Genomic DNA, 56,367 nt, shown 5'->3' on the forward strand with positions numbered 1-56,367 from the left:
GTCGATCGACGTAGCGGACCAGGGCCGTCTCGATCCCGTCGCGGGTCACCCTGCCGAGCTCCTCCGCGAGCACGGCCGCGTCCTCCATCGCCTGGGAAGCGCCTTGCGCCTGGTAGGGCAACATCGCGTGGCAGGCATCGCCGAGCAGGGCGACCCGCCCGTCGACCCAGACCGGGTCGCGGCGCCGGCGGTACATCGCCCACACCGACACGTCCTCGTCCTTCGCCTTGGCCAGCACGGCCGGAACGCGCTCGTCCCATCCCTCGTACTCCGCGGCGAGCTGCGCCGCGGTCGCCGGGCCGCTCCAGTCCCGGGCGATCTCTTCGGTGCACGGGACGATCGCGACGACGTTGAGGTACTGACCGCCGCGGATCATGTAGTGCACCAGGTGCTTGTCCGGGCCGTACCAGATCGTGGAGTGGAAGCGGTCCACGAGGAACCGGGTCGCCGGGTCGGCGGCCACCAGGTCGCCGGGGATCAGCGCGCGATAGGCCATCTCCCCGGAGAACTCGAGGGTGTCGTCGAACCCCGCCAGGTCCCGCACCGCGGACCGGATGCCGTCCGCCCCGATCACGAGGTCCCCGGCGAACCGACGGCCATCAGCGGTCAGCACCGCCGGGCACACCGGATCGGTGCGATCGAGCTCGACCACCTGCGCCGAGGTGGCGACCTCGACCACCGGGCCGGGGCCCGTCGGATCCAAGCACGCCTCGAGCAGGACGCCGTGCAGGTCGGCGCGGTGGTAGTGCCAGTAGGGCGCCCCGTACTGGTCGATCACCCGCTGCCCGAGCGGCAGCTGGGCGATGATGCTCCCGTCGGCCCAGCGACGGCGAACCTGGTCCTGGGGTTCGGTGCGCACGCGCTCGAGCTCAGCGCGAAGCCCCAGCCCGATGAGGATCCGGCTGGCGTTGGGCGCGGTCTGGATTCCCGCGCCGATCTCTCCCAACTGCGCCGCCGCCTCGACCACTGTGACCCGCAGGCCCCGCTGCCGCAGCGACAGCGCGGCGCACAGGCCTCCCAAACCGGCACCGACAACAACGACTTCGAACGACTGGCTCGCAGCCACGCTGGCCTCCTCGTCCTCGCCGGAACCCGCGTCGGATTCAGATGATCCGAACACGTACTATCCGGATGTGCAAGGTTTTGTTTGAAAAGGTTTTGTATGAAAGCGGTTTCCGCTCAACGCAGTTCTGGCCGACGCGAAGATGACGCCGACGACCTCGGATGCGAACGATCGAACACGAGCTCGCACCGGGTGAGTTGTTCAGCGCAGGCCGAGGAGCCGGGACGCCCGGCCGCTGCGGACGGTCCCGGCCACGCGCTGGAACGTCAAGCCGAGCGAGTCGGCGCTCCGGCGCTGTCAACCGCCCCGCTGAGCAGCTTGCCCGCGCCGGGCACTCGGGTTTCGAGTCCGAGTTCGGACAAGATCCGGAAGGTGGTGGCGGTCGCGGCCGAGAGCACCGGGATCCCCACCTCGTCCTCCACCGGCTGGATCGAGGGCAGGGACGGCATCTGCACGCAGGCCGACAGGACCAGGGCGTCGGCGTTGGACAGGTCGAGCTTGCGGTAGTGCTCGCGCAGATCGGCCGGATCCAGCCGTGCCACGGCGAGGTTGTCCGGCACCTCCAGGGAGAGCGCGTCCACCACCTCGACCCCGGCGTCCTCGATGTAGTCCGCCACCGCCTTCGTCAGCGGCTTCATGTACGGCGTCAGAATCGCTACCTTGCGCGCGCCCAACGCGTCGATCCCGGACAGCAGTGCGCCAGCGCTGGAAATGACCGGGGCATCAGCCCCCTCGGCGCGCAGCGCACGGGTGATGTCGTCCTCCGCCGTGCAGTGGTACCCCGGCCCCTGCGCCATGATCGCCACCAGACAGGCGGTGGCCACGACCGCCGGGCGAGCGTCGGCGAGTTCCGCCGCCGCCCGCTCGGCCTGAGCGTTCATCGCCCGCAACTGCTCCGGGGTCACGTGCTGCATCCGCGCCCGCGCCGAGTGGAAGATGAACCGGTCCCCCGGTTCGACCTCCTCCCGAGCGTGCAGCATCCGGGGCAGCTCGGTCTCCATGGTCAGGTTCGAGCTGGGCACGATCATTCCGATGTGGTGCTCGCGCACCGCCGCGTTCGCGTTCATCGGCGGCCGACCGGGCGCATCTCGGCAACGGTCAGCTCGCCCGCGTCGACGATCAGCTCGTCGTCCAGGTACAGCGAGTTGCCGCGCATCGGGATGTCGAAGTGGCAGGCGGTGTCGTTCGGGCCGCCCAGCTCGTTGTTCGGCCCGATGGAGAACATCACGTTGCCGTAGAAGCTGCGCAGCTCCATGCCCATCCCGCCGGGGAACTGGGTCAGGCCGTGCCAGTGGGCCCGCTCATCGAGGCCCCAGCCAACGTGGCTCATCCCGTAGCCGCGCGGGTCGTCGAAGCTCTCGATGTAGGAGCGCAGCAGGTCCGCGTCCAGCCCGGACGACCCGGCGCCGCCGCGGATGTCCCGGATGAACCCCTCCTCGATGGTGATCTCCACCGGGGTCTGCACGTAGGTGTTGAACGGCAGGAGCACGTCGCCCGGCGCGAGCACGATCTTCCCGTCGACACCGTCATCGGCTCCGCCGGTGAACACGAACGCGGCCGGCCAGTGGTCCCACCGCCCCGGGGTGTCGGTGTAGCCGTACTCCGACAACGTCGGGTACATGCCGAGCCTGTAGGTGACATCGGTGCCGGCCGGGCTGGTGATCCGCATCGTGCTCGCCTTGGCCAGCAGCTCTGCGCCGATCTCCACCCGCTCGCGCAGCTCCTTCGTCGGCATCAGCCGGGCGAGCAGCTCCGGCGGCTCGACGGCGGTCAGGATCCGGACCCCGGCGTCCTGGATGGCGAACTGCTCCTTGCTGAACAGCAAGAAGGTGCAGTCCACGACCATGTCGACGCCCTTGAGCGCGTCCACGGCCTTGGGGATGTTCCCGAGGCCGGAGTCGCCCACGGCCCACGCTCCCGAGGCGCTCGCCGGCGAGGGCAACCGCATGTGGAACGCCGCAGCTCCCAGCTGTTGAGCGGCCCACAGGAACGCGTCGGCATACTCCGCACGCTCCCCGCCGCGGGTGAGCACGACGACCGTCTCCCCCTCGTGCACGCCGGACAGACGCAGTTGCTGCAAGCAGATGTCGTTGAACAGGTTCTGATCCATCGTTGACCACCTCCGGATATAATCCGAGCACGTATTATCCGAGTACGCAAGAGTCTATTTCGCGGAATCTGGGAACACCGAACGCGCGAGCGAACGCTGAGCGCCGACAGACACCCCCGCGCAAGAAAAGGTCCCACCGATCGTCGACCAGAGGACATGGCGAGCAAGACGATTCCCTTGCACAGCACGGAGTTGATCAAACCGGACGAGTCCGCACCCCAACAGCTCGGACCGCACCAGCGCGACTCCGATTCCACCCCGCCCGAACCAGCCCGGCACCGAGCGCAACCATCCGGGTACGTATTATTAATGCGCACCTGACCCAGGTGCGCGAGCTGCAACCGGGAGGAACGCAATGGGGGAGCCAGCGCGCGCGGACCGACGTGCCGCAGAGACGTCAGCAGTCGCTCCGGCACCACCCTCCGACCTGCTGGCCGCGCCCGGCTACGGCGCCCGCCGGCTGTACCAGGCCTACCTCGCCGCCTGGAACCGGCACGTCGACTCGGTGCTGACCGGCCCGCAGTTCGCCGTTCTCTCCGCCGTCCGCGCCTACCCGGGCAGCGACCAGAGCTCGCTGGCCGACGCCGCCGCGCTGGACACCTCGACAATGGCCGACCTGTGCCGCAGGCTCGAACGACGAGGCCTCATCCAGCGCGTCGAATCCCCGCGCGACGCCCGGCGCAAGCTGCTGTCCCTCACCGAAGAAGGCGAAGCGGTGCTCACCGAGGTGAACCACCGAGCCCGCCAACTGGACGAGGCGCTGCTGGCCGGCAAGGACATTCCCCGCAACGCCGACATCGCAACACTTCTCAACGCACTCGGCGCCCGCTGGGAAGCCGTCGCAGCGTACGAAGAACTGGACTGAGACGAACGCGAATACTCAAGCGGCGGTGCCGGTTTCGGCGCTTGCCGCAGTCATTTCCGGCGATCTTGCCGAATCCGACGTCACTGCCGCTTGCACGGTGGTGATACCGCGCGGACGGCCCAGCACACGGGACCGTTGGGACCAGGCCTAAAACTGGCCGCGCTCGGGCAGGGCACTTGCGTAGCCGCCCAGTTCGGGCACTGGTTGACCCCGTACCACCGCCGGGCTAGTCCACAGTGGATTCCGCTGAAGCCGGCAGAACGAAGCAAGTTCGCACATCTGAGTGAATCGTTGTAGTCACCGGAAAGAATGCCGATAGCCTGGCGAGGAGATCATGGATTCGAACGCAGAGAGCTGAGGCGCGTTCGAGCGGATCGCCGCCAGAGAAGGCACACGAGACGACCGGCCGGGAACCAGAGTGCTGGATCCCGGCCGGTTGCTGCGAGGAGGACACGTGCGACTGCTCCTGCGGATCGGCTTGGTGCTGCTCACGCTCGGCGAAGGCATCCCCCCCGCTGTGGGCCGCGCTCTCCCCGCTGTCGTTCCACCTCGGCTTCCCCACGCCGGAGCTCGCGTGGCTGACCGGGTTCCCGCCCTTCAACGAACACATGACGCGCGACTTCGGGCTGATCGGACTCCAGTTCGCGGTGCTGGGATATGCCGCAGTGTCGATGCGGCGCCCGTTGGTTCGCGTGGTTCTGGCCGCCTCGCTCGTCTTCAACGTTCCGCACCTGCTCTACCACCAGCACCTCGGTGCGACCGGCAACGCAGTGCAACTCCAGGTTCTCTCCCAAGTCACACCGATCGCACTCGCCGTCCTGCTACTGATCATCAACGAGCTGGCGGACCGGACAACACCCGCAGCAGAACGCCAAGAACAGGTCAGCAGGGAACCACAGTGACAGCAAGGCGGTTGTAGGTGTTGACCAGGGAGACCGTCCACACGAGACAGACGAGCTGCAGATCACCGAGAACCGCCAGCAGCGGGTGGCCATCGCGACCGACGACCAGAGCTTCAACGTCGTGCTGCTGGTGGCCAGCGTCCTCGGCGCAGCGCTGATGATCGTCTTCCCGCTGCTGATCGGCCTGAGCATGCGCCCGGCCAACGTCGCGGCGATGGGGTTGCTCGCGGTCACCCTCGGCTCCACCGTCTACATGTCGTTCGAACTGCTCCACCCGTTCAGCGGTCCGTTCGGAGTCGCCCCGGATTCCTTCAACGCAGCCCAGGAAACCTTCCAAACCGCTTCGCGACCCACGTCGTAAACCCCAGCGCACGCTGACTGGGCCAAAGAACCAGGGTCGACCCCGGCCGACTCGCCGAGCGGAACCATCCGCTCAGCGAGTCGGCCGTTTGCTGCGACGTGGCGGAACTCGCGCGATGACCGTTCTGCTCGAGGATGAAAAGATGTCCGAGCACCGGAGCTGAGAGGAAATCGATGAACACGCAGCCTGCTGACCTGCTAATCCGATGCGCCAACATCCGCACGCTCGTCGCCGATGAAGGACCGCAACGCGCATTGGCAGTGCGTGGCGAGCGGATCGTCGCGCTGTCGGCAGATCCGGCCGGTCTCGACGGGCTGGTGGGCCCCGGCACGACGGTGCTGGATCTGCCGGATTCCACCGTGTTGCCGGCCTTCGACGACACCCACACGCATCTGATCTCGGCAGGCGACAGCGCCCACGACGTGGCCGTGGACGGCGCGCGGTCGATCGCCGAGCTCTTGGACCTCATCCGAAATCACGCGGCGAAAACCCCTGCCGGGCAATGGATTCGCACCAGTGGGCACTGGCAGGAGCTAAACCTGGCCGAGCGCCGCTTCCCCACCGCCGACGAACTGGACCAGGCCACCGACCGGCACCCGGTGCTGGTGTTGCGCGGTGTGCACAACCAGGTCCTCAACCGGCACGCCCTCCGGCTGTGCGACATCGATGACACCACGCCCGATCCCGAAGGCGGGAGCATCGCGCGGGACGGCGACGGACGCCCCACCGGCCATATGATCGACGGGCTCGCCCTGATCCAGCCGCACCTTCCCGCGCCCGATCGGGCACGGAAGCTCGACGGGCTGCGCATCGCCTCCCACGACTACGCCGCCACCGGCATCGGCGTGGTGCGCGACACCAACTCCTCGCTGGCCGATCTGGACGCGCTCGCGCAGCTGCGGGACGCCGGGGAGCTGGGCTGCAGGGTGCGGGTTCTGCTGACCACGATGGGGTTCACGTCCGTGCGTCAGGTCGAGGACGTCCTGGACGGGATGGAGGAATGGCGGCGCCGCAGCGACTCCTGGTTGAGCGTCTGGGGCGTGAAGTTCTGGATGGACGGCGGCATCGAATCCGGGGCCCTCGAACACCCGTACTGCCCGGCCCACTCGCCCGTTCCCGGCTACACCGGACAGCTGGCCTGGGACGAGCAGGTGCTCCAGGAAGCCGTGGAGGCGGTGGTGCGGCGCGGCTGGCGGGTCGGCATCCACGCCTACGGCGATCGAGGGGTGCGCACGCTGCTCGACCTGTTCGAGAGGGTGCAAGCACACCTGCCGGGGCTGCCCTACGGGACGCTGGTCATGGAGCACGGCGGTCTCGCGGACGACGAGCAGCGGCGCAGGGCGGTCAGCATGGGAATCCCGGTGACGGTGCAGCAGCCGCTGCTGTTCGACGCCGCCGCTGTTCAAGCCGAATACTGGGGCGATGAAAGGGTTTCCGACCTATTTCCTGCGCGGGAGTGGCTGGACGCCGGGGCGGACGTCTCCGCCGGATCGGACTATCCGGTCGGCATGTACGGGGCGGCGCACTCGCTGTACGGCCTGACCACGCGGCAGACCGTGGACGGCGTCCGCGGTCCCGAACACGCCATCACCCGCGAGGAAGCGATCGCCCTGCACACCACGGCCGCGGCCCGGCTGACCGGCGAGAGCGACCTGCGCGGGCAGCTCGCCCCCAGACGGCTCGCGGACCTCACCATCTGGCCCGAGAACCCGTGCACGGCAGCTGAGGAGGCTTTGGACGGGCTCCGGCCCAGCCACACGCTCCTCGGCGGCGCCGTGGTCAATCGGCGCTGAGGTCCACCGGCCAAGGCTCGGGGCGGCCGGTTTCGTCGACGTGGACGACGGTGTGCCTGCCCTCGACGCAGGTTTCGCCGTCCCGCAGGACGAGCCAGCCGTAGGTCACCGAGGTCCGCCCGACCCGCTCCACGGCGAGCCGGATCTCGATCTCGTCGCCGAAGCCCAGCGCCTGGTGGTAGACGGCCTCGGTGGCCCGTCGCGGGAACCTGCTCACGTCGGTCACGCCACTGCGGCGCAGCAGGTCGTGTTCGGCGAGCTCGGCCCACCGGAACACCGACGTCCAGTGGATCCGGCCACTGGCGTCGGTGTCGGCGAAGGCCACCCGGTGGGATCGCACCAGCTCGGTCACGGGTGCTGCTCCCGGCGGCGGGCGGAGAGCCCAGAGCGGTACTGCCTCGGGATCGCGTGCCCGCGGTAGTCCTGGTCCAGCGCCGCGTTGAGCGTCCAGTACGGGTCGACCAGGTGCGGGCGGGCGATCGCGCACAAGTCGGCGCGCCCGCTGGCGATGATCGTGTTCGCATCCTCCACGGAGGACACCGCGCCGACGGCGATCGTCGGAATCCCGGTCTCCTGGCGGATCCGGTCGGCGAACGGGGTCTGGTAGAGCCGCCCGTGCTTCGGTTTCGCGTCGATGCTCGTCTGGCCGGTGGAGACGTCGATGATGTCCGCTCCGCGCGCGGCGAGCATCGGGGCCAGCGCGACCGCGTCGTCGCCGTCGAATCCGCCGTCGACCCAGTCGGTCGCGCTGATCCGGACGCTGATCGGCCGGTCGTCGGGCCAGACCTCGCGTACCGCGTCCAGGATGCGCAGACCCAGCCGTGCCCGGTTCTCCAAGCTCCCGCCGTAGGAGTCCTCGCGCTGGTTGGACAGCGGGGACAGGAAGCTTGACACCAGGTAGCCGTGCGCGAAGTGCAGCTCCAGCAGGTCGAAACCGGCTTCAGCGGCGCGGCGCGCAGCTGCGACGTGGTCGGCGATGATCCGATCCAGGTCGGACTCGGTGGCAGCGCGGGGAACCTGGCTGTCCGGCCGGTAGCGGATCGGCGACGGGGCGAGGATCTCCCAGCCGCCCGTCGGCAGCGGTTCGTCGATGCCTTCCCACATGACCTTCGTCGAGCCCTTCCGTCCCGCGTGCCCGATCTGGGCGCCGATCTTGGCGCCGGTGCGGGTGTGCGCGAAGTCGACGACGCGCGCCCAGGCGTCGCGCTGGGCGTCGTTCCACAGGCCGGGGCAGCCGGGGGTGATCCGCCCGTCCGGGGAGGTGCAGATCATCTCGGTCAGCACCAGCCCAGCACCGCCCTGCGCGCGCCCGCCCAGATGCACCAGGTGCCAGTCGTCCGGCATGCCGTCGGTGGCCGAGTACTGCGCCATCGGCGAGACGACGATCCGGTTCGGCAGCTCCAGCTCACGCAGCCGGTACGGGTGGAACATCGGCGGCGTGCCGGTCGCGACCTCGCCGCCCTGCGCGCGAGTGCGTTCGGCCAGCCAGTCGTCGACCCGGCCGACGTAGTCGGCATCGCGCAGCTTCAGGTTGTCGTAGGTGACCCGCTGCGACCGCGTGAGCAGCTGGAACGCGAACTGCTCCGGTTCCAGGTGGCGGTAGCGGCGGGCGCCTTCGAACCACTCCAGGCTGGTCTGCGCCGACCGCTGGAGCGACGCGACGACTGGCTTGCGGTCCTCCTGGTACACCTTGAGCGCGGCCTCGACGGCGGGCTCGCCGTCCACCGCGGTGGCCAGCCCGATCGCGTCCTCCAGGGCGAGCTTGGTGCCCGAGCCGATGGAGAAGTGCGCCGTGTGCGCGGCATCGCCGACCAGCGCCACGTTGCCGGCCGCCCAGCGCTCGTTGCAGACGACCCCGAACGACAGCCAGCCGGAGTTGTTGCCGATCAGGCCGTGCCCGTCGAGCAGGCCGGCGAAGACCTGCTCGCAGAACCGCATGCTGGCCTCGTCGTTCTCCCCCGGTTTCCGCGGCACCGCCGCGAACCGGTCCAGGCCGGCGCGCTGCCAGGTGTCCTCGTCAGTCTCCACGATGAACGTCGAGCGCTGCCCGTCGAACGGGTAGATGTGCGCCCAGAACATGCCGAACTCGGTCTCGACGAACTGGAATGTGAAGCAGTCGAACGGCCGGGTGGTGGCGAACCAGACGTACTTCGCGCTGCGCCGGTCCACGCTCGGCCCGAACTCGTCGGCCAGCTCGGTGCGGATCCGGCTGTTCACCCCGTCCGCGGCGATCACCAGGTCGTGCTCGGCGCGCAGCTGTTCCAGCGGTGGCGCCTCGGTGGCGTAGCGGACGTCGACGCCGAGCTGGGTCGCCCGCTCCCCGAGGATGCCCAGCAGCCTTTTCCTTTCCAGGGCGGCGAAAGCGTGTCCGCCGCTGCGCTCCCGACTGCCGAGGAAGTCGACGTCGATCGCCGACCAGTGCCGGAACTCCGCGGCGATCCGGCCCAGCGACTCCGGATCGGCGGCCTCGATGTTCTCCAGCGTTTCCTGGGAGAACACCACACCGAAGCCGAAGGTGTCGTCCGCGGCGTTGCGCTCGTAGACGGTGATCTCGCGGGATGGGTCGGACTTCTTCAGCAGGATCGCCGAGAACAACCCGCCCGGCCCGCCGCCGACGGAAACGATCTTCTTCGCGGTCACGATTCCCCCTCCGGAAGTCGAACGAGTCCCTCCTGGACGACCGAGGCCAGCAGCCGGCCGTCGGAGGAGAACAGCCGGGCGGTGCCGAGTCCGGTTCCCCTGGTGGCGATGGGAGATTCCTGCACCAGGGCGACCCACTCGTCCATCCGGCCGTCGTGGTGCCACCACATCGCGTGGTCCAGGCTCGCCGTGACGACACCGTCGTCCGCCCAGGCCGCCCCGTGATGGCGCAGGATCGGTTCCAGCAGCGTGTAGTCGCAGACGTAGGCCAGCGCGCTGCGGTGCACGGCCGGATCGTCCGGCAGCCGTTCCCAGGCCTTCAGCCACACCGTCTGCCGACGTCCTCGGCCGCCGTCCGGTCGCGTGTAGACCGCCGAAGGCGAGTGCCGGATGTCGAAACTGCGGTGGAAGCGCCAATATTCAGCGTCCCTGGTGTCCTCGCCTTGCAGCACGTCAGCGGTGCTGGGGAGTTCGGTAGGGTCACCGGCATCGGGCGGCAGCACGTCGGCGTGCTCGACGCCCGGTACCGGCACCTGGAACGACGCCATGGCCTGGAAGATCAGCTTGCCGTTCTGGCTGCCGCGGACCGAGCGGTGCGAGAACCCGCGCCCGTCGCGCAGCCGCTCCACCTCCCAGCGGGTCTTGTCGTTGACGTCGCCTGCGCGCAGGAAGTACCCGTGCAGGCTGTGCACCCGGCGGTCCTCGCCGACGGTCAACGACATGGCCCGCTCTGCCTGGGCGACGATCTCACCGCCGTAGGCCCGGCCGGACGGAATGATCTGGTGGCGGCCCAGGAACGCGTCCTCGCCGTCGGGAACGAGATCGAGCGCGCTGAGCAGCGGGGCGGTGGAGCGGGCGGTCGCCTCGGGCATGGGAGCGTGTTCGGTGCTCATGCGCGGCGGTACCCCTCGAGGATCGCATCGTCGACCTCGGGGAGGTTCACGACGATGTTGTCCGGTGTCCGGCAGGTCAACCACACGAGTTCCTCGGTGGTGGACATGTTGCCCTCGACGTGCGGCATGTGCGGCGGGACGAAGACGAAGTCGCCCTCGGTCATCTCGACCCACTGGGAGTAGTCCTCGCCGTACCAGATCCGGCCGGTGCCCTTGAGCACGTAGCCACCGGTCTCGGCCTCGCCGTGGTGGTGCGGCAACGAGCGGTAGCCGGGCTCGTTGGAGACCTTGCCGAACCAGATCTTCGTCGCCGGGGTGTGCTGCGGCGAGACGCCGGAGATCCGCACTGCACCGCCGGACTGACCAGTACCGGCGTCCTCCTGACCGGCCCGCGTCACCACTGGGACGGCATCGAGGTCGAGCTCGTCATTCATGCGGAACCTCCCTGAACGGGCCGGGATTCGCGTCCCGGCGGCGTGGTTTCGATTCGGATCGGGGTGCGCAGGACGCCGACGCCTTCGAGGTCGACCTCGACCAGGTCGCCGTCGGCGAGAGACCTCGGCGGGGTCGCGGCGGCGCCGACACCGGCCGGGGTGCCGGTCAGCACCACGTCACCGGGGGCCAGCGAGGTGAAGGACGAGATGTAGGACAGCAGCGCGGCGGCGTCGAAGACGAGGTCGGCCGTGTCGCCGCGCTGGACGATCTCGCCGTTCACCCGGCAGGTCAGCGCCAGCCCGGCGCCCGGGGCCAGCTCGTCGGCGGTGACCAGCACCGGCCCCAGCGGGGTGGTCCGGTCGAACGCCTTGCCGGGCAGCCACTGCCCGGTGTGCCGCTGCCAGCTGCGCACCGACAGGTCGTTCGCGGCGGTCCACCCGGCGATCGCGGCGGCGGCCTCGGCGCGCGTAGCCCGGTGCAGCGGTGCCCCGACGACGGCGGCGAGCTCGGCCTCCCAGTCCAGGCCCGCTGCCCAGTCCGGGACGGTCACGACGTCGGACGGCCCGGTGAGGGTGTCGGCGAACTTGGTGAACAGGGTCGGGTGCTGCGGGACCGGACGGCCCATCTCCCGGATGTGCCCGGCGTAGTTGTGCCCGCAGCACACGACCTTCGACGGACGCGTCACCACCGGGGCCATGTCCAGGTCAGCGGGCGCCCCTGGGACGTCGGCAAGAGCCCTTTCGGCGATGTCGCGCCAGGTCGGGTGGGCCAGCAGCTCGCCGACGTCGCCGAAGGGAAGCGGCACGAAGCGCCGCTCCGCGAACACGACGGCGCGCGTCGCGCCGTCCATCCGAGCCGTTCCGAGCCGCATCTCAACTCCAGCGATATGTCGTTTTAATGACGGTCGACAGGAAACCACAATCTCGCCAGCCGACGCAAGAGCGACTGTTTCACTGGACCAATCCATGCATTCGCCCGACACGGCTCGACAGAACTAGCCAGCTAGAAAGTCTTGTCCCACACAGCGAATCATGCTCTCATTACGGCCGTTACGGACACGACATGTTCGTGGCTAGCGTTGATACCGGGACGAGGGCTGGCGATGACAGATCAACTCTTCTGGAATCCCAAGACCGAGCTGATGCCCCGCGAGGACCTGCGGGCGCTGCAGCTGGCGAAGCTGCGCAGGGTGGCGGAGTGGGCCCAGGCCCGCAGCTCGCACTACCGGCGCACGTTCGCCGAAACCGGATTCCACCCCGACCAGCTGCGCACCTGGGCCGACATCGACCGGATCCCCTTCCTCACCCGGGCCGAGTGGATGGCCGGCCAGGACGCCATCCCGCCCTACGGCGATCTCCCGGTCACCGGCCCAGAGAACGCGATCCGCATGCACACCACCAGCGGGACCTCCGGCAAGACCCCGCTGCGCGCGCTGGACTCGCGCAAGGACTGGTCCTGGGCCGCGGAGATGTGGTGCTACGCGCTGTGGGGCGCCGGAGTGCGCCCGCACGACATCGGCTACGTCGCGTTCGGCTACGGCTCGTTCATCGGGTTCTGGGGCCTACACAACGGTTTGGAGAAGCTCGGTGCGCTTACCATCCCCGGCGGCGCGCAGACCACCGCGCAGCGGGTCAAGCAGATCCAGGACTTCGGCGCGACCGTCGTGGCGTCCACCCCGACCTACGCGCTCCGGCTGGCCCAGGAGGCCGAAGCCCTCGGCATCGACCTTCCGGGCGGGCCGGTGCGCACGGTGATCCTCTCCGGCGAACCGGTCGGGGCGATCAAGGAGACCAAGGCGCTGATCGAGCAGCGCTGGGGCGCCAAGGCCTACGACACCGCCGGGATGACCGAGGTCTCGACGATCTTCATGTTCGAGCCGAACGAGCAGCCCGGCGGTTCGCACATCATCGAAGACCACTTCATCGAGCAGGTGATCGACCCCGAGACCGGCCGCGAGGTCGCCTACGGCGAGCGCGGCGAGCGGGTCTGCACCTCCTTCGGCCGCAGCACCACGCCGCTGCTGCGCTACCGCACGGCTGACCTGGTGGTGAAGGTGCCACACACCGCCGCTTCGTCCGGACGGACGTGGGACCTGTACGAGGGCGGGATCATCGGCCGCGCCGACGACATGAAGCTGGTCCGGGGCACCAACGTCTACCCGGGAGCGGTGGAGTCGATCGTGCGCCGGTTCCCCGAGATCGAGGAGTTCCAGATCCGCATCGAGCGCCGCGGCGACCGCGACGAGATCCGGCTGCTCGTCGAACCGTCGCCGGTGGTGGACGACGCCCGCTGGGAACTGCTCGCCGGCAAGCTCGGCATCGACCTCGCCGACGCGCACGAAGGACTGCGGTTCCTGCTCGAACGCGCTGCGCCGGGCGAGCTCCCGCGCCCCGAGCTCAAGGCCCGCCGGCTCACCGACCTGCGCCCCACCAGCTGAGGAGACGCGCATGACCACGCCCCGCCACGGCGGAACCGATCTGCTGGGTCGGCCGCTCGCCGACGACGAGCAAGCGATCCTCGACGTCTACCGCGCCATCCAAGATGCCCTGGCCCGCGACCTCCCGCCGTGCGCGGCCGCCAACCTCCGGGCGGCGCTGGCGCCGGTCGCCGTCACCATCACCGATCTCGGCCTGTGCTACGAGCACCTCACTGATCTGTCCGTCTGAGTACCTGTTATCGAACTCCTTCTGCGTGGCGGTGCCGGTAGCGGAACCTCAGACGCCGCCTGGACTGCGGGTGCCCAACTTTGTGGATGGCCAATACACGGCAGTTGGGCCGTCCTCGCCAGGCGACGTCTGAGAACCCGCGGCAGTGCCAGCGCCGAGTGTGGGCTATGCGCCTGGCGGCGCATCAAAGCAAAAGATCGAAAACCAGGATCAAAGACGGACTCTGACAGACCATCCCCGTTCGCCGATCCAGCGAGAGGAACTCCGCATGTCCACGACCACGTCATCGATCGACCACGTCAACCCGGCTGAACTGGCCAAGCCCTCGGGCTTCACGCACGCGGTGCGGTGGGGCGACACGGTCCACCTCTCCGGGCAGACGGCGTTGGACGCGGACGGCCGGATCGTCGACGGCGACATCGTCGACCAGTTCCGCCGGGCCCTGAGCAACGTGGTCACCGCCCTGCGGAAGGCCGGTGGGGCTCCCGAGAACCTGCTGTCCGTGCGGATCTACCTGACCGATGTCGCGGGCTACCAAGCACGCGGCCGCGAGATCGGGCAGGTGTGGAAGGAACTGTGCGGCCGCACCTACCCGGCGATGACCGGTGTCGGGGTCACCGCGCTGTGGCAGCCCGAAGCCCTCGTCGAGATCGAAGCCGTCGCCGCCATCCAGTCCTGAACCTCATGCTCGGGGGATGCCGCCGTTCCGATGAACAGCGGCATCCCCCGAGCATTTCGTCCTCAGTCCTCTCCGAGTTCGGTCCCGTCGAGCACCAGAACTGCGTGTTCGCGGGCCGGGCCGGCGAGTCGCGCGCGCAGGTCCGCGAACAGCTCCTCGGCCCGCACGCCGACCCAGTCCTCGGGCAGCAGCTCCAACGGCAGGCCCGGGTCGAGGTACGGCAGACGCCGCCAGACCGTCACCATCGCGACGTAGTCGGCGAAGGCCTGCAACGGACTGCCGTCGCCCTCGTCCCACCGCCGCCGCACCGGGTCGTACTGCGCCAGGAACGTCGCATACTGCTCCTGCAGCGCACCGAGATCCCACCACGACGCCACCGCGTCCCCGAGCGGCGAGCCCCCGACCCGGCGGGAGCGGAACAGCTCGGCGTAACCGCGCAGTTCCGACCTGTCCAGCGCGGCGGTCACCGCTGTTTCCAGGTGCGCCGGGGAGATCCACAGCCCCGGCGCCACCGTGCCCAGCCCGAGCCTGGTCAGCAGGGAACGGATCTGGTGGCGCTTCTCCCGTTCCGACTCCGGGACCGAGAAGGCGACCATCAGCCACCCCTCCTCGACCCGCGCGCGCCGGTGCGAGAAGATCCGCTCGTCGCCCTCGGCCAGGACTTCGGAAGCGCTGGCGGACAGGCGATAACCCGCGACGTCCCCGGACCGCTCGGCGACCAGCAGCCCCCGCCGCTTCAACCGGGAGACCGCCGACCGCACGGACGGTCCGTCCACGCCGAGATCGCCGAGCAGCCGCACCAGTCTGGCGACGGACAACCAGCCGCCCCGTTCCCGGGCGTACAGCCCGTAGAGCGTCACGATCAACGCCCGCGGCGGAACCGCTCCCCCGGCCGGCGGGTCGAACTCGTCGTTCTGCGCACTTCTGACGGTCGTCACGGGAACAGCGTAGGAGGCCCCGGGCTCCCGGTCAGTCCACCTGGGAGTAGCGCTCGTCACGCCAGGCCAGGGCTGCTCTGAGGCCCTTGGTCGCGACGAGTTCGGTGAACTCGGCTCGTTCGGCGGTGTCGGCGGAGTTGAGGACGGCAGCGATGTCGTGGTTCGCCTCCACCGCGTCGCGCAGGCCCATCGCCTCGTACGCCCGAGTGATGGCGCGCTTGGTGTAGCGCAGGATGGACAGCGGGGTCAGGGCGATCTTGGCCGCGAGCTGGTCCACGGTCGCTTCGAGCTCGGCGGGCGCGACCACCCGGTTGATCATGCCGAGCTCCTGTGCACGCGCAGCGTCGACGACGTCGCCGGTGTAGAGCAGTTCGTTGGTGGCCTTCTGCCCGAGCAGGAACGGCATGAGCAGGGTGACCGGGCCGGAACCGAACCGGATCTCGGGTTCGCCGAACTGGGCGTCCTCGGTGGCGACGAGCAGATCGCAGGCCATGGCCAATTCGCAGCCACCGGCGAGGCACCAGCCGGAGATCGCGCCGATGACGGGCTTGTTCAGGGACCAGACCTTCATCGTCAGACCGATGTTGTTGGCCAGGCCGGCGTGCCACTGCTCCGCAGTCGAGACGCCCATCTCGACTTCCTGGGCGATGTCGTAGCCGACGCTGAAGGCGCGTTCTCCGCCGGTGAGGACCACGACCTTCACCGCATCGTCGCGTTCTGCCGCGTCGAGCGCGTCGATGAGCTCTTGCATCACCTCGACCGACAAGGCGTTCAGCTTCTTCGGCCGGTCGATCGTCAACCACGCGACGGGACCGCGGGTTTCGCTGCGCACGAACTCCATGCTGTTCCTCCTGTGCTGGTAACGGTTCTGGCTCGGTGGGGCGGCGTCGGATCTATGCGAGGACGGTGGACACGCGCACCGCATTGGCGAGGGTGTCGCGGATCGGCGAGCGCTGTTGGACCGCTTCGGTGAGTTCCTGCAGGCCTTCCCGGGAGGTGTTCGGGGACTCCGCGTGCACCGTCACCCGGATCTCCTGCGCACCTGGGCGGACCGACTTGTCCAGCCCGAGGAAGCCCTGCAGGTCGAAGTCGGCCTCCATGTCCAGCCGCAGCGACGAGAGTTCGATGCCCCGGGCAGCGGCGTTGGCCGCGTAGGTCACGGCGTAGCAGCTGGCGAGGGCTTGCAGGACGTACTCCCCCGGGCTGGCCGCCGTGTCGGTGCCGAGCAGGGCGGCGGGCTCGTCGGACTCCAGCGTGTAGCGCGCGGTCCGCTCCTCGACGCGGTTCCCGGCTTGGCGGACTTCGCCGGTGGTGGCGGTCTGGCGGCAGCCGCCGGCCCAGTTCGCCCCGAGGGTGAAGGTGACCTGGGCGAGTTCGGGCTGGTCCCGGACGGCGTCGAGAGTTGCGTTCAGGGCATCGCGGTCGACGCCGTTGATGACGTTGGCGGTCTCGGTCACGAGATTCTCCTATCGGTACGCGAAAACGGTTGTCGTGCGAGGAATGTCAAGTTCGTGAAGGGGTCGGCATCGTGCTGGCCCGCTCAGCAGGACCGAGCGTGCGGCGGAACGTCTCGGGTGCGAGGTAGGCGCAGACGCCGGTGATCGCGCTGAGCACGAGGAAGTAGGCGACGACGAGCCAGGGCCGGCCGTCGTTGAGCGCCAGCAGGCTCGTTGCGATCAGCGGGGCGAAACCACCGGAGATGACGGATCCGAACTGGTAGCCCAGGGACACGCCGCTGTAGCGGACTCCGGTGGAGAACAGCTCGGTGAAGAACGCGGCCTGCGGGCCGTACATCGCGTCGTGGAAGACGTTCACGCCGACGACCATGCCGAGCGTGATGAGGAACTCGTTGCCGGTATCGGCGATCAGGAAGAACGGCGCGATGAACAGAGCGCTCGTGACGGTGCCGAACAGGTAGAGCGGGCGACGGCCCCACTTGTCGGACAAACGGGCCCACAGCGGCACCGAGACCAGGCCGATCGCCGAGGCCACGAGGACCGATTGCAGGCCGATGTTCGAGTCCTCGCCGACCGAGCGGGCGATGTAGGCGATGCCGAAGGTCGTGTAGAGGTAGTAGACGGCGTTCTGGGACAGTCGCATTCCCGCGGACAGCCACACCGCGCGGCGTTCCTTCTTGACGACGTCCACCAGCGGTCGTTCCGAGAGGGTGCTGTCCTCCTTCATCTTCGCGAAGGATTCCGGTTCGACGAGCCGGGTGCGGATGACGAAGCCGACGACGACCAGAACACCGCTCACGAGGAACGGAATGCGCCATCCCCAAGCGAGGAAGTCCTGCGGGCTGAGGGAAGTTCGCGCGATGGCGAACGCCCCCACCGCCAGCAGCATGCCGCCCGACACTCCGATCTGGGTGAAGCTGCCGTAGAGACCGCGACGGTGTGCCGGTGCGGTCTCTACCGACATGAGGGCAGCACCGCCCCATTCGGCGCCGACACCGAATCCTTGGACGAGTCGTAGCGCGACGAGCAGCAGCGGAGCTGCGACGCCGATCTGGTCGTACGTGGGCAAAGCACCGATGAGGGCTGTGCCGACCCCCATGGTGATCAGCGAGGTGACCAGCATGGCCTTGCGGCCGATGCGGTCTCCGAAGTGGCCGCCGATCAACGCGCCGAGCGGGCGCGCGAGGAATCCGACGGCGTAGGTGCCGAAGGCGGCGATGAGTCCGATCGCCGGGGTGACGTCGGGGAAGAACAGCGGGCTGAACACCAGCGCCGCAGCGGTGCCGTAGAGGAAGAAGTCGTACCACTCGATGGTGGTGCCGACGAAACTGCCGATCGCGACCATGCGCACGGAGTTGGTGCGCCGCGTCATTGCTTGCGCCATGTTGAGAACACCGTTCTGGCCACGGCCGAACCGAGTTGGCCGGCTTTCACCGTCGTGGTTTCAGAAGGAGGGTGGTGCTGGGCCGCTGACTCGCGGGTGCACCCCGAAACGTGCCTGGAACTCAGGAAATCAGCGTTGCGCGAGCTGTTCAATGAGGAAATTCCAACAGTGCTTTGCATTTCTGCACAGGCCCCGTCAGCCGCCTGCCAGGTCCAGTCCGGGACAGCTTTCGACGAAACGCTCCAGCAAGCCGGTCGTCGCGCGAACGCGAGCGAGGCGCATCAAGTTGCGCGGCACGAGCAACCAGTAGCTGTGCGGCACGGCGTGCCGGAAGCCGTCGACGCGTTCAAGGCCCGGCGTGGCGTCACCTATCCACGACGGCAGGAAAGCCAGGCCCAAACCCTGTTGTGCTGCAGAGATCTGGCCGGAGATCGTGTTGGTCTGGTACATGGGTCGCGCGGCCGGCACTGCGCGGTAGAGGGTCTCCAGCGTCGGCGTGCCCAGGGCGTCGTCGACGTACCAGATGAACGCGTCCTCGCTGATGTCGTCGGGCGATCGGATTGGTGGCCGGGCGCGCAAGAACTCCGGTGCGGCGTAGAGGCGCAGTTCGTAGTCGGCGAGCTTGACGCTGCTCACCGCCCGCGTGACCGGCCGCTCGATGGTGACGGCGAGGTCGAATTCCCGCGTGCTCAGCGAGGTGTGGCCGTTGGCGATGACCAGTTCCAGGGACAGCCCCGGAAATGCGGACCGGAACTCGCCGAGCCCGGGCCCGACCAGGAAGGTGCCGAATCCGTCGGGGACGATCAGTCGGACCGAGCCGGTGAGGTGCTGGCTGGTCTGCAAGCAGTCCTCACGAGCCGCCACTACTGCCGCTTCGACGGCTTCGGCGTGGCCGAGCAGGCGGTTGCCCGCAGTGGTGAGGCTCCAGCCCGAGGGATCTCGGTGGAACAAGCGTTGTTCCACACTGCGCTCGAGTTTGGATATGTGCCGTCCGACGGTCGCGTGGTTCAGGCCGAGGTGTTTGGCAGCCTCGGTGAGCCGGCCCCGACGTGCCACTTCCAGGAAAATGCCCAGATCATCAGCCGAGATCATGCTCTCCCCTTCGGACATCCGCCTCGTGCGGGCTTGCCGGGGTGCGGAATCAGATCACCGCGGGGCGCGGGGACGCAGCGTCCCCGCGCCCGTTCGGTCAGGCACGTCCGAGCCCGGGTTCCTTCGCTCCCAGGAGGATGGTCACGTTGCCGAACACGTCCTCGCCTCGCCCCATGGCGGCATGCGCTGCGGGGATATCGGTGAACGGGAGGGTGCGGCCCACGCAGGGGTCGATCCGGCCGTTGCGAACGAGGTCGTTGTAGGCGTAGGCCTGCTCGTCGTTGGTGCCGTGCGAGCCCTGGAGCCGCTTCTGCCGGGTCCAGTGGTAGCGGAGGTCGACCATGGCGTCGAATCCCGTGGTCCCCGCGCAGATGACGACCATGCCACCCGGCTGGCAGAGGAAGATGCTGGTGGGAATGGTGGCGCTGCCGGGGTGCTCGAAGACCAGCGCCGGGTCCTCGCGGGATCCGGCGATTTCCCACACCTTCTTGCCGAACGCGCGGGCGCCGGCCGACCACTCCTTCTGCCCGGCCTTGTCGTCGACGAGCGGCGGCACGCCCCAGTGGCCGAAATCGCGGCGGTTGATGTAGCCGATCGCGCCGCACTTCATCGCGTAGGCACCGCGCTCGTCATCGGAGACGACGGCGATCGCGCGACCTCCGGCGGCCTTGACCAGTTGCGAGGCCTGGGTGCCGAGCCCGCCGGAACCGCCCCAGACCAGCACGAGGTCGCCTTCCTGCACGGTGTTCCCCGCCCAGCCGTGCAGCATTCGGTACGCGGTCGTGCCCACGAGCGTGGGGGCTGCCGCCTCTTCCCAGGACAGGTGCTCGGCTTTCGGCATGACCTGGTGGGCTTGCGCCCGGGCGAACTGCCCGAAGGCGCCGTAGTTGGTGTCGTAGCCCCAGATCTTCGCGCTCGGCGCGATCATCGGGTCCTTGCCGCTGGCGATCCACGGGTCGTCGGCGTCCCAGACGCCGGGGTGGACGACCACGTGCTGGCCGACCTCGACGTTGGTGACGTCGTCGCCGACGGCGTAGACGATGCCCGCCGCGTCGGAGCCCCCGATGTGGAAGTCCTCCGGTTCGCCGCGCTTCTGCCGGACGGCGACCTGGTCGACCGGATATCCGCGGGCGGCCCACACGTTGTTGTAGTTGATCCCGGCGGCCATGACCGCGATCAGGACCTCGTCCGGGCCGATGCGCGGGGTGTCGACCAGCTCGGGCCGGAAGGCCTCGGCCGGGTCGCCGTAGCGGCTCTGCCGGACGACCTGAGCGTGCATCTTGGGCGGTACGACGCCGACCGGCGGCAACTCGCCGATCGGTCGCGGTTCCGCGCCGGGAGTGACGACGGTGCGACGCTCGTCAATGCCCATCGAATTCTCCTTGTTCCGAATGCGTGATGTCCGGACGGGACGTCCTTGCGAATCCCCGCTCGCCAACCCCTGCGGCGACGGTGGGAGCGGTTGGCGTGCTTGTCGTGGAAAGCGGCCATGTCGTCGTTCTCGGCTTCAGGGCGAACACGGCGTGGAAGATCCGCCGCTCGAAGCTCGGCCGGGAGAACCCGGCAACCGACTCGGACGTTAGAGCCGTGGCGTAACCCACGTCATGAGAAAGACCGAGAAGTTTCCGCCGAAGTTCTCTCGTTCTGTACGAGACCGCGTCGCCTCTCGCGTGGCAGACTGGCTGCGCATTCCGGCGACCACCGGGGCTGCCGGAGCCGTCCCGCGGGGTGTGATCATGACCGTTGAGCAGCGCAACGCCCCGGATGCCCACACCGAGCGTCGGCGCGGTGTACTGCAGCAGGTCCACGCGCGGCGTCACGAGCTGGCGAGCAACCTGGTCGAGGAGTACCGCATCGCCATCTCCGACTACCGGGAGCTGCCGGAGTCGGTCCTGATCCGCGACGTCACCGAGGCCGCGGTCCACAACATCGAGTACCTCGTCGAGACCTTCCAGACCGGCTTCGACATCTCCGAGCACGACAACGAGTGGATCGGGCGCTCCGCGGCCCGCCGCGTCCACCAGCACGTCAGCCTGCCGTCCCTGCTGCGGACATACCGGCTGTGGGGGAAGCACATCTGGCGCACGATCGCCGAGCTCGCCGGTGAGGACGAGATCGGCAGGCAGCTCGCCATCGAAGCCGCCGACGCGATGATGAGCTACCTCGACAGCGTCTCGTTCAGCCTCACCCAGGCCTACGTGCGGGAATCCACGACGGCCGCGATCGACGGTCAAGCTCTGCGCACCGACGTGCTGGAGACCCTGCTGACCGGTGACCCGGTCAACGAACGAGCTCGCCGGCAGAAAGCAGTGCTCGCGATGACGCTGCGCGGGGCGGTCCTGGTGGTCGTCGTGCAGGTCCCCCAGCGCGACGATCCGCTCACCGGGTTGCAAGCCGCCGTTCGCGCCGCCCGCAACCAACTCTCGCCGCTGTGCAGCACTTTCCTCGTCGGCGCTCGTGACACCGAAGTCGTCGCCATCTGCGCTTTGGACCACGCCGACGAGGAATCGCGGATCGGGGAAGCGGGCCACGAGATCGCCGCATCCGTGCGCGACTGGACCGTGGGGCTCGGCCGGATCACCGAGGGCATCGCCGGGGTCCAGCAGTCCTATTCTGAGGCCCGCGAGGCCGCTGATCTGGGCTTCTCCATCCACCAGCCCGGTCGAGCCGTTCGCTTCGCCGATGTGCTGCTGGACCAGATCCTGCGCGCGACCACGCACGCCGACGCCCTGCTCGAGGAAACGGTCCGGCCGCTGGTCGACTACGACCGGCGCAAGAACGCCGACCTCCTGGCGACGCTGCGCGCCTACGTCAACGCCAACTTCAACCTGACCAAGGCCGCTGCCGAGCTCACCGTCAACCCCAACACCGTCGTCTACCGGCTCCGCCGCATCCACGCGCTGACCCGGCGCGATCCGTCGACCACCGACGACCTCCTCCTGCTCGCCCTCGGCCTGCGCCTGTTCGATTCAGCCCCGCCAGCCTGAGAACCTGTTTCGAACTCGTTTTGCATGGCGGTGCGGGTGGCGGAACCTCAGCGTCCGCCTGGTCTGCGGGTGCCCCACTTGATGTATGCCAATACGCGGCGGCTGAGCACAGCAAAGACAAAGATCAAAAACAAGCGCCGAGACGCGCAGTTGTAGATTCCGAGAACCGATCGCGCGGAACTTCTCGATTCGTCGCATGACGTGGATTACGCCGCCACCTTAACGTTTCGGCACACGTTCAGCCCGCATCCCTGCCGAGCCAGGTCGATCCCCAGGTTCCACGAGGCTTGATCACGCACAGGCCGCAGGCGCGCAAGCGGCCCGCTTCCCCCCAGGCAACCACCCAGACTCGAAGGAGAGTCCCGATGGGCGATGCATCCGGTCCGTCGCAGGCCAAAACCGCCCGTGCGCTGCGAATCGTCCTGAGCGGCATGCTGATCCTCGTTCCGGTGGCGCTGGCACTGGCCGTACCGCTCTACCAGCGAACCAGCCCCACGCTCATCGGCATTCCCTTCTTCTACTGGTTCCAGATGGCGATGGCGGTGCTGGCTGCCATGGGAACGAGCACCGTGTTCCGCCTGCTGTTCACCGGCGACGACGATGGTGAGGACAGAGCATGAGCTTCAACGCCGTCACCTTCGCGGTCTTCCTGGCCCTCTTGGTCCTGATCACCGGGATGGGATTCGTCGCCAGTCGATGGCGCAAAGCCTCGGATGCCAACAACCTCGACGAGTGGGCGCTGGGCGGACGCACCTTCGGTCCCTTCATCACCTGGTTCCTGCTCGGCGGAGACCTCTACAGCGCCTACACCCTCATCGCCGTGCCTGCCGCGCTCTACAGCATGGGTGCCTTCGGCTTCTACGCCGTGCCGAACGCGATCGTGCTCTACGCCCTCGGGTTCCTGTTCCTGCCGAAACTGGTGTCGCTGTCCCACAAGAAGGGCTATGTCACGCTCACCGACTTCGTCAACGACAGGTTCGGGTCGAAGTCGCTCAGCCTCGCAATCACCCTCACCGGCCTGCTGGCCACGCTCCCGTACCTCGCGCTGCAGCTCGTCGGTCTCGAGGTCATCTTCGGCTCGCTCGGCATCGGTGGTTCGGCGGCCAGCAACTGGCTGATGCGCGATCTCCCGCTGCTGATCGCCTTCGGCGTGCTGGCGGCTTACACCTACTCCTCCGGTTTGCGGGCTCCGGCGCTCATCGCCTTCGTCAAGGACGGCCTGACCTACCTCGTCGTGATCGTCGCCGTGATCTACATCCCGATCAAACTCGGTGGTTTCGACAACATCTTCCACAGCGCTTCGCAAGCGCTCGCAACCAAATCCACGACGCCGTCGAACGCCGATCCAGCGGTCGCGGTCAACCCGAACGTCTACATGACGCTCGCGCTCGGCTCGGGCATGGCGTTCTTCCTCTACCCGCACGCCATCACCGGCGTGTTCGCTTCCCGAGGCGCCAAGACCGTGCGCCGCAACATGTCGGTCCTGCCGATCTACACTGTTCTGCTGGGCTTCGTCGGTCTGCTCGGGCTCATGGCGCTCGCCGTCGGGATCAAGCCGCAAGGCGGCAACCCGCAGTACGTCGTGCCGCAACTGCTGTCGGAGTTCTTCCCGCCCTGGTTCGTCGGCGTCGCTTTCGCCGCGATCGCCATGAGCGCGCTGGTACCGGCGGCCATCATGGCCATCGCGGCCGGGAACCTGGTCAGCCGCAACCTCTACCGCCAGTTCGCCCGCGGAGCGGTCAGCACCCAGTCGGAAACCCTGGTTTCCAAGGTCGTCTCGGTGCTGGTCAAGGTCGGCGCCCTGGTCTTCGTGCTCACCCTCGACACGACGTTCGCGCTCAACTTCCAGCTCCTCGGCGGCATTTGGATCCTGCAGACGCTCCCGACCGTGCTGTTCGGGCTGTTCACCAAGCGCTTCGCCGACCGGCGCGCACTGCTCGCGGGTCTGCTGGTCTCGGTGGTTTACGGCACCTGGGCCGCCTACGAGGTCAAGACCGACACCGGCTCGCCGTTCGGCGGCTCGACGGCAGTCCCCTTCTTCCTGTCCAGCCCAATCTACATCGCGATCTCCGCGCTCGTGATCAACCTCGCCGTCGTCGTGGTCGGCAGCCTGCTCGCCCACCTGCTCAGGCCTGCTCGTCGCGAGGACGACACCCGCATCACCGTGCCCTCCGCAGCTGAGGCGGTCGGCTCGCAGCACAACTGAGCCGCTCCGCACGACCAGACAGGAGCCCCATGCCACCCGGAATCCGCGTGTCCGACAAGGGCGCGATCCGCGTCCTGACCATCGACAACGCAGGCAAGCGCAACGCCTTCACCGGCCCCATGACGACGACACTGCTGCACGAGCTCGACCGGGCCGACGCCGACCCCGCAGTGCGGGCGATCGTGGTGACCGGCACCGGCGGATGCTTCTCCTCCGGCCACGACCTGCAGGAAGTGCTGGACAACCCGGAGATCGCGGGCGATCCCGTCGCCAATGCGGCATTCACCCGGCCGTCGGAGATCCTCACGCCGGTCATCGGCGCGATCGACGGCCCGGCCTACGCCGCCGGTTTCATCCTCGCGCTCAACTGCGACCTGCGCGTTGCCTCACGCGGCGCGCGGTTCTGCGGCGTCGGAGCGGCCATCGGGCTCGTACCGGTCGGTGGCCAGCTGAGCCGACTGCTGGACCTCGTCGGCTACCCCGTTGCCTACCGCTGGCTCTCCACCGCCGCGCCGTTCGGCGCTGAAGAGGCCAGTCGGCACGGGTTCGTGACCGAGATCCACGACGAAGCCTTCGAAGGCGCTCTCGCACTGGCCGAATCGATCGCGTCGGTCTCCCCCGCGGTCGTCGCTGCGGTCAAAGCCGGTCTCCTGCACAGCCTTCGCCACGGCAGCGATGCCGGTCGGGCGGCCGAACCGCAGTTGGCCGCCCTGGTCCAGTCGCTTCCGGACGGCGACGAGGGCGTCCGCTCCTTCCTGGAACGACGACCGCCCACCTATCCCGATCACCCCGAGGAACTCCACGACAGGATTGCCGAGGTACTTGCGTGACTGCCACCGAACTACCCACCGACGTCGACCTGCGCCTGCGCGAAGACACGATCCGAGATCTCGCCATTCGCCACGGAATTCCGGCCAATCCCGTCACGTTCGCCGGGACTCCCGAGGCCGCTGCCGCGGTCGCGATGAGCACCGGGCGCCCCGTCGCGGTGAAGCTCGTCGCCGACGGCGTCGTCCACAAGAGCAAGGCCGGCGGGGTCCTGCTCGACGTCGCGCCTGATCAGGTTGCCACGGCTGTGGAGACCCTGTTCGCCGAACAGCGAGCTCGCGGAGTCGAGGTTCGCGGGGTGACGGTGGAGCCGATGGTCGACCCGGGGCTCGAAGTCGTCGTCGGGGCGCTGCACGATCCAGGATTCGGTCCCATCGTCATGGTCGGGGCCGGCGGTGTCGACGTCGAGGCACTGGGTGACGTCGCGTTCGCGCAGGCGCCCATCACCGCTGACGGAGCTCTGCGGCTCATCGACCGCACCAGGATCGGGGCGATTCTGCGCCGCAGGTTCCCCGCGCAGCACGCCCAGCTCGCCGATCTCCTGGTTCGCGTTGCCGGGGCTGACGGACTCCTGCTGTCCGAACCTGTCGACCAGATCGACCTCAACCCGATCGTCGTCGGGCCCGACTCGATCGTCGCCGTCGACGCCCGCGCCGTGGCACGCGCCGATGACGTCGCGGTCGACCTCGACCTCCCGGATCCCGGCGAGAGCTACGAGCAGCTCCGACCGGCGATCTACCCCGAATCGATCGCCGTCCTCGGTGCCTCGGCCGACCCGACCAAGATGGGGCACCGCGCCGTCCGCACCGCCGTTGACCAGGGTTTCGCCGGATCCATGCACCCGGTCAGCCGCTCCGCCACCGAGATCCTCGGCCACCCGGCTGTGCGCGCGATCGGCGAGCTGCCCGAGAACATCGACCGCGCTGTCGTGGCCCTGCCAGCAGCCGCAGTCCCGCAGGCCTTGCGCGACCTCGCCGACCGCGGCACCAGAACCGCGCACGTGCTGACCGCGGACACCAGCGACCTCGCCGAGGCCGTGGCCGGTACCTCGATGCGCGTCCTCGGACCCAACTGCATCGGCCACTACACACCGCACTCGAAGCTGACGATGATCGGTCGCGACGCCTCCTCGGACGAGAAGGGCTCCATCGCGGTGATCTCCCAGTCCGGCACATACGCCGGTGATGTGGTGCGCCGCGGCAACGAACTCGGCCTGCGGTTCAGCTTCGCCAGCTCGGTCGGCAACTGCGACGACGTCTCCCCCTCCGAGCTGCTGGCGTTCTGCGAAGCCGACCCCAACACCGAGGTCGCCGCGTTCTACCTCGAAACCGACAGCGACGCGCGGAGATTCTTCGCGCTCGCCTCCACCATGACCACCCCGGTGGTGCTGTTCAAGGGCGGGCGAAGTGCCGCGGGCGGGGCAGCTGCGGCTTCGCACACCGGCGCCCTGGCCAGCGATCCGCAGTTGCTGCGGGACGCCGCCGACGAAGCCGGCGTGGTTCTCGTCAACAGCCTCGACGAGCTGCTCGACACCCTTCTCGTCGCCCAGCACGCCAGCGAGTTCACCGGCAACGGGCTCGGCCTGGTGGGCACCGGGGGCGGTGTCGCCGTCGTGGGCGCCGACACCGCCTACGAGAATGGTCTCGTCGTGCCGCACTTCGCCGAGGCGACGGACCGGGCGCTGGCCCCCTACGACGCACCGGGGAGCAGCCTGAACAATCCGATCGACATCCCGACCTGGTCGATGTTCGACGACAGCGGCAGCTTCATGGGTGCGCTGGTCGAGGCCGTTGCCGCCGATCCTGCGGTCGACTGCGTCTGCGCCTACACCGACATGGGCACGGTCTACGACATGAAGGCCCCGGCCGAGGCAGCTCAGATCCTCACGACGATGACCGAGGACATCGTCACCGCTGATCGAGGGAACGTCCCGGCAGTCCTCGTGCTGCGCAGCAGCTACAGCGCAGAGCAGGACGAGCTGGTCCGGGTCCTGCGCAGCGTGGCGAGCGCGCACGGTGTCCCGGTGCTGGAGTCGGTGGACCGGGTGATCGCCGCGTTCGGCCGGGTTCGCGCCCTGAACCTGCACCGCGGGCGCAAGTCGGAGAGCTGACACGTGAGGGTCCTGACCACGTCGCCCACCGCCGGGAATCGTCCTGCCGCGATGGCACTGGGCCTGATCGCCCTGGCCACGCTGCTGTCGATGAGCGTCTGGTTCTCCGCGTCGTTCGTCGTTCCACAACTGCAGCAGCTGTGGAACCTCACGAGCGGGCAGAGCTCGCTGCTGACGATCGCGGTGCAGCTGGGTTTCGTGCTCGGGGCCCTCACCCTCGCCGCAACCGGCCTCGCCGATGCCGTGCCAGGCCGTCGGCTGATGTGCATAGGTGCGCTCGGCGCCGCTGTTGTCAACCTGGGCCTGCTCTGGGCTCCCGGTTTCGCAGTGGCGCTGCTGCTGCGCATGCTCACTGGAGCCTTCCTCGCCGCCGTCTATCCCCCGGCGCTCAAGGAAGTGTCGTCGTGGTTCCAGCGCGGCCGCGGCACCGCGCTGGGAGTCATGATCGGGGCGCTCACGCTGGGCTCCGCCGCACCCCAGCTGGTCAAGGCCGCCGGTGGTCTCGGCTGGCAGCTCGTGATCGTCGCGACCTCCGTGCTCACCGCGGCAGGCGGGTTGACCACGCTGCTCATCCGCGGTTCGGGACCGTTCCCCTTCCCCAAGTCGGTGTTCAACCTCAAGTCCGCGCTGCGGGCCGGTCGGAGCCGACGAGTTCTGCTCGCCAACATCGGCTACGCGGGCCACATGTGGGAGCTCTACGCTATGTGGGCCTGGGTCGGGACATTCCTCGCCGGCCTCGACGGATTCGCCGGCTCAGCGAAGGGCGCCCAGAACGCCGCGTTCGCCGCGTTCGTCTGCATCGGGGTAGGGGCCATCGGCTGCCTCGTCGGCGGCCGTATCAGCGACCGCTTCGGCCGAGCCCAGTCCGCGCTGATCAGCCTGGTCTGCTCAGGCGGAGCCGCCGTCGTGCTCGCGTTCATCCACTCACTGCCGTTGCCGCTGGTCGTCGCCGTGTGCGCGTTCTGGGGGTTCTGGGTGATCGCGGACTCCGCCCAGTTCTCCGCGATGGTCACCGAGAACGCCGACCAGCGCTACGTCTGCAGCGCCGTCTCGTTCCAGCTGGCCATCGGGTACGTGACCACCGCGGCGACCATCTACCTCGTCCCCGTCCTCGCCGAGAACGCATCCTGGACGGCAGCTCTGCTCGTGCTCGCACTCGGACCAGCAGTCGGAATCGGTGCCCTGCTCACCTATCTCACTCGGCCTGACAGTGACGTCGACCGATGATCATCCGGAGGAGAAGAATGGCGGACCACGCAACGATGCGCGCGTGGCAGGTCACCGAGCTGGGCGAACCGGCGCAGGTCCTGGCCACCGCGGAGGTTCCTGCACCGGAACCCGGTCCCGGCCAGGTCCGGGTCCGTGTGACGGCGGCCGCGTGCAACTTCGCCGACGTGCTGCTGTGCCGGGGCAAGTACCAAGCGAAACCCGAACTTCCGTTCACGCCGGGCGTGGAGTTGTGCGGGGTCGTCGACCGAGTCGGGCCTGGATCTTCGTCGGAGCTGCTGCACCGTCGCGTCGTCGGCCGACCGGTCCTGCCGCACGGCGGATTCGCTGAATTCGCCTTGCTGGAAGCACATTCGTCGTTCGCCGTGCCCTCGGACCTCGACGACGTCACGGCCGCAGCCCTGCACCTGACCTACCTGACGCCATGGCTCGGCCTGCACCGCCGTGCCCAACTCCAACCGGGAGAAGTGCTGGTCGTCACCGGCGCGGCTGGTGGAGTCGGCACAGCAGCCGTGCAGCTCGGGGTGGCAGCGGGTGCGCAGGTCATCGCGATCGTGTCCGATGCGCGCAAAGCGGCGACCGTGCGCGAGCTCGGCGCCACCAACGTCATCGACCGCAGCAGCACGGACGTGATCGAAGCGGTCCGCGAGATCACCGACGGGCACGGCGCCGACGTGGTCTTCGAATCAGTGGGCGGCGAGGCGTACCGACAGGCGACGAAGTACATCGCCTTCGAAGGCCGCATCCTGCTGATCGGCTTCGCCAGCGGCACGATCCCGCAACCGCGCCTCGACCACGCCTTCGTCAAGAACTACAGCGTTCTCGGCCTGCACTGGTCGCTCTACCTGGAGCACCAACCCGAACTGGTCCGGGCGGCCCAGGACGACCTCTTCGAGCTGGCGCTGGAAAAACGAATCAACCCGCTGGCCCGGAAGTCCTCTGTGGACAACATGCCGCAAGCCCTCGAGGAGCTCGCCAGCAATCGTGCCCTGGGAAAAACCGTCCTGACCAGCGGGTGATTCACCCCAGTCTCATGCGCTGGGGAATTCCGGGGTCTATGCGTCGTGCGCGAGCGACATCAGAAGTGCGTCCCGCCGTCGATGCGGACCTCGGTGCCCGTGATGAACTTGCCGTCCTCGGAGCCGAGCATGGCCACCACCGACGCGACGGTCTCCGGACCGGCGAAGCCGTTCCCGATGGCCGGGCCCAGCTTCGCGAACAGGGACATGTCGGCGTCCTCGGGCAGGCCCGGGCCCACGCTCGACCGGCTGGCGCCGCTGCCGTCGGTCATGCCCGACGAGATGGAGCCGGGCTGCACCGCGGTGAAGCGGATGCCGCGCTTGGCGTACTCGCTGGCGAGGGCGTGCGTCATGGACTGGATGCCGCCCTTGCTCGCCGCGTAGGCCGCCATGTAGGGGTGCGCGAAGACCGCCGAGGTGGAGCTGAAGTTGACCACGGAGGAGCCGTTGCCCTCCAGCAGCGCCGGGATGGCTTCGCGGATCACCAGGAAGGTGCCCACCAGGTTCACCGAGAGGATCTTGTTGAAGTCCGCGAGGGTCACCTCGTGGCTGTGCGCGGAACGCAGGATCCCGGCCGCGTTGACCAGGACGTCGAGGCCGCCGAGCGCGGAGACCGCCTTGGCGACGACGTCCTTGACCGACTCCTCGTCGGAGACGTCGAACACGAGCGCGGTGAGCCGGTCGGCGTCCGCACCGGCCTTCTTCACGGTGTCCGCCAGGCCCTGCTCGCTGATGTCCGCCGCCACGACGCTGCCGCCTTCAGCCAGCACGCGGAGCACGGTCGCCTGACCGATGCCCGAGCCAGCCCCGGTGATGAGTGCGCGCCGACCTTCGTAACGGTTCACGTCTCACTCCACGTCCTCGTCGACTTCGCTGCGTAAGTACACGATATGCCTTTGTGGCATGATGTGCCACCGCCACTGCCCTCGACGAAACCGACGGTCGCGGCGGGCGACCACGACATCGTCGTCGGACGCCTCCTCGAAGTGGAGCGACTGGCGGAGCACCGGCCGATGATCTTCTTCTGCAACGACTTCTGATACCTAGCAAGCGCTTGGTGCTGTGGGGCCATACACCCCGGCAACCGGCGGAGCGAGACCGTTTCCGGTCAGTGGACCGGAACACCAGTCGCAGCAACAGCTTTCGGGGAAGGACGACCATGGAGGACTTCCAGGACAAACCCGGCGTCGCGGTGGTCACCGGCGGTACCGGCGGTCTCGGCAGCGCGATCTGCCGGATGCTCTCCGAACGCGGCTCCCAGATCGCGCTGACCTACCGCAGCGACCGACGAGCAGCCGAAAGCCTGGTCGGAGAGCTTGGCGCGGTGGCGGACAAGCTCGACCTCACCGACGCCGAGCAGTGCCAGACCTACGTGAACGGTGTCGTCGAGCGCTTCGGCGCGATCCACACCCTCGTGCACGCGGCCGGTCCCCTGGTTCGGCAGGTCCACCTCTCCAGGGTCGAACCCGCCGACTTCGCCGAACACCTCACCGCCGAAGCCGAAGCGTTCTTCAACCTCGTGCACGCCGCGCTCCCCGCACTGCGCGCCAGCAGAGGTTCGATCGTCGCGATCACCACTGCGGCCACCCACCGCTACCCGGTCCGCGACGGCCTGTCCGCAGGGCCGAAGGGCGCCGTCGAAGCGACAGCTCGAGCACTCGCTGCCGAGGAAGGCCGGTTCGGCGTCCGCGTGAACTGCGTCGGCCCCGGCATGCTGACCGACGGCATGGCCGCCGACCTGATGGCCAACGGCGACCTGAACGAACGCGCGCTGGAAGTGACCAAGCGCAACATCCCACTGCGCACCTTCGGCAGCGCGGTGGACATCGCCGAAGCCGCCTGCTTCCTCGCCTCGGACCGGGCGAAGTTCATCACCGGCCAGAAACTCGACGTGGACGGCGGCTTCGGCGTCTGACCACTGCCGATCAGGGCAGGGCGGTGAGGTCCGCCGAGGTCAACGTCCAGTTCGCGGCGGCGGCGTTCGCACGCACCTGGTCCGGCGTGGTGGCGCCCGTGATCACCGACGCGACACCGTCCTGCGCGGCCAGCCACGCCACGGCCAGCTCGAGGATCGAGTGCCCGCGCTCCTCGGCGAACGCGGTCAGCGCCTCGACCCGGTCGAAGCTCTCGTCGTTCACGAACCTGTCGGCGAAGTACGACATCGCGTCGAACCGCGAGCCCGCCGGGAAGCTGCTGCCCCGGCGGTACTTGCCGGTGAGCATCCCGGACGCCAGCGGGAAGTACGGGACCACGCCCAGCCCGTTGTCCCGCGCCGCAGGAACGATGCTCTGCTCGACCTCGCGCGAGAGCAGGTTCCACTCGATCTGGGTGCCGCAGAAGCGGGGCAACGAGCGCTCAGCGGACACGTTCGCCGCCGTCGCGATCCGCTCCGCGCTGACGTTGGACGAGGCGACGTGGAGCACCTTGCCCTGCTTGACGAGCTCGTCGAGCGTCTCCAACACCTCGTCGACCGGCGCCTCCGGGTCGGGGTAGTGCTGGTAGTACAGGTCGATCCGGTCGGTGCCGAGCCGACGCAAGCTCCCTTCGCAGGCGTCGAGGATGCGCTTGCGCAGCGCCCCGGGCGTGTAAGGCTCGTCCTTGGGGCGAGGCAGGAACTTCGTGGCGATCACGACCTCGTCGCGTCGCGCACCCAGCGCGGCCCCGATGTACTCCTCGGAGCGCCCCTCGCCGTACATCTCCGCGGTGTCGAGGTGGGTGATACCCGCGTCCAGGGCCGCTCCGATCACCTCGGCGCTGGCCTGCTGGTCCAGCTTCATACCGAAGTTGTTGCAGCCCAGGCCCACCACCGACAGCGCCGGGCCATCACCACCGAGTCGTCGGGTTTCCACCGAAAGCCTCCTAGTAGTCCGCCGGAACGGGTCCGACCGCGAGAATACGGCGGACCCGCTCATGTCGTCGGCCTCGTCAGTTCGACACCGGAGTGCGCGTCTTGACCTCCGCAGCCAGGTCACGACCGCCGGTTTCGCTGGTCCACCAGATGGCCAGCAGCGTCACAAGGCCGCAGGCACCGGCCAGCACGGCCAGCGGAGTGCTCGACGGGGAGCCCGAGACGGCGAACAGCGGCGTGAAGCCGCCACCGATGAGCGCGCCCATCTGGTAGCCGAGCGAAACGCCGGTGCTGGACGGACTGAGCAACGACGCGCGCACGTGCCAGGAAGAGATCTTCGGCCCGGTAGGCGTCGTGCTGCCCTACCGCGACGAGGACGAATTGATCGCGCAGGCCAACGACACGATCTTCGGCCTGGCCTGCGCGATCTGGACCCGCGACTACCGGCGGGCCTGGCGAGTGGCCCGGCGCATCGACGCGGGCACCGTGTGGATCAACACCTACAAGCAGTTCAGCATCACCACGCCGTTCAGCGGGATGAAGGCCAGCGGCGTCGGCACCGACAAGGACCGCGACGCGATCCTGCAGTACACCCGCCAGAAGAGCCTCTACTGGGGTCTGGTTCGGCCGCCAGGCGTCGACGCCTGGCGGTCGAACTCCCGGTCTCACGTATCGGTGCCTCGGTGGGGTCGTCCGCTGGGCCGCAGCGTGCTGATCCAGCGCCGGGTGTCAGCCGGATCGATCACATCGTCCAGCTCGAAGGTGGTAGCCGCGCGCAACGCGCGTCCGCGCTCGTAGGCCTCGGCCACCAAGTCTTCGTACAGCTGCTGGCGTGCGGCCTCGTTGGGCGCCGCCGCGAGTTCCTTGCTGTATCCCAACCGGACCGACCCTTCAAGGCCCATACCGCCGATCTCGCCGGTGGGCCACGCCACGGTGAACTGAGGGGCCCGGAAGGAGCCGCCGGTCATCGCCATCGCCCCGAGGCCGTAGCCCTTGCGGAGCACCACTGCGCCGAACGGCACCGTCAAGCGAGCGCCGAGGACGAACAGTCCGCCGAAGCGCTTTACCACCGCGTCCTTCTCCACCTCTGGTCCGACCATGAAACCTGGTGTGTCGCAAAGGGAAACGATCGGAAGCCCACCCGACTCGCAGAGCGTCAGGAACTCGGCCAACTTGTCCGCGGCCTCGGCGTCGATCGCGCCGCCCAGGTGGTGACTGCTGTTGGCCACCAGGCCGTACGCGACGCCCTCCACGCGGACCAACGCCGTCACGATGCCAACGCCGTAGTCCGGACGCAGCTCCAGCACCGAGCCCACGTCGACGATGGCATCGATGGCAGTGCGGACGTCGTACGCGCGCAGCCGGTTCTCGGGCACCACGTGCCGGGCGAGGCGCGGATCCGGTGCCTCCCATGCCACGCCCTCGCCCGGGGAGAGCGGGCTCTGGAAGTACGAGAGGTATCGGCGCGCCAGGTCGACGGCGTGCTCCTCGTCCTTCGCGACCAGGTCGACGACCCCGTTGCGGCGCTGCACGTCGATGGGACCGATGTCCTCGGGCCGGTACTCCCCCAGCCCACCGCCGGAGATCATCGCGGGCCCGCCCATGCCGATGTTCGCATCGGGGGTTGCGATCACGACGTCGCAGGCGCCGGCCAGCGCGGCGTTCCCGGCGAAGCAGCGCCCGGAGACGATCGCCACCGTCGGCGCACCGCCGCGCAGCGAACCCAGCAGCCGAAACGTCGGAACATCCAGCCCCGCAACGATATCCATGTCGGTATCGCCGGGTCGCCCGCCACCGCCCTCTGCGAACAGCACCACGGGCACCTTCCGGTCCCGTGCCACCCCCAGGATCCGGTCGGTCTTGGCATGGTTGCGCCATCCTTGCGTACCAGCGAGCACCGTGTAGTCGTACGACAGCACCACGGCCTCGGCCGCCGACCGACCGAACCGATCCGCGCCGATGGTCGCGATGCCGCCGATCAGGCCATCGGCCGGAGTGCTGGTGATCAGGTCCTGCTCGGACCGTCGGCGGCGCTGGGCAGCGAGCACCAAGGACCCGTACTCGACGAAGCTGCCCGGGTCCACCAAATCGCTGATGTTCTCGCGCGCCGTCCGACGACCGAGTCGGTGACGCTTGGCCACGGCCTCGGGACGTGCCGAGTCCTGGGTGATGGCTTGCCGCTCGCGCACCTCGTCGAGATCTGGCCGGGAGGAGTCCAGGTCGAGCTCGAATGCGGATTCGGCCTCCACCGCGCGGGTCCGCGCGTACACCACGAGCGGATCGCCCGGCGCCACCGTGCGACCCGGCGGCACGAGCGCGCGCACCACTCGCGCCGCGTGATCGGCGGCCAGGACGTGCTCCATCTTCATGGCCTCCAGCACGGCCAGCTGGCCGCCCGCAGGCACCTCCTCGCCTTCGGCGGTAACCGCGACCACGGTGCCCGCCATCGGGGCGCGAACCGCCTCTTCTCCCGGCCGCAGCTCCAACGCGGCGACGGAGGACGAGGGGACGGAGGTGGTCGCGCCCGCTTCGGCCACCAGCCGTTCCATGCTTCCCGCCAGGAACGTGGTGCTCACGGGACCTGCGCGCAGCTCGCCGTCCTCCAGCAGGGCGCGCAGGAAGGGGATGTTCGTGGCGGCGCCCTCGATCGCGAACTCGCCCAGGGCCGCGTCGAGCTTCGCAAGGGCGGCGGTGTGGGTTCTCGCCCGCGCGATCACCTTGGCCAGCAAAGAGTCGTACCGCGGGCTCACGACCAGGCCCGGCAGTCCGAAGGTGTCCACGCGGACCCCCGGCCCGGTCGGCGGGGTGAACGTCGTGAGGGCGCCCGCGGTCGGGGTCGCGCCGCCGTCGGCGGTCATCGTCTCCAGGTTCACCCGGGCCTGCACCGCTGCACTCGCGGTGGCTGCGGGTTCGCCCCGCACGCCGGACGCGTCCGCCACGACGCCATCAGGGAGCGCGAGGCCGTGCAGTCCGGCACCGTCTGCGAGTGCGAGCTGTGCTGCCACCAGGTCCACACCGGTGACCTCCTCGGTGATGGTGTGCTCCACCTGGATTCGAGGGTTCACCTCCAGGAACGCGAACTCCTCGCCCCGCACCAGGAACTCCACCGTGGCCAGACCGCGGTACCCGAGGCTCGCGCAGAGCCGCACCGCGGACTCGTGCAGGCCGCGACGCACGTCGGGCACCAGGTCGGCCGCGGGTGCGATCTCGAGCAGCTTCTGGTGCCGCCGTTGCACGCTGCAGTCCCGGTCACCGAGCGCCAGGGCGGCCGTGCCGTCCGCGACCACCTGGACCTCGATGTGCCGGGCATCGTCGAACAGGGCCTCCGCGAACACCTCCCGGTTCCCGAAGCCCAGATCAGCCTCGGCGGCGCATGCCCGGTAGGCCTCGTCCACCGCAGCGGCGTCGCGAACCACTCGCATGCCGCGCCCGCCACCACCGGCCAGCGCCTTGATCATGATGCCGCCCGAGTTCTCGGCGAAGAACGCGCGCACCTCATCGGCCGTCGCGGCACCGACTGTGGCGGGCAGCACGGGCACGCCTACCGCGACCGCGGCGGCGCGGGCCGACACCTTGTCCCCCAGGGTGTCCAGGACCGCCGGATCCGGGCCCACGAAGTCGACTCCCGCTGCCGCGCAGGCCCGTGCGAATTCCGCGTTCTCCGAAAGGAATCCGTATCCGGGATGCACCGCATCGGCGCCGGATCGTGCGGCCGCGGCAAGCACCGCCGCGTGATCGAGGTAGGCGGCCGGGCCGGCGCCGACCAGCGGAAACGCCTCGTCGGCCGCGTGAACGTGCGGGGTGTCCCCGTCGTCCTCCGCGTACAAGGAGACGGTGTTCACCCTCATCTCGCGCGCAGTGCGCACAACGCGCAGCGCGATCTCGCCACGATTGGCGATCAGCAGCTTCTTCATCGTCACGAACACCTTCGTTTACGCGCGGTCACGGGCGACGGGCAGTTCTGCGGCTCGGTCGAGCAGTTCGCCCTTGCGAACCTTGCCCGTGGCAGTCATCGGCAGCTGCTCGACGATCTCGAAATCGGGCACCTTGTACCCGGCCATGTTGTCCTTCGCCCACGCGCACAGGTCGTCACTCGTGGCGGTGCCCTCCGCCACCACCACGAAGGCAACCGCCACTTGGCCTTTCGCGCGGTCGGGCCGGGGCACCACCGATACCGACTCGATCGCCGGGTGCAAGCGCAGCAAGGCTTCGACCTCGGACGGAAACACGCTCATCCCGTTGGTCTTGATCATCTCTTTGGCGCGCGCCAGGTAATGCAGGGCGCCCCACTCGTCGAGCCGGCCCACATCGCCGGTGTGCAGCCAACCGTCGCGGATCGTCTCCGCAGTCGCGTCGGGCCGACCGTAGTAGCCGGTCAAGATCGACGGGCTCCGCACGATGATCTCACCCGACCTGCCCACCGGCACGGGATCGCCTGAGTCGTCCACGATCAGAACGTCCGTCCCCGGAACAGGCAGGCCGCAGAACACCGGGTCGGCGTGCAAGTCCCGATCGCCGTCCTGGAACCCGAGCGTGAACGTATCGGCCGTGTGCGTCTCGGTCATTCCGTACGATGCCTCCCGCAGGATGCCGCCGGTCGCTTCCTGCCACCGCGCCCGGACCTCCGGGGTCAGCTTCAGCACGAACGAGACCGCAAGCGCGTTGCGCAGCGACGACAGCCGCGCGCCGTCGAACCCCGGCAGATCCATCAGCTCCACGTAGTTGTCGACCGTGGCGACCACGTCGGTCACGCCGTGCCGCTCGATCAGGGAAACGGCCGTTGCGGGATCCCAGCGCGTCATCAGAACGAGCTGCTGGCCGTTCACCAGCGGTTTGAGAACGCCGAAATCCTCGCCGGCGATCCAGAACACGGGTAGGAAGTTCAGCGACACGACGCCGGAATCGCCCACTTGCGTCCCCCCGGCCACGCTGGCGGTCGCAGCCGTGTACACCATGTGCCGCTGGGTGTGCTCGCAGCCCTTCGGCAACCCGGTGGTGCCACCGGTGTAGTTGAGCGCCGCCAGCGCGTCGGGGTCGCTCGGCCGTGCCTCGGCGCGCGCCGAGGCGCTGATCTCGGCCCAGTCCGACCGCTCAGCGGTGAGGTCGAACGGCACCGGTACGTCGGGCTCGGTCGTGAGCAGGTCGGCGAGCCCGGTGAACGCCACGTGCCGCACGCGCGTATCGCCGCGCACCGACTCCACGAGGTCAGCGAACGAGTCCTGCGCCAGAAGCACCGTCACCCCCGCGTCCTCCAGCTCGTACCGGAGCTCGTGGCCGCGGAACATGGGGTTGATCGGCACGTGCACCGCGCCCGCCTTGAGGATGCCCACCATCGCGATGAGGAACTGGGGGCAGTTGCCCAGGAACACACCGACCCGGTCTCCCGGCGCCACACCGCGTTCGGCGAGCCAGCCGGCGAATCGGTCGCTCAGCTCGTCGTATTCGGCGTAGGTGATGTCTCGCCCGTAGAACGAGATCGCGACGGTGTCCGGGCGGGTGACGGCCCAGTGCCGGAGGTACTCGGGCAGGCCGGGCACCTCGACGGGGTACACGACGGCGCGCGGCACCTGGTCCGGCCAATTGGCCATCTGCAGGTCGCGTACCTCGGCGAGGGCGGCGTCGCGGCGGGACAACGGCATTCGGGCCTCCTAGGGTTCCGGGCGCGCGTCGGCGGCGACGCCGGCGGCACGCTCGGTCAGGCGGATCTGATCGTTGATGAACCGCTCGCGGTCCTCGTCGGAAGCGTGTCCGAGGCGGGCGGCGCCGTGGACGATCGAATCGATCAGCATCGACACCAGCCGCTGGGGCGGCGCGCAGGGATCGATCGTGGCCGGGTCCAGTCCGGACAGGTAGTTGGTGAAGCGCCGCACCAGTCGGCGCCGCAGCGTGCTCCACAGCGCGTCCACCCCGGCATCGACCCCGGCACGGCTGTCGATCATCGCCACGAGCGACCCATTGGCGAAGATCGCCTCAGCGAAGGCGCGGGTGGTCGCCCGCAGCACCGTGGCAGGCGGGAGGGACTCGATCTCGTCCAGCTGCTGCGCGGACTCGAGCTGGGCGCAGACCTGCTCGGCGACCGCGAGGAACGCCTCGTCCTTTGAGCGCAAGTAGGCGTAGAACGTGGGTCGCGAGGTCTGCGCACGGGCCGCGATCACCTCGACCGTGGTGGCTGTGTAGCCGAGATCGTCGAAGCATGCGGCCGCGGCCGCGAGCAGTTCCTCTCGCCGGGGTCCGGACGTCTCTCGACGATTGGCCCGCGCGCGCTCCTGAGCGTCACTTGTCGTCACGACCCCATTGTCTTGACGTCGGTGTTGACCTTCAGCGCGCGTTTGGAAGGAGGACATCAGCGGGTCGGCGAGACGCGTCCGGTCACCGCGTTCGGGTCGTCGCGCACTGATGCCGGGGTGGTCTCCCGGCGTTGCGCGGAGGTGCCGGCGACGGCCGCCCCCCGGGATGGATGTGGTCATGCAGTTCCCTCCGGACTTGCGCCACGTGATCGCCACCACAGTGGTTGACGTTGACGTTAATGTCAATACAGCAGCGTCGATCAGTCCAGCGACCAGTTGCGCTCGGCCCGGTGGCAGTCGCTCGCGCCTCCACAGAACGGGGGGCGACCGGAGTACGGCGCAAAGGGGCGATCAGGCGCTTGAACAGAGTTCGTGCCGTTCTCGGCGTTCGACACCGAGATCCGGCGGGTCGTCTGCTCCACCAACGCCTCGAGAGCGTCAACGCCCGCATCCGCCGGGCGGTGAAGGCCCACGGTCACTTCTCCAACGAGCAAGCCGCACTCATATGCGTCCACCTCGCCATCATGTCCCTCGATCCCACCGGGATTCTCAGATGTGGAGGTCGTCGGCGATGGTGGATCTCGGAGTGTCGAGGATGCCGTCGAACGCTTCCAGGACCGGCGTGTGCAGATAGGTGCTTTGCAGCCGGATTCGGTCAGGGCCGGCGATTCCGGAGACCTCGCGGCGTGCCCGGCGCAGATCGGCGATGCCGAGCCCGAGGTCGGCGTCGGCGAAGGCGGTTTCGACGCTGCCGGGTTCAGGTGGCTGCAGTGCGGTGTCGTCGATGGCGAAACCGAAGCGTGTTTCCTCATCGCGGCGCATCTCCGCTGTGTGGCCGGTGATGCTCGTCAAGCCGAGGGCGAAGTAGCCCTCGCCCAGGGCGCTGTGCAGGTGCTGCCCCAGCACGACACGGGTTCCGGGCTCGAGCCGCTCCCGTGGCCGCGCAGCCAGTCGGCCAACGGGCCGGAACGCGAGGAAGCAAGCATGCTGATGGCTCGATTCGGAAGTGCTTGCAGTGGGCGGTTTTCGGACGTCCGCGTGGACTAGCGGGGTGGGAGCGCGGGTGCCGCGTTCTCCAGGTCGTCGATGCTGCCGGACATGATCGTGCGGATGTGTTCGGTGAGGTGCTCGAGCGGCCAGTCCCACCAGGCCAGGGCGAGCAGTCGATCGACGTCCGCATCGGAGTAGCGGCGGCGGATGAGCTTGGCGGGGTTACCACAGACGATGCCGTGGTCGGGGACGTCGTCGACCACGACGGCCCCGGACGCGATGATCGCGCCGTGACCGATCCGGACACCGGGCATCACCGTCGACCGATAGCCGAACCAGACGTCGTTGCCCACCACGGTGTCGCCGCGTCCGGGCAGGCCGGAGATGAGGTCGAAGTGTTCCGACCAGGAACCGCCCATGATCGGGAACGGGAACGTGGGCGGGCCGTCCATGCGGTGGTTGGCTCCGTTCATGATGAACCGCACGCCCTCGCCCAACGCGCAGAACTTCCCGATCACCAGCTTCTCCGGCCCGTAGTGGTAGAACACGTTACGGGTTTCGAAAGCGGTCGGATCATCGGGATCGTCGTAGTAGGTGAACTCCCCGACCTCGATCAACGGCGAGCTGACCAACGGCTTCAGCAGCACCACCCGCGGCTGCTCGGGCATCGCGCGCACCACGGTCGGGTCGGCCGGCGCAGTCGACATCACCGATCAACTCATGCGGGCGGGTGAAAATCATTCACGTTCGCCCTGCTAGCGCGAATTAGATTCAGATTGGTGATTGCCGCCATGCCGCCGCGAGGTGACCATGGCGATCGTGGCCTCCCCTCTGTCTCGCAGGCGCTTTCTCGGTTTCGCCGCCCTGAACTCCGCTGCCCTGCTCGGTCTCACCACGATCTCCACGGCGACGGCGTTGGCCGCGACGCGCACCGGTGGCACCGTGCCGGCCGTGATCGTCGGCACGGGCTACGGCGCCGCCGTCACAGCGCTGCGCCTCGGCGAGGCGGGCATCCCCACGGTGATGCTCGAGATGGGCAGGCTGTGGGACACACCCGCTGACGACGGCAACGTCTTCTGCAACATGCTGCGACCTGACGGGCGCGCGATGTGGCTGAAGGACCGCACTCTGGCACCGCTGGCGTCGTTCCTGTGGATGGACGTCATCAACCACGACATCGCTCGCTACCCGGGTGTGCTCGACCGCGTCGACCACGGCGACATGTCGGTCTACCTCGGCCGCGGTGTCGGTGGCGGCTCACTGGTCAACGGAGCCATGGCCGTGGTGCCCAAGCGGAACTACTTCGAGGAGATCCTCTCCGCCGTCGACGCCGAGGAGATGTACGGCAAGTACTTCCCGCGTGCCACCGCGACGCTCGGGGTCAACCACGTCGACCCCGACTGGTTCGAGACCTGCGACTCCTACCAGTACGCCCGGCTGTCACGCGAGCACGCCCACCGGGCGGGGCTGAAGACGACCTTCGTGCCCAGCGTCTACGACTTCGACTACCTGCGCCGAGAAGAAGCGGGCGAGGTCCCCCGCTCGGCACTCGTCGGCGAGGTGATCTACGGCAACAACCACGGGAAACGCTCGCTGGACAAGAGCTATCTCGCCGATGCGCTCGGCACGGGCAACGTGACCATTCGCGCGCTGCACGAGGTTCGGGCGATCCGCCGCGACGACACCCGCGGCTACGTGCTCGCAGTGAACCGGCGCGACGAATCCGGCGAAATCGTTGAGCGGCTGGAGATCGCCACGGAGCGACTTTTCCTGGGAGCGGGCAGCCTCGGCTCGACCGAACTGCTGCTGCGCGCGCGTGACACCGGGACTCTGCCGGGACTCGGCGCGGAGATCGGGCAGGGCTGGGGCCCGAACGGCAACGTCATGCTCGGCCGCGCGAACCACGTCTGGGACACCACTGGAATCACGCAGTCCGGGATGCCAGCGCTCGGCATCGACTCCTGGGAGGACCCCGAGCACCCGGTTTTCGCCGAAATCGCGCCGCTTCCGGCCGGTGCCGAACTGTGGGTCAGCCTCTACCTGGCGATCACGAAGAATCCCGAACGCGGCCACTTCAGCTACGACCCCGCCAGCGACTCCGCACGCCTGCACTGGAACGCCGAGCAGGGGCAGCTCTCGATCCAGCAGGCGAAGGCGCTGTTCGACAAGATCAACTGCGCGAACGGAACCATCTACCGCACAGATCTTTTCGGTGACACCCGCCAGTTCGAGAACCGGTTCACCTACCACCCGCTCGGCGGTCTCGTGCTCGGCGAAGCCACCGATGGCTACGGGCGGGTGCGCGGCTACCCCGGCCTCTACGTCACCGACGGCTCGCTGATCCCCGGCAGCACCGGCGTGAACCCGTTCGTCACGATCACCGCCCTCGCCGAACGCAACATCGAACGCGTCCTCGCCGAAGACTGGCCAACGCCAGTCGGCAACTGACGCGCGCGGGCTGGTCAGCGACGGGCGAGCGCGATGGCGCGTGCGGCCAGTCCCACGCCGAAGACGGCGACGCCGGCCAGGGCCGATTGCCAGGGCAGGGTGGCGACCAGGACCAGGCAGCCGAGGAGACCGGCGATGTTGAGCCAGCGCGGCCACCGGCGCTGTTCAGCGGGTTGCGTCCAGGCCGAGGCATTGGCGATGGCGTAGTAGACGAGCACTCCGAACGAGGAGAACCCGATGACACCGCGCAGATCGGTGGTGGCCACCAGCGCGCACACCACCACCGCGAGGACGAGTTCGGCGTGGTGCGGCACTCGGTACCGGGGGTGCACGGCGGCCAGCCAGCCCGGCAGGTCGCGGTTGCGGGCCATGGCCAGGCTGGTGCGGCCGATCCCGGCGACGAGCGTCAGCAACGCACCGAGGCCGGCCACCACGCCACCGATCCGCACGACCGGGGTGAGCGCACCGGCACCGGTGGCCTGCAGGGCTTCGGTGAGCGGAGCAGTCGCTGCTGCCAGGCGGTCAGGCCCGAACGCGGTGAGCACGGCCAGCCCCACGACGGCGTAGACGATCACGGTGATGCCCAGGGCGAGCGGGATGGCGTGAGGGATCGTCCGATGTGGATCGCGAACCTCCTCCCCCAGCGTCGCGATGCGCGCGTACCCGGCGAAGGCGAAGAACAGCAGTCCCGCCGCCTGCAAGATGCCGTAGGGGCCACCCGCGCCCCAGCCGCCGAGGTGATCGACGTGGACGCCGCTCGCGAAGATGCCGACCACCACCACGGCCAGCGCGATCAAGCTGAGCAGGACCAGCACTCGGGTCAGCGCGGCGGTCTTGGTGACACCGCGGTAGTTCAGCGCGGTCAGGGCGATCACCGCGACGATCGCGATGATCTTCTGCAGCCAACCCGGACCCGGAACCGCGTAGGTGGCGATGGTCAAGGCCATCGCCGCGCACGAGGCCGTTTTGCCGATCACGAAGCCCCAACCGGCGGCGAAGCCCCACCACGGGCCGAGCCGCTCCCGGCCGTAGACGTAGGTGCCGCCCGAGGTCGGATGCGCTGCGGCGAGTTGAGCCGAGGCCACGGCGTTGCAGTAGGCGATGGCCGCTGCCAGCACCAGGCCGATCATCAGTCCACTGCCGGCGGCCTTCGCGGCCGGGCCGAACGCAGCGAACACACCGGCGCCGATCATCGACCCCAACCCGATGACCACCGCGTCACCGGTGCCGAGCCGTCGCGCCAAACCGGGGCGCGGAGCGTCGGAGGACATCTAGGCGAACCTCTCCGCCACCGCGCGGACCCATTCCTCCGACCACGTGAGCTCACCAGATCGGAGCGCCGCCAGCACGCCCTCGATCCACTTCAACTCCGCTTCGCGTAGGGCGATCGAGTACTCCTCGTCCAGGAGGAACAGTCGCGGCAGCTCCGGCACGGCCTGGAGCGCCTCGCGGTCGGCCGCCAGCGAGGCGGTCAGGTCTGCCGCCCGCTCCGCCAGACCGGCCGTCACGTCCTCCGGGGTCAGGATCATGATCGAGGCGAGCGCGGCCGGGAACTCCGCGAACTCGCGGGCCGGGTTCGCGAGCATCTCGGTGGTCCAGGTGCGCAACGCGTCCGAGCCCGCATCGGTGATCTCGTAGACCGTGCGTTCCGGCCGACGCTCGTCGCGGGCGGTCTCCCGGACGGCGATGAGCTCGGCACGCAGCAGGCGGTCGATCGTCTGGTAGACGCTGTTGCGCTGCGCCACGTTCGCGATCCGGTCCTTGCCGCGCTCCTTGATCACCTCACGCATCCGGTACGGGTGCATCGGTTCCTCCGCCAGCAGGGAAAGCAGCACGAGTGCCAGCACGGACCGCCGGGGGTTGCTCCTCGCCATGGAACAGACCTTAACGCCCATTGCCCGGCAGGTCATTTTATGTATAGTCATAATATGACTAACGCATTGATCATCGGAGGCGGCGTGGCCGGGCCGGTCACCGCGATGGCACTCCAGAAGGCCGGCATCAACGCGACCGTCTACGAGGCGTACGACCGGGGCGCGGACGGCGTCGGCGCGTTCCTGACCCTGGCGGTCAACGGCATCGCCGCGCTCGGCACGCTCGACCTGCACGAAGTCGTGCGCGATGAGGGGTTCGCGACCACGAAGGTGTCCATCGGCATGGGTGGGAAGAAACCCATGGCGAAGTTCGGCTTCGGCGCGGCGCTGCCCGACGGGACCAGCACGCAGACCATCACCCGCGCCGCGCTCTACGGCTCGCTGCGCGACGAGGCCGTACAACGCGGCATACCGATCGAGTACGGCAAGCGGCTGGTGACCGCGGCGCCGACGAGCGACGGCGTGACCGCCACCTTCGCCGACGGCAGCACCGCGCATGCCGACCTGCTCATCGGCGCCGACGGCCTGCGCTCGACCGTCCGCACGATCATCGACCCGAACGCGCCGCCGCCGAGATACGTGCCGCTGCTCAACACCGGCGGCTACGCCAGAGGACTGCGGCTCGACGCCGAGCCCGGCGAGATGCACATGACCTTCGGGCGCGGCTGCTTCTACTGCTACATCGTCCACCCCGACGGCGACGCGTGGTGGTTCGCCAATCCCCGCCAGCCGAAGGAGCTGTCGAAGGAAGAGCTGGCCGCCGTCAGCGAGGACCAGTGGCGCAGCATGCTGCTCGACCTGTTCACCGACGCCGACAGTCCCGCCCGCGAACTCGTCGCCGCGAGCGAGAAGCTCTTCGCTGGCTGGAACACCTACGACTTCCCGACGGTGCCGACCTGGCACCGCGACCGGATGATCATCATCGGCGACGCGGCGCATGCCACCTCGCCGGCATCGGGCCAGGGCGCGTCGATGGCGATCGAAGATGCGGTCACGCTCGCGAAGTGCCTGCGCGACGCGGACAGCGTGCCCGCCGCCTTCACGACGTACGAGTCATTGCGCCGGACGCGGGTGGAGCGCGTTGTGGCGCAGGGGAAGCGAAACGGCGATGGCAAGACACTCGGCCCCGTGATGCGGCACGTGCTGCCGCTGGTGTTCAAGCTGCGCAAGCCGAGCCCGGACGCCATGGACTGGATGTACGGCCACCGCATCGACTGGGACTCGCCGGCGATCGCTGATCATCTATCCACATGAGGCACGCAGGTCGTTGCGAATGACCTGCCATACCCAGGTACTTCGCGGCGAAACCAATTTCGCCGAATCCCCCAGGCGGGATGGCTCCAGCAGCGGTTTACCGTGAACGAGTGAGCACCGACCACTCCTGCTGCGGCCCCAGCCGCGCCGCCATCGACGCCGCGACGACCCGCGACTCCGCGCCGGAACCGGCCGCCACCGGGCGTGCACCGGAGCTGGTGTCCCTGCCGGGCGGCACCTTCGACATGGGCGCGCAGGACCCGGACAGCTTCCCCTCCGACGGGGAAGGACCGGTGCGGCCGGTGACGTTGAAACCGTTCCAGGTCGCAGTGCACGCGGTGACCAACGCGCAGTTCGCCGAGTTCACCGAGGCGACCGGGTACGTCACCGACGCCGAGCGATTCGGCTGGTCGTACGTGTTCGCCGGATTTCTCCCCGGCTCGCTGCGGAAGGATTCGCCGCGACCGGATTCGGCACCGTGGTGGTGCGGCGCGCAGGGCGCGTCCTGGCAGCACCCGGAAGGACCGGGATCCACAGTGGATGAACGGCTGGACCATCCTGCGGTGCACGTATCGTGGCACGACGCGGTGGCGTTCTGCCGCTGGTCGGGCACCCGACTGCCCACCGAGGCCGAGTGGGAGTACGCCGCACGCGGCGGGCTGGAGCGCAAACGGTTCGCGTGGGGCGACGAGCTGACACCGGACGGTGAGCACCGCTGCAACATCTGGCAAGGCCAGTTCCCGGTCAAGAACACCGCCGAGGACGGCTATCGGGGCACTGCGCCGGTGGACGCCTTCGAACCCAACGGATTCGGGCTGCACAACGTCGCGGGCAACGTCTGGGAATGGTGCGCGGATTGGTGGGGCGTCGACCACTCCCCCGCCGCGAGCCACAACCCGACCGGCCCCGCCGAGGGCGCGTCGAAGGTGATGCGCGGCGGCTCGTACTTGTGCCACGACTCCTACTGCAACCGCTACCGCGCTGCCGCCCGCACGAGCAACACCCCCGACAGCTCCAGCGCCAACCTCGGCTTCCGCGTCGCCTCCTGACGCACTTCCCGTTGACCGCTCCTACTACCCGAACTGCGACGAGGCGACGTACACCTCGCGATCGACGACATAGAGATCCTGCAACCCGCCTGACGTCCCCGACGGGAGGGATCGCCACGCAGGCGGGCCCTCCGAAACCTATCTCCTGCGGCTCTCGCCAGAGCCGCGAGGCGCGAACGCCTGATCAGATCCGAAAAGGCCTCTCCTGAAAGCATTTCCGCGATTCAAGCCGCCGATGGCCCGCCAGATGCCACCTCCGGAGGGCCGGTGGGGATCGCATTGATCCTCACCGGCCTTCCGGAGTTTCGTCATCCGGCGCTATGCCGTTCGTGCATGGCTACGACCTGTTTCGGCATTCGTCAGCATTGCTCCGAGTGGTCACGATGTGACCGTGACCACGACGGCTGTGGACTCGGTGGGGTCTGGCCGTCTCCTCCGAGCAGGTAGGAGTGCAGGATGGCGACCGAGCAGCTGCCCGACGTCGAGGCGAACCTGAAGCGGTCCATCACGCTGCCGCAAGCGATGGGGGTCTCGTTCCACCAGATCGTCGGCGGCGGCGTGATAGCGCTGATGGGTACCGCGATCGCGCTGACCGGCGGCGGCGCGCCGCTCGCCTTCGTCATCGCCGCCGCAGCTGTCGTCGTCTACTCGCTGCCGCTGGCCGCGCTGGGCAGTGCCATGCCTGTCACCGGCGGGCGTTACACCTACGCGGCGCGGCTGTTCTCCCCGACGTGGGGCTTCGCCACGATGTGGTTCTCGGTGCTGGTCACCGTCCAGCTGAGCCTGATGGCGTTGGCCGGTGCGCAGTACGTGCACGCGCTGGCGCCTGCGATACCGGTGCGGCCACTGGCACTGCTGGCGATGACGGTCTTCTTCCTCACGAATCTGGCCGGCTCGACCTTCTCCAACCGGATCGGGATCGTCCTCGGCGTGATCATGATCGCCGCGTTCCTGCTCTACGCCGGTGTCGGGCTGCCGCAGGTCCAGTGGGAGACGTTCACCGACCTGGCGCCGCACGGCACCGGCGACCTGCTGAGCGCCGCCGCGCTGCTGACGTTCGCCGTCACCGGCAGCAGCGCGGTGGCCGAGATCGGTCGGGAGATGAAGCGGCCAGGCCGTGACATCCCGATGTCGATGATCGGCGGCATCGTCATCGCCGTCGCGCTGTACGTGCTGATGGCCATCCCGTCGGTCGGCGTGCTGGGTGCCGAACGAACGGCCGGGAAACCGATGACATTGGTCGCCGACACCATCCTCTCCCCGGCCGGGTTCGCGTTCTTCGTCCTCGGCGGCGCGATGGTGTCGGTCATCGGGCACATCAACTCGCTGCTGCTGACGGCCACCAAGCCGATGCTGGCCGCGGTCGGGGACGGCTGGTTCCCGGCTCGTCTCGGCGCGGTGAACAAGCGCTTCGGCACGCCGCACTGGTTGCTGCTCGTGCTCTACGCGATCGGCATGACACCCGTGCTGGCCGGGTTCAGCGTCGCCGCCATCGCCGGTGTCGCGTCGGTCGCGTTGACGCCGGTGATCGCCATCATGATCATCGCGTCGTGCCGACTGCGCGTCCAATACCCGCAGCACTACGCTGCCGCGCCGTTCCGCATGCGGCGCGGCATCCACCTGACGACCGTCGTCATCGGTGTCGCAGTGCTGGCGGTGCAGGACTACCTGCTGATCGGCAAGCTGACGATCGAGGCTGATCTCGCGCTGCTGGTGTGGACCGTCGCCGGGTTCGTCGTGTGGGGGCTGCGGCGCCGCCGGGTGGCCGCCGCGTCGACTCCGGCTCCAGCAACCTCCGGATCGCCTGCATGACCCGCTCTTCCCGAAGTGAAACAGGAAAGGAACGACATGACGGCACGGAAGGCCTGCGCCGACCTGGACACCGCCGACCCGCTGGCGCCGCTGCGCGAGGAGTTCGTGCTGCCCGAAAGCACGATCTACCTCGACGGCAACTCGCTCGGTCCACTGCCACGAGCGGCCCGCGAACGGGTGCTGCGGATGGTGGACTCGGAGTGGGGCCAGGGACTGATCCGCAGCTGGAACGACGCCGACTGGTTCGACAAGCCAGCCGCCCTCGGCGAGCGAGTCGCGTCGGTCATCGGCGCCGAACCGAGTTCGGTGGTGGTGTGCGATTCGACCTCGATCAACCTGTTCAAGGTGTTCACCGCTGCGCTGGCGCTGCGGCCCGGCCGCGACGTCGTGGTGGCCGAGAGGGATAGCTTTCCCACCGATCTGTACATGATGGAGGGTGCGACCGCGCTGCTCGACGGTTACCAGCGCCGCCTGATCGGTGACGGCGGCCCCTCGCTGGATGAGGTGCTCGACGACCGGGTGGCCGTCGTGGTGCTCAGCCACGTCGACTACCGCACCGGTGCACTGCACGACATGGCCGCCGTGACCGAGCAGATCCAGCAGCGCGGTGCGCTGGTCGTCTGGGACCTCTGCCACAGCGCCGGTGCCCTGCCGATCCACCTTGCGCGCTGCAACGCCGACTTCGCCATCGGCTGCACCTACAAGTACTTGAACGGCGGGCCGGGTTCCCCGGCGTTCGTGTACGTGGCACCGCGTCACCAGGACGCCGCCCGCCAGCCGTTGTCCGGCTGGAACGGCCACGCCGATCCGTTCGCGTTCGCCCCCGACTACCGGCCGGCAAGCGGGATCGACCGGTTCCGGTGCGGCACACCGCCGTTGCTCTCGTACGCCCCGTTGGAAGAGGCGCTGGAGTTGTGGCGGCACGTCGACCTGGATGCCGTCCGGGCCAAGAGCGTACGGATGACATCGCTGTTCGTGGACCTCGTCGACCGGGAGTGCGCCGGATTCGGCATCGAGGTGGCCTCGCCGCGCGACCCGGACGCCCGGGGCAGCCAGGTGTCGCTGCGTCACGAGAGCAGCTATCCGGTGATGCAAGCGCTGATCGACCGCAACGTGATCGGTGACTTCCGCGCGCCCGACCTGATGCGCTTCGGCTTCACCCCGCTGTACCTGCGCTACGTCGACGTGTGGGACGCGGTCGTGGTGTTGCGCGACGTCCTGTCATCCGAGGTCTGGCGCAGCGAACGCTACGCCACCCGCGGCACCGTCACCTGAGCGTTCTCACCACCGAACCGCGACGTCCCGTTCAGATCAGGGGAAGAGCATGACGATCTCGAAATCAGCCGGCCGGCTCGAACGACGCCTGGTTCCGCCGCCGGACACCGGCACTCATCTGGTGCTGTTGGGAACTCGGGCAGGACCGCATCCGGAACTTCGGGTGTCCGCCGCGAATGCGCTGGTCGTCGACGGCGTCATCTACATCGTCGACGCCGGTCCCGGACTCATCCAGCGGTTCTTCGAGGCCGGGCTGGACTTCTCCCGGGTGCGGGGCATGTTCATCACCCACCTGCACAGCGACCACATCGCCGACTACTTCACGTTCTTCAACGTGAACTTCCCGAGCTGGCAGCCCGACAGCCAGCGCATTCCCATCCTCGGACCGGGCCGCGCCGACCTGTCCGGCCCCGACTCGTCGCGCGCACCGGGAATGCCGGATCTGCCCGACACACCCGTGATCGCACCCGATCAGCCCACTCCGGGGATCGTGGAGATGACCGACCTGCTCAAGCAGGCCTACGCCTTCGACCTCAACAACGCCATCCGCACGACGCGCCGGCCGAACGGTGCACCGCTCGCGTTCACCGGCGAAACCGGCAACCCGATGATCGTGCCCCAGGCGGTGCCCACTCCGGCCGGGGCGCACGTGTCCAACCCGAGCCCGCCGATGGACCCCGTCGCGGTGTTCGAGGACGACCACGTCAAGGTCACGGCCACCCTGGTGGATCATCCGCCCGTCTTCCCGGCATTCGCCTACCGGTTCGACACTCCGCACTGCTCCGTCGTGTTCAGCGGGGACACCAGACCGTGCGCCAACCTCACCGCGATCGCGACCGGTGCGGACGTCCTGATCAACGAGGTCGTTGCGGTCGAAGAGGCTGTCGCGATGTACGAACGAACACCGCTGGCGGACACCTACCGCCGCCAGTTCCTGACCGCTCACACCCCGCTGGTGAGCCATGGTCGCCCCGGTGATAGCGACCACGTCCCGGGCGTCGGCGCAGTCGCCGCTGAGGCCGAAGTCCGCGGGCTGGTTCTCACACACCTCTACCCCGCTGATGGGCGAGTGAGCGATGAACAGTTCCACGCGGGCGCCAGTTCTGAATTCTCCGGCACCGTGATCGTCGGTGACGATCTCCTCCAGATCGATCTCGGACAGATCAGCTGAGATCGTCAGTCCAGCGCAGTTCCCGGCTGATCGTCCATCAACACCTCGAGGACAACGGCTTCTTCGCGAAGACAGCCGAGCAGCACGTCGGCCGCGCGGGTCAGCGGGCGATCAGCCGGGAACTGCACGCCAACGGTGCGCGCCAGCGCCAGATCCGGACAGGGCAGCACGCGAAGCCCGCTGTCCGACATCGCCACGTGCAACGGCAGCACCGCGATCGCGTCGGATTCCAGGATCAGGGCTCGCGGCGTTGAGAGCGAAGAATTGATGATCCGGTCCTCGGGCAGCTCCAAACCGCGGTCCGAGAACGCGGTCAGAATCGCCCGGCCGGCTCTCGTCTCGAGATGGGGGAAGATCCACGGGAAATCGCGCAGCGCCGCGAGGCCCATCGCGGGTTCGCCGAGTGCCGGGTGCCCGGTGCGGACGACGAGCGGGATCTGTTCGTGGAGAAGCGGAATCCGCTGCAGGCGGGGGTCGTCCGGTGCGACGTCCACCCTGCCGATCACGAGATCCAGGCTGCCGTCGAGGAGCAGCGGGATCAGCCGCTCGGGAAGCGCTTCGACCACCTCGACGACCAAGCGCGGCCGAGTCGACTTCAGCCGGCGGATCGCACGGGGCAGGAGTCGATCCGCTCCGCCGAGATGGGTTCCGACGTTGAGCCGACCCACCTCCGCGGCGGACACTTCCTCGAGATGCCGCGAAGCCTGCCGCACCTGACCGATGATCGTCCGAGCGTGCGAGAGAAAGGTCTCGCCCTCCACTGTCATGCTCATACCTCGGGGACCTCGCTCGAACAAGGTCTGGCCGAGCGCGGTTTCGAGTTCCCGCAACGCCCGCGTGACTCCCGGCTGCGTCAGGCGGAGCGCCTCTGCCGCACCGACCACGCTCCCCTGCTCGGCAATCGCCACGACCATCACCAGATGACGCAGCTTGAGCCGTCCGTCCAGCAAGCGTTCCGGGTCCATCCGATCACCCTATCCGCGCAGTTGGCCGACAAGTGCGCTTTGACCCCGGTGAACGTCGGGCGTCGAAGGCGAAATCCGTTGCCGCGTGCGGACAAGTTCCAGACGAGCCACAGCGCGCGCTTGAAGCGGCGGCCTTCATGCGCCCCGCGGTTGCGCTGCGTTGACCGTTGCCAAGCGACGTGACGGATCCATATACTCCCATTTAGTGGGCGTAATGCTCACTATTTGAGCACTGCTGCGCTCATCCGTCCCGGACGAGGGCCGCGAGGACCGCACCGAAGGACATTCAATGGAGAATTCCGTCGCAGTCGCTGGCAGAACGGGCGCGCGGCCCGCGCAGTCGCACGCCAAGGTCATCCGAGCCGCCATCCTGGGCACCGTCGTCGAGTACTACGACTTCGGCATCTACGGGTACATGGCGACGATGATCAGCGCCCACTTCTTCGTCGACGACGATCCGACCGCGGCCCTGCTCGGCACCTTCGCCGCGTTCGCCGTGGCGTTCTTCCTCCGGGTTCCGGGCGGGATCTTCTTCGGCCACATCGGCGACAAGTACGGCCGCAAGAAGGCGCTGACCTGGACGATCCTGCTGATGGCAGTGGCCACCGCCCTGATGGGTCTGCTGCCCACTTACGCCACGCTCGGCGTGTGGGCGACCACGCTGCTGACGCTGTCGCGGTGCCTGCAGGGCTTCGCCGCCGGTGGCGAGCTCGGCGGCGCGAACTCGTTCGTCTCCGAGCACGCCCCGCCCAAGTGGCGCGCCTTCCAGACGTCGATGGTCAACTCCGGCACCTACATCGGGTCGCTGTGCGCTTCCCTGATGGCACTCGCGCTCACCACAGGGCTGTCGGCCGAGCAGGTCCAGGCCTGGGGCTGGCGGATCCCGTTCCTGCTGAGCCTGGTCATCGGCCTGGTCGGGCTGTGGATCCGCAACTCGCTGGACGAGACCGAGCAGTTCGAGGACGTCCAGCAGCAGAGCGAGGTCGTGAAAGTCCCGCTGTTCGCGGTGCTTTCGACCGCCTGGCGGCAGGTACTCACCATCATCCTGCTCGGCGCGCTGATCACCGGTGGCTACTACATCGCTTCGGTCTACGCCGCGACGTACCTGCAGACCGCAGGGCAGCGCTCGCCCCAGTTCGCCTTCGCCGCGACGTGCATCGCGATGGTCCTGGGCGTGATCACCCTGCCGATCTCGGGATATCTCGGCGATCGCATCGGACGCAAGCCGGTGTTCATAGGCGGTTCCGCAGCCGGCGCGCTGCTCGGGGTGCCGATGTTCATGCTCATGGCCGACGGCCCAGCACCGCTGGCGATCCTGGCTCCGGCCGTGCTGTTCATCTGCGTGTCCGTGGTCAACGGAGTTTCGTTCGCCACGTACGCCGAGATGCTGCGGGCCCGCTTCCGGTACAGCGGAATCGCGTTGGGCAACAACGTGACCAACATGCTGCTCGGCGGCACTGCACCGTTCATCGCCACGCTGCTGGTGAGCACGACGGGCAACAAGCTCGCCCCAGCCGGGTACTTCGTCGCCTGCGCCCTGATCAGTCTCGTCACCTCGTTCTTCCTCAAGGAGACCAAGGGAAGGGAACTCGAACTGTGACAGCCAGATTTCGCGATCGCCGGATCGTGGTGACCGGCGCCGGAAGCGGCATGGGCCGGGCCGAAGCGCTCGGTCTCGTCCGAGAAGGCGCCGACGTCCTGGTCGCCGACATCGATCTGTCCGCCGCCCGTGCTGTCGCCGACGAGATCACCGCGGCAGGCGGCATCGGCCGGGCCCACCACCTCGACGTGGCCGACCCCGCATCTTGGGAAGAACTCGCGGCGGAACTCGACGGAAAAGCGTTGCACGGACTGGTGAACAACGCGGGTGTGAGCTTCCGGAAGGGCATCGCCGAGACGTCGGTCGACGACTGGCGCCGGGTCATGGACATCAACCTCTCCAGCGTCTTCTTCGGCATGAAGTTCCTCTCCGGTCCGCTGGCACGGGCCGAGGGCGCGTCAGTGGTCAACGTGTCCTCGATCGCCGGGATGGTCGGGTACTTCTCGGCCTCCTACGGCGCGAGCAAGTGGGGAGTGCGCGGACTGTCCAAAGTGGCCTCGATGGAGTTCGCGACCGAGGGCGTCCGGGTGAACTCCGTCCACCCGGGACTGGTCGACACACCCCTGCTGCATTCCGGTGACAACCGGTTCGTCGACGAGAGCCTCCGGTCCGTTCCCGCCGGTCGAGTCGCGTCTCCTGAGGAAGTCGCCCGAGCTGTCGCCTTCCTGCTCTCCGACGAGGCCTCCTACATCAACGGCACCGAGCTCGTCGTCGACGGCGGTCTGGTGTCCAGCGGCATCTACCACCGCATCACCACCGCTTTGGCCGAGGACGGCTCATGACCGGACCGCTGCTCGAAATCCTGAACCTGCTGGGAAAACAGGCCCACGCCATCGACGGCGGTGCGGCGCGGCAGTGGGCTGAGACCTTCACCCCCGACGGCCTGTTCCGCTCCCCCACCTACCCCGAGCCGGTCCAAGGCCGGGAAGCGCTCACCGAGTTCGCCGCCGCCTTCGCTGCGAACAACCCCCGCGCCCACCACATCATCACCAACGTCTGCATCGATCGCGAGATCAGCGCGGACGAGTGCCTCGTCAAGGCCAACCTGCTCATCGTGCGGACCACGAGCTCCGACGCGGTGAGCGTCGACCGGGTCACCACCATCGACGACCGCTTCGTCCGCCACAGCGGGCTCTGGCTGATCGCCGAGCGGGCAGTCACCCGCGACTGAACCACCTCTTCCTGCGAACACCTGGAGAAGCCCGATGACGGCACCGAACGACCAGGCCAACCCGACGCGCGCGGACGCCAGCCCCCTCTCCGCGAACTACCCCGAACTCGTCGGCAAGGTCGCCGTCGTGACCGGCGCGGGCCGCGGCATGGGCGCGGTCTTCACCACCGAGCTCGCCCGGCGCGGCATCCACGTGGTGGCCGGCGATCTCACGGGTGCGCCCGAAATCGCCGAACAGGTCAACGGAAACTTCTCCGACGGCGGGCGGGTGCTCGGCCACCGGGCCGACGTCACCGACCCCGCCGACCACGACGGTCTGCTGCGCGCCGCGCTCGACGAGTTCGGTCGCGTCGACTTCTGGATCAACAACGCGGGGATCTTCCCCCAGGCCGAGTTCACCGAGATCCCGCCGGAGCAAATCACTTCCACCTACCAGGTCAACGTCAACGGCGTCGTCTACGGTGCGCAGACCGCCGCCCGGCACATGCGCGCCAACGGTGGCGGCGCGATCGTCAACATGGCCTCGGTCGCCGGTGTCCGGGTGCGGGTCACCCGGGCCGCTTACAACTCCTCCAAGGCCGCCGTGCGACATCTGACCAGCTGCATGGCCGTGGAACTGGGCCCGGACAACATCCGGGTCAACGCCATCGCGCCCGGCTTCATCGACACCGAGATGACGCGATGGGTGCGGGAAGATCCGGCGGCACTCGACCGCGCGCTCAGCACTGTGCCGCTGCGCCGGGTCGGCGCACCCATCGAGGTCTTCGGCGCCCTGCACTTCCTGCTGTCCGACAGCGCACGGTACATCACCGGCGCGGTGATCCCGGTCGACGGCGGCTCCCAACACATCTGAGAGCCTGTTTTTGATCCTTTGCTTTTGATGCGCCGCCAGGCGCATAGCCCACCCTCGCAGCTTGCACCGCCGCGGGTTCTCAGCGTTCGTCCTGGCGAGGACGGCCCCACTGCCGTGTATTGGCATACATAAAGTGGGGCACCCGCAGTCCAGGCGGGCGCTGAGGTTCCGCTACCGGCACCGCCACGCAAAACGAGTTCAAAAACAGGTTCTGAGGTAGACCCATGAGTTACGACTACGACCTCGTCGTCATCGGCGCCGGAGGCGCCGGACTGGCTGCGGCGGTGTCTGCGGCGCAGCAGGGGCTGCGGGTGCTGGTGCTGGAATCCGAGGCCGAGATCGGCGGCTCGACTCAGCTCTCCGCCGGGATGCTGACCGCCGCGGCCACCGGCGTGCAGCGGGCGGTAGGCGTTGAGGACTCGCCGGAACGCATGTTCCAGCACTACATGGACCTCAACCAGTGGCGCGTGCTTCCCGGGCCGACGCGGATGTTCTGCGAGCAGTCGAGCACGCTCATCGATTGGCTGCTCGACCTCGGCGTCGAGATTCCCGCTCAGTTGTCCCGAAACGCGCACATGCCGGGGTTGACGCGCGCCGGTGTCGAGGACGTCTGGCGCGGCCACGTGCCGAAGGACCAGGGGTACGGGCTCGTCCAGGCCCTGGACCGGGCCCGCCAACGGCTCAAGGTCGATCTCGCGCTCGGCAGCCGGGCCACCGACCTGCTCCGCGACGGGTCGGCGGTGAGCGGGGTGGTCGTCGACGACACCCAAGTCACCGCACCTTCGGTAGTCGTGGCCTGCGGCGGACTGGCGCAGAACCCCGAGCTGGTCCAGGAGTACTTCCCGGACGCCGGGATCGCGGGCGACAGCCTGTTCGTCGTCGCTGCCCCGGGCAGCCGGGGCGATCACATCGCGCTGGCCGAGCAGCACGACCTGTCGCTGTTCGGCCACGGCTGGGGGTTGCTGCTGGTCACCGCCGAGTTCCAGCGGTTCCACCACTGGCAGAGCGGATTCCCGCCAGCGTCCCGGATCCACGTCGACTCCGACGGTCACCGGTGCATGGACGAGGACGCGCCGTACGCGGTCAGCCCCGGAATCCTCAAGGACCACGGCGGA

General features: G+C 68.6%; 52 protein-coding genes and 2 pseudogenes (2 of these 54 running past the window's edge). 29 read left to right on the plus strand and 25 right to left on the minus strand.

The features are described 5' to 3' along the window. The 3 genes from ACWCO2_RS12415 to ACWCO2_RS12425 form a co-directional block, all read right to left on the minus strand. A protein-coding gene (locus ACWCO2_RS12415) for an FAD-dependent monooxygenase (RefSeq protein ID WP_450127883.1) crosses the window boundary here: on the minus strand, positions 1-1,066 show its 5' portion. 206 nt of this gene lie to the left of the window's left edge; only the first 1,066 of its 1,272 coding nucleotides appear in the window; its start codon is at positions 1,064-1,066; its stop codon lies beyond the left edge, outside the window. Between the two features lie 263 nt (positions 1,067-1,329). Next, positions 1,330-2,112, minus strand: coding sequence for a maleate cis-trans isomerase family protein (locus tag ACWCO2_RS12420; RefSeq protein WP_450127884.1), 783 nt, complete (start codon positions 2,110-2,112; stop codon positions 1,330-1,332). Positions 2,113-2,126: 14 nt separating this feature from the next. Beyond that, positions 2,127-3,173, minus strand: a complete 1,047-nt coding sequence (locus ACWCO2_RS12425) for a leucyl aminopeptidase (RefSeq protein ID WP_450127824.1) — start codon at positions 3,171-3,173, stop codon at positions 2,127-2,129. A gap of 355 nt (positions 3,174-3,528) precedes the next feature. On the opposite strand from ACWCO2_RS12425, the gene ACWCO2_RS12430 reads away from it, so the two are divergent. The 4 genes from ACWCO2_RS12430 to ACWCO2_RS12445 all read left to right on the plus strand — a co-directional run bounded on the left by ACWCO2_RS12430 (position 3,529) and on the right by ACWCO2_RS12445 (position 7,094). Then, positions 3,529-4,038 carry a MarR family winged helix-turn-helix transcriptional regulator gene (locus ACWCO2_RS12430; RefSeq protein ID WP_450127825.1) on the plus strand — a complete coding sequence of 170 codons (510 nt, stop codon included), beginning with the start codon at positions 3,529-3,531 and terminating at the stop codon, positions 4,036-4,038. 608 nt (positions 4,039-4,646) lie between these two features. Next, a complete protein-coding gene (locus ACWCO2_RS12435; RefSeq protein WP_450127826.1) occupies positions 4,647-4,940 on the plus strand; it encodes a hypothetical protein in 294 nt (97 codons plus the stop codon). Positions 4,941-5,001: 61 nt separating this feature from the next. Further along, positions 5,002-5,301, plus strand: coding sequence for a bestrophin-like domain (locus tag ACWCO2_RS12440; RefSeq protein ID WP_450127885.1), 300 nt, complete (start codon positions 5,002-5,004; stop codon positions 5,299-5,301). A 173-nt stretch (positions 5,302-5,474) separates the two neighbouring features. Continuing rightward, positions 5,475-7,094, plus strand: a complete 1,620-nt coding sequence (locus tag ACWCO2_RS12445) for an amidohydrolase (protein ID WP_450127827.1) — start codon at positions 5,475-5,477, stop codon at positions 7,092-7,094. Here ACWCO2_RS12445 and ACWCO2_RS12450 read toward each other — a convergent pair. The 5 genes from ACWCO2_RS12450 to ACWCO2_RS12470 are packed head-to-tail and all read right to left on the minus strand — an operon-like array spanning position 7,081 to position 11,933. After that, positions 7,081-7,446 carry an acyl-CoA thioesterase gene (locus ACWCO2_RS12450; protein ID WP_450127828.1) on the minus strand — a complete coding sequence of 122 codons (366 nt, stop codon included), beginning with the start codon at positions 7,444-7,446 and terminating at the stop codon, positions 7,081-7,083. The two genes, ACWCO2_RS12445 and ACWCO2_RS12450, sit on opposite strands and share 14 nt — an antisense overlap. Next, positions 7,443-9,734: a bifunctional salicylyl-CoA 5-hydroxylase/oxidoreductase gene (locus ACWCO2_RS12455; protein WP_450127829.1), complete on the minus strand. Its 2,292-nt coding sequence runs from the start codon at positions 9,732-9,734 to the stop codon at positions 7,443-7,445. Before ACWCO2_RS12455 ends, ACWCO2_RS12450 begins: the two co-directional genes overlap by 4 nt. Continuing rightward, positions 9,731-10,627 carry an acyl-CoA thioesterase gene (locus ACWCO2_RS12460; protein ID WP_450127830.1) on the minus strand — a complete coding sequence of 299 codons (897 nt, stop codon included), beginning with the start codon at positions 10,625-10,627 and terminating at the stop codon, positions 9,731-9,733. Before ACWCO2_RS12460 ends, ACWCO2_RS12455 begins: the two co-directional genes overlap by 4 nt. After that, positions 10,624-11,061, minus strand: a complete 438-nt coding sequence (locus ACWCO2_RS12465) for a cupin domain-containing protein (RefSeq protein WP_450127831.1) — start codon at positions 11,059-11,061, stop codon at positions 10,624-10,626. The genes ACWCO2_RS12460 and ACWCO2_RS12465 overlap by 4 nt, the downstream gene beginning before the upstream one ends. Further along, the gene (locus ACWCO2_RS12470) at positions 11,058-11,933 is read right to left on the minus strand and encodes a fumarylacetoacetate hydrolase family protein (protein WP_450127832.1); all 876 of its coding nucleotides are present in this window, start codon (positions 11,931-11,933) and stop codon (positions 11,058-11,060) included. The genes ACWCO2_RS12465 and ACWCO2_RS12470 overlap by 4 nt, the downstream gene beginning before the upstream one ends. Before the next feature lie 231 nt (positions 11,934-12,164). Between ACWCO2_RS12470 and ACWCO2_RS12475 the strand changes: the two genes are divergently transcribed. The 3 genes from ACWCO2_RS12475 (at position 12,165) to ACWCO2_RS12485 (ending at position 14,407) form a co-directional block, all read left to right on the plus strand. After that, on the plus strand, positions 12,165-13,499 hold the full coding sequence (locus ACWCO2_RS12475) for a phenylacetate--CoA ligase family protein (protein ID WP_450127833.1): 1,335 nt from the start codon (positions 12,165-12,167) through the stop codon (positions 13,497-13,499). Between the two features lie 10 nt (positions 13,500-13,509). Beyond that, the gene (locus tag ACWCO2_RS12480; RefSeq protein WP_450127834.1) at positions 13,510-13,728 is read left to right on the plus strand and encodes a hypothetical protein; all 219 of its coding nucleotides are present in this window, start codon (positions 13,510-13,512) and stop codon (positions 13,726-13,728) included. Positions 13,729-13,996: 268 nt separating this feature from the next. Beyond that, positions 13,997-14,407: a RidA family protein gene (locus ACWCO2_RS12485; RefSeq protein ID WP_450127835.1), complete on the plus strand. Its 411-nt coding sequence runs from the start codon at positions 13,997-13,999 to the stop codon at positions 14,405-14,407. A 62-nt stretch (positions 14,408-14,469) separates the two neighbouring features. On the opposite strand, the gene ACWCO2_RS12490 is transcribed toward ACWCO2_RS12485, so the two are convergent. The 6 genes from ACWCO2_RS12490 to ccrA all read right to left on the minus strand — a co-directional run bounded on the left by ACWCO2_RS12490 (position 14,470) and on the right by ccrA (position 20,650). Then, positions 14,470-15,345, minus strand: coding sequence for a PaaX family transcriptional regulator (locus ACWCO2_RS12490; RefSeq protein ID WP_450127836.1), 876 nt, complete (start codon positions 15,343-15,345; stop codon positions 14,470-14,472). A gap of 31 nt (positions 15,346-15,376) precedes the next feature. After that, entirely contained in the window at positions 15,377-16,186 is an 810-nt protein-coding gene (locus ACWCO2_RS12495) for an enoyl-CoA hydratase/isomerase family protein (protein ID WP_450127837.1), read from the minus strand. A 52-nt stretch (positions 16,187-16,238) separates the two neighbouring features. Then, positions 16,239-16,802, minus strand: a complete 564-nt coding sequence (locus tag ACWCO2_RS12500) for an OsmC family protein (RefSeq protein ID WP_450127838.1) — start codon at positions 16,800-16,802, stop codon at positions 16,239-16,241. A gap of 46 nt (positions 16,803-16,848) precedes the next feature. Then, on the minus strand, positions 16,849-18,186 hold the full coding sequence (locus tag ACWCO2_RS12505) for an MFS transporter (RefSeq protein ID WP_450127839.1): 1,338 nt from the start codon (positions 18,184-18,186) through the stop codon (positions 16,849-16,851). A 195-nt stretch (positions 18,187-18,381) separates the two neighbouring features. Then, on the minus strand, positions 18,382-19,278 hold the full coding sequence (locus tag ACWCO2_RS12510) for a LysR family transcriptional regulator (RefSeq protein WP_450127840.1): 897 nt from the start codon (positions 19,276-19,278) through the stop codon (positions 18,382-18,384). Positions 19,279-19,375: 97 nt separating this feature from the next. Continuing rightward, positions 19,376-20,650, minus strand: a complete 1,275-nt coding sequence (gene ccrA / locus ACWCO2_RS12515) for a crotonyl-CoA carboxylase/reductase (RefSeq protein WP_450127841.1) — start codon at positions 20,648-20,650, stop codon at positions 19,376-19,378. 364 nt (positions 20,651-21,014) lie between these two features. Between ccrA and ACWCO2_RS12520 the strand changes: the two genes are divergently transcribed. The 7 genes from ACWCO2_RS12520 (at position 21,015) to ACWCO2_RS12550 (ending at position 29,655) form a co-directional block, all read left to right on the plus strand. After that, positions 21,015-22,265 (plus strand): PucR family transcriptional regulator, encoded by a 1,251-nt coding sequence (locus tag ACWCO2_RS12520; RefSeq protein WP_450127842.1) that lies wholly within the window; start codon positions 21,015-21,017, stop codon positions 22,263-22,265. 365 nt (positions 22,266-22,630) lie between these two features. Further along, positions 22,631-22,885: a DUF3311 domain-containing protein gene (locus tag ACWCO2_RS12525; protein ID WP_450127843.1), complete on the plus strand. Its 255-nt coding sequence runs from the start codon at positions 22,631-22,633 to the stop codon at positions 22,883-22,885. Continuing rightward, complete coding sequence (mctP, locus tag ACWCO2_RS12530) at positions 22,882-24,471, plus strand: monocarboxylate uptake permease MctP (protein WP_450127844.1); 1,590 nt, start codon at positions 22,882-22,884, stop codon at positions 24,469-24,471. The genes ACWCO2_RS12525 and mctP overlap by 4 nt, the downstream gene beginning before the upstream one ends. Before the next feature lie 29 nt (positions 24,472-24,500). Continuing rightward, entirely contained in the window at positions 24,501-25,301 is an 801-nt protein-coding gene (locus tag ACWCO2_RS12535) for an enoyl-CoA hydratase/isomerase family protein (protein ID WP_450127845.1), read from the plus strand. Further along, on the plus strand, positions 25,298-27,409 hold the full coding sequence (locus ACWCO2_RS12540; RefSeq protein WP_450127846.1) for an acetate--CoA ligase family protein: 2,112 nt from the start codon (positions 25,298-25,300) through the stop codon (positions 27,407-27,409). Before ACWCO2_RS12535 ends, ACWCO2_RS12540 begins: the two co-directional genes overlap by 4 nt. Before the next feature lie 51 nt (positions 27,410-27,460). Next, complete coding sequence (locus tag ACWCO2_RS12545) at positions 27,461-28,636, plus strand: MFS transporter (protein WP_450127847.1); 1,176 nt, start codon at positions 27,461-27,463, stop codon at positions 28,634-28,636. A gap of 17 nt (positions 28,637-28,653) precedes the next feature. After that, positions 28,654-29,655, plus strand: a complete 1,002-nt coding sequence (locus ACWCO2_RS12550; RefSeq protein ID WP_450127848.1) for an NADPH:quinone oxidoreductase family protein — start codon at positions 28,654-28,656, stop codon at positions 29,653-29,655. A 59-nt stretch (positions 29,656-29,714) separates the two neighbouring features. Here the strand turns inward: ACWCO2_RS12550 and ACWCO2_RS12555 are convergent, their stop codons facing one another. Then, positions 29,715-30,500 (minus strand): SDR family NAD(P)-dependent oxidoreductase, encoded by a 786-nt coding sequence (locus tag ACWCO2_RS12555; protein WP_450127849.1) that lies wholly within the window; start codon positions 30,498-30,500, stop codon positions 29,715-29,717. Between the two features lie 45 nt (positions 30,501-30,545). Between ACWCO2_RS12555 and ACWCO2_RS12560 the strand changes: the two genes are divergently transcribed. Together ACWCO2_RS12560 and ACWCO2_RS12565 are read left to right on the plus strand one after the other, a co-directional pair. Then, positions 30,546-30,695 carry a hypothetical protein gene (locus tag ACWCO2_RS12560; protein WP_450127850.1) on the plus strand — a complete coding sequence of 50 codons (150 nt, stop codon included), beginning with the start codon at positions 30,546-30,548 and terminating at the stop codon, positions 30,693-30,695. A 119-nt stretch (positions 30,696-30,814) separates the two neighbouring features. After that, complete coding sequence (locus tag ACWCO2_RS12565) at positions 30,815-31,570, plus strand: SDR family NAD(P)-dependent oxidoreductase (protein ID WP_450127851.1); 756 nt, start codon at positions 30,815-30,817, stop codon at positions 31,568-31,570. 10 nt (positions 31,571-31,580) lie between these two features. Here ACWCO2_RS12565 and ACWCO2_RS12570 read toward each other — a convergent pair whose 3' ends face one another. Continuing rightward, positions 31,581-32,504, minus strand: coding sequence for an aldo/keto reductase (locus tag ACWCO2_RS12570; protein ID WP_450127852.1), 924 nt, complete (start codon positions 32,502-32,504; stop codon positions 31,581-31,583). Between the two features lie 76 nt (positions 32,505-32,580). Further along, positions 32,581-32,811 carry a hypothetical protein gene (locus ACWCO2_RS12575; RefSeq protein WP_450127853.1) on the minus strand — a complete coding sequence of 77 codons (231 nt, stop codon included), beginning with the start codon at positions 32,809-32,811 and terminating at the stop codon, positions 32,581-32,583. Between ACWCO2_RS12575 and ACWCO2_RS12580 the strand changes: the two are divergent. Then, positions 32,792-33,049: pseudogene (locus ACWCO2_RS12580) on the plus strand (aldehyde dehydrogenase family protein); the annotation flags it as partial. The gene ACWCO2_RS12575 and the pseudogene ACWCO2_RS12580 overlap by 20 nt on opposite strands. A gap of 119 nt (positions 33,050-33,168) precedes the next feature. On the opposite strand, the gene ACWCO2_RS12585 reads toward ACWCO2_RS12580, so the two are convergent. The 3 genes from ACWCO2_RS12585 to ACWCO2_RS12595 are packed head-to-tail and all read right to left on the minus strand — an operon-like array spanning position 33,169 to position 38,790. Then, the gene (locus ACWCO2_RS12585) at positions 33,169-36,417 is read right to left on the minus strand and encodes a carboxyl transferase domain-containing protein (RefSeq protein ID WP_450127854.1); all 3,249 of its coding nucleotides are present in this window, start codon (positions 36,415-36,417) and stop codon (positions 33,169-33,171) included. 18 nt (positions 36,418-36,435) lie between these two features. Continuing rightward, the gene (locus ACWCO2_RS12590; RefSeq protein WP_450127855.1) at positions 36,436-38,142 is read right to left on the minus strand and encodes an AMP-binding protein; all 1,707 of its coding nucleotides are present in this window, start codon (positions 38,140-38,142) and stop codon (positions 36,436-36,438) included. A 9-nt stretch (positions 38,143-38,151) separates the two neighbouring features. Then, on the minus strand, positions 38,152-38,790 hold the full coding sequence (locus ACWCO2_RS12595) for a TetR/AcrR family transcriptional regulator (RefSeq protein WP_450127856.1): 639 nt from the start codon (positions 38,788-38,790) through the stop codon (positions 38,152-38,154). A gap of 366 nt (positions 38,791-39,156) precedes the next feature. Between ACWCO2_RS12595 and ACWCO2_RS12600 the strand changes: the two are divergent. Continuing rightward, positions 39,157-39,365 (plus strand): annotated as a pseudogene (locus ACWCO2_RS12600) (transposase); the annotation flags it as partial. Here the strand turns inward: ACWCO2_RS12600 and ACWCO2_RS12605 are convergent. Next, positions 39,340-39,936, minus strand: a complete 597-nt coding sequence (locus ACWCO2_RS12605; protein WP_450127857.1) for an erythromycin esterase family protein — start codon at positions 39,934-39,936, stop codon at positions 39,340-39,342. The pseudogene ACWCO2_RS12600 and the gene ACWCO2_RS12605 overlap by 26 nt on opposite strands. After that, positions 39,834-40,448: a CatB-related O-acetyltransferase gene (locus ACWCO2_RS12610; RefSeq protein WP_450127886.1), complete on the minus strand. Its 615-nt coding sequence runs from the start codon at positions 40,446-40,448 to the stop codon at positions 39,834-39,836. Before ACWCO2_RS12610 ends, ACWCO2_RS12605 begins: the two co-directional genes overlap by 103 nt. A gap of 142 nt (positions 40,449-40,590) precedes the next feature. On the opposite strand from ACWCO2_RS12610, the gene ACWCO2_RS12615 reads away from it, so the two are divergent. Next, entirely contained in the window at positions 40,591-42,228 is a 1,638-nt protein-coding gene (locus ACWCO2_RS12615; RefSeq protein ID WP_450127858.1) for a GMC oxidoreductase, read from the plus strand. A gap of 14 nt (positions 42,229-42,242) precedes the next feature. Here ACWCO2_RS12615 and ACWCO2_RS12620 read toward each other — a convergent pair whose 3' ends face one another. Continuing rightward, positions 42,243-43,499, minus strand: coding sequence for an APC family permease (locus ACWCO2_RS12620; protein ID WP_450127859.1), 1,257 nt, complete (start codon positions 43,497-43,499; stop codon positions 42,243-42,245). Next, positions 43,500-44,102 (minus strand): PadR family transcriptional regulator, encoded by a 603-nt coding sequence (locus tag ACWCO2_RS12625; RefSeq protein ID WP_450127860.1) that lies wholly within the window; start codon positions 44,100-44,102, stop codon positions 43,500-43,502. Between the two features lie 54 nt (positions 44,103-44,156). On the opposite strand from ACWCO2_RS12625, the gene ACWCO2_RS12630 reads away from it, so the two are divergent. From ACWCO2_RS12630 to ACWCO2_RS12650, 5 genes are all read left to right on the plus strand, one after another. Continuing rightward, the gene (locus ACWCO2_RS12630) at positions 44,157-45,356 is read left to right on the plus strand and encodes an FAD-dependent oxidoreductase (RefSeq protein WP_450127861.1); all 1,200 of its coding nucleotides are present in this window, start codon (positions 44,157-44,159) and stop codon (positions 45,354-45,356) included. A gap of 110 nt (positions 45,357-45,466) precedes the next feature. Beyond that, positions 45,467-46,405: a formylglycine-generating enzyme family protein gene (locus tag ACWCO2_RS12635; protein WP_450127862.1), complete on the plus strand. Its 939-nt coding sequence runs from the start codon at positions 45,467-45,469 to the stop codon at positions 46,403-46,405. A gap of 456 nt (positions 46,406-46,861) precedes the next feature. Further along, positions 46,862-48,217, plus strand: coding sequence for an APC family permease (locus ACWCO2_RS12640; protein ID WP_450127863.1), 1,356 nt, complete (start codon positions 46,862-46,864; stop codon positions 48,215-48,217). A 36-nt stretch (positions 48,218-48,253) separates the two neighbouring features. Continuing rightward, positions 48,254-49,492 (plus strand): kynureninase, encoded by a 1,239-nt coding sequence (gene kynU, locus ACWCO2_RS12645; protein ID WP_450127864.1) that lies wholly within the window; start codon positions 48,254-48,256, stop codon positions 49,490-49,492. A gap of 49 nt (positions 49,493-49,541) precedes the next feature. Beyond that, complete coding sequence (locus tag ACWCO2_RS12650) at positions 49,542-50,663, plus strand: MBL fold metallo-hydrolase (protein WP_450127865.1); 1,122 nt, start codon at positions 49,542-49,544, stop codon at positions 50,661-50,663. Between the two features lie 5 nt (positions 50,664-50,668). Here the strand turns inward: ACWCO2_RS12650 and ACWCO2_RS12655 are convergent, their stop codons facing one another. Next, a complete protein-coding gene (locus ACWCO2_RS12655; protein ID WP_450127866.1) occupies positions 50,669-51,628 on the minus strand; it encodes a LysR substrate-binding domain-containing protein in 960 nt (319 codons plus the stop codon). A gap of 289 nt (positions 51,629-51,917) precedes the next feature. Here ACWCO2_RS12655 and ACWCO2_RS12660 point away from each other — a divergent pair, with 289 nt between their 5' ends. The 5 genes from ACWCO2_RS12660 to ACWCO2_RS12680 form a co-directional block, all read left to right on the plus strand. Next, positions 51,918-53,228, plus strand: coding sequence for an MFS transporter (locus ACWCO2_RS12660; RefSeq protein WP_450127867.1), 1,311 nt, complete (start codon positions 51,918-51,920; stop codon positions 53,226-53,228). Next, positions 53,225-54,010, plus strand: coding sequence for an SDR family NAD(P)-dependent oxidoreductase (locus tag ACWCO2_RS12665; protein WP_450127868.1), 786 nt, complete (start codon positions 53,225-53,227; stop codon positions 54,008-54,010). Before ACWCO2_RS12660 ends, ACWCO2_RS12665 begins: the two co-directional genes overlap by 4 nt. Continuing rightward, the gene (locus ACWCO2_RS12670) at positions 54,007-54,399 is read left to right on the plus strand and encodes a nuclear transport factor 2 family protein (RefSeq protein ID WP_450127869.1); all 393 of its coding nucleotides are present in this window, start codon (positions 54,007-54,009) and stop codon (positions 54,397-54,399) included. The genes ACWCO2_RS12665 and ACWCO2_RS12670 overlap by 4 nt, the downstream gene beginning before the upstream one ends. Before the next feature lie 34 nt (positions 54,400-54,433). Beyond that, positions 54,434-55,252, plus strand: a complete 819-nt coding sequence (locus ACWCO2_RS12675; protein ID WP_450127870.1) for an SDR family NAD(P)-dependent oxidoreductase — start codon at positions 54,434-54,436, stop codon at positions 55,250-55,252. Positions 55,253-55,476: 224 nt separating this feature from the next. Then, on the plus strand, positions 55,477-56,367 hold the 5' portion of the coding sequence (locus ACWCO2_RS12680) for an FAD-dependent oxidoreductase (RefSeq protein ID WP_450127871.1). 528 nt of this gene lie beyond the right edge of the window; 891 of the gene's 1,419 nt are visible here — the first part of the coding sequence; its start codon is at positions 55,477-55,479; its stop codon lies beyond the right edge, outside the window.

The sequence above is a fragment of the Saccharopolyspora sp. NPDC002376 genome, from assembly GCF_053593195.1.

What these genes read in the sequence shown, in the direction of transcription:
- ACWCO2_RS12425 (WP_450127824.1), bottom strand. Translation starts at nt 3,173, where the DNA reads ATGGATCAGAACCTGTTCAACGACATCTGCTTGCAGCAACTGCGTCTG.
- ACWCO2_RS12430 (WP_450127825.1), top strand. Translation starts at nt 3,529, where the DNA reads ATGGGGGAGCCAGCGCGCGCGGACCGACGTGCCGCAGAGACGTCAGCA.
- ACWCO2_RS12435 (WP_450127826.1), top strand. Translation starts at nt 4,647, where the DNA reads ATGACGCGCGACTTCGGGCTGATCGGACTCCAGTTCGCGGTGCTGGGA.
- ACWCO2_RS12445 (WP_450127827.1), top strand. Translation starts at nt 5,475, where the DNA reads ATGAACACGCAGCCTGCTGACCTGCTAATCCGATGCGCCAACATCCGC.
- ACWCO2_RS12460 (WP_450127830.1), bottom strand. Translation starts at nt 10,627, where the DNA reads ATGAGCACCGAACACGCTCCCATGCCCGAGGCGACCGCCCGCTCCACC.
- ACWCO2_RS12465 (WP_450127831.1), bottom strand. Translation starts at nt 11,061, where the DNA reads ATGAATGACGAGCTCGACCTCGATGCCGTCCCAGTGGTGACGCGGGCC.
- ACWCO2_RS12470 (WP_450127832.1), bottom strand. Translation starts at nt 11,933, where the DNA reads ATGCGGCTCGGAACGGCTCGGATGGACGGCGCGACGCGCGCCGTCGTG.
- ACWCO2_RS12475 (WP_450127833.1), top strand. Translation starts at nt 12,165, where the DNA reads ATGACAGATCAACTCTTCTGGAATCCCAAGACCGAGCTGATGCCCCGC.
- ACWCO2_RS12480 (WP_450127834.1), top strand. Translation starts at nt 13,510, where the DNA reads ATGACCACGCCCCGCCACGGCGGAACCGATCTGCTGGGTCGGCCGCTC.
- ACWCO2_RS12485 (WP_450127835.1), top strand. Translation starts at nt 13,997, where the DNA reads ATGTCCACGACCACGTCATCGATCGACCACGTCAACCCGGCTGAACTG.
- ACWCO2_RS12495 (WP_450127837.1), bottom strand. Translation starts at nt 16,186, where the DNA reads ATGGAGTTCGTGCGCAGCGAAACCCGCGGTCCCGTCGCGTGGTTGACG.
- ACWCO2_RS12505 (WP_450127839.1), bottom strand. Translation starts at nt 18,186, where the DNA reads ATGGCGCAAGCAATGACGCGGCGCACCAACTCCGTGCGCATGGTCGCG.
- ACWCO2_RS12510 (WP_450127840.1), bottom strand. Translation starts at nt 19,278, where the DNA reads ATGATCTCGGCTGATGATCTGGGCATTTTCCTGGAAGTGGCACGTCGG.
- ccrA (WP_450127841.1), bottom strand. Translation starts at nt 20,650, where the DNA reads ATGGGCATTGACGAGCGTCGCACCGTCGTCACTCCCGGCGCGGAACCG.
- ACWCO2_RS12520 (WP_450127842.1), top strand. Translation starts at nt 21,015, where the DNA reads ATGACCGTTGAGCAGCGCAACGCCCCGGATGCCCACACCGAGCGTCGG.
- ACWCO2_RS12525 (WP_450127843.1), top strand. Translation starts at nt 22,631, where the DNA reads ATGGGCGATGCATCCGGTCCGTCGCAGGCCAAAACCGCCCGTGCGCTG.
- mctP (WP_450127844.1), top strand. Translation starts at nt 22,882, where the DNA reads ATGAGCTTCAACGCCGTCACCTTCGCGGTCTTCCTGGCCCTCTTGGTC.
- ACWCO2_RS12535 (WP_450127845.1), top strand. Translation starts at nt 24,501, where the DNA reads ATGCCACCCGGAATCCGCGTGTCCGACAAGGGCGCGATCCGCGTCCTG.
- ACWCO2_RS12545 (WP_450127847.1), top strand. Translation starts at nt 27,461, where the DNA reads ATGGCACTGGGCCTGATCGCCCTGGCCACGCTGCTGTCGATGAGCGTC.
- ACWCO2_RS12550 (WP_450127848.1), top strand. Translation starts at nt 28,654, where the DNA reads ATGGCGGACCACGCAACGATGCGCGCGTGGCAGGTCACCGAGCTGGGC.
- ACWCO2_RS12560 (WP_450127850.1), top strand. Translation starts at nt 30,546, where the DNA reads ATGCCTTTGTGGCATGATGTGCCACCGCCACTGCCCTCGACGAAACCG.
- ACWCO2_RS12565 (WP_450127851.1), top strand. Translation starts at nt 30,815, where the DNA reads ATGGAGGACTTCCAGGACAAACCCGGCGTCGCGGTGGTCACCGGCGGT.
- ACWCO2_RS12585 (WP_450127854.1), bottom strand. Translation starts at nt 36,417, where the DNA reads ATGAAGAAGCTGCTGATCGCCAATCGTGGCGAGATCGCGCTGCGCGTT.
- ACWCO2_RS12590 (WP_450127855.1), bottom strand. Translation starts at nt 38,142, where the DNA reads ATGCCGTTGTCCCGCCGCGACGCCGCCCTCGCCGAGGTACGCGACCTG.
- ACWCO2_RS12610 (WP_450127886.1), bottom strand. Translation starts at nt 40,448, where the DNA reads ATGCCCGAGCAGCCGCGGGTGGTGCTGCTGAAGCCGTTGGTCAGCTCG.
- ACWCO2_RS12615 (WP_450127858.1), top strand. Translation starts at nt 40,591, where the DNA reads ATGGCGATCGTGGCCTCCCCTCTGTCTCGCAGGCGCTTTCTCGGTTTC.
- ACWCO2_RS12620 (WP_450127859.1), bottom strand. Translation starts at nt 43,499, where the DNA reads ATGTCCTCCGACGCTCCGCGCCCCGGTTTGGCGCGACGGCTCGGCACC.
- ACWCO2_RS12625 (WP_450127860.1), bottom strand. Translation starts at nt 44,102, where the DNA reads ATGGCGAGGAGCAACCCCCGGCGGTCCGTGCTGGCACTCGTGCTGCTT.
- ACWCO2_RS12630 (WP_450127861.1), top strand. Translation starts at nt 44,157, where the DNA reads ATGACTAACGCATTGATCATCGGAGGCGGCGTGGCCGGGCCGGTCACC.
- ACWCO2_RS12640 (WP_450127863.1), top strand. Translation starts at nt 46,862, where the DNA reads ATGGCGACCGAGCAGCTGCCCGACGTCGAGGCGAACCTGAAGCGGTCC.
- kynU (WP_450127864.1), top strand. Translation starts at nt 48,254, where the DNA reads ATGACGGCACGGAAGGCCTGCGCCGACCTGGACACCGCCGACCCGCTG.
- ACWCO2_RS12650 (WP_450127865.1), top strand. Translation starts at nt 49,542, where the DNA reads ATGACGATCTCGAAATCAGCCGGCCGGCTCGAACGACGCCTGGTTCCG.
- ACWCO2_RS12655 (WP_450127866.1), bottom strand. Translation starts at nt 51,628, where the DNA reads ATGGACCCGGAACGCTTGCTGGACGGACGGCTCAAGCTGCGTCATCTG.
- ACWCO2_RS12660 (WP_450127867.1), top strand. Translation starts at nt 51,918, where the DNA reads ATGGAGAATTCCGTCGCAGTCGCTGGCAGAACGGGCGCGCGGCCCGCG.
- ACWCO2_RS12670 (WP_450127869.1), top strand. Translation starts at nt 54,007, where the DNA reads ATGACCGGACCGCTGCTCGAAATCCTGAACCTGCTGGGAAAACAGGCC.
- ACWCO2_RS12675 (WP_450127870.1), top strand. Translation starts at nt 54,434, where the DNA reads ATGACGGCACCGAACGACCAGGCCAACCCGACGCGCGCGGACGCCAGC.